The sequence below is a fragment of the Streptomyces cinereospinus genome (assembly GCF_042430725.1).
GTDB lineage: Bacteria > Actinomycetota > Actinomycetes > Streptomycetales > Streptomycetaceae > Streptomyces > Streptomyces cinereospinus.
Map to the genome: position 1 here is coordinate 1 of NZ_JBHMCY010000014.1, position 55153 is coordinate 55153.

51 protein-coding genes, 5 tRNA genes and 2 pseudogenes are annotated in these 55153 nt (G+C 72.3%); 37 read left to right on the forward strand and 21 right to left on the reverse strand.

Features of this window, described 5'->3' with window-relative positions:
• Nucleotides 1-148: pseudogene (locus ACFF45_RS09685) on the forward strand (ketol-acid reductoisomerase); the annotation flags it as partial.
• A gap of 232 nt (nucleotides 149-380) precedes the next feature.
• The gene (gene serA / locus ACFF45_RS09690; protein ID WP_381344643.1) at nucleotides 381-1970 is read left to right on the forward strand and encodes a phosphoglycerate dehydrogenase; all 1590 of its coding nucleotides are present in this window, start codon (nucleotides 381-383) and stop codon (nucleotides 1968-1970) included.
• Between the two features lie 137 nt (nucleotides 1971-2107).
• Here the strand turns inward: serA and ACFF45_RS09695 are convergent, their stop codons facing one another.
• Both ACFF45_RS09695 and ACFF45_RS09700 read right to left on the reverse strand, forming a co-directional pair.
• Nucleotides 2108-2242: a hypothetical protein gene (locus tag ACFF45_RS09695; protein WP_381344645.1), complete on the reverse strand. Its 135-nt coding sequence runs from the start codon at nucleotides 2240-2242 to the stop codon at nucleotides 2108-2110.
• Nucleotides 2243-2420: 178 nt separating this feature from the next.
• The gene (locus tag ACFF45_RS09700) at nucleotides 2421-3599 is read right to left on the reverse strand and encodes a PucR family transcriptional regulator (RefSeq protein ID WP_381344648.1); all 1179 of its coding nucleotides are present in this window, start codon (nucleotides 3597-3599) and stop codon (nucleotides 2421-2423) included.
• A gap of 164 nt (nucleotides 3600-3763) precedes the next feature.
• Here ACFF45_RS09700 and ACFF45_RS09705 point away from each other — a divergent pair, with 164 nt between their 5' ends.
• Both ACFF45_RS09705 and pruA read left to right on the forward strand, forming a co-directional pair.
• Nucleotides 3764-4690 carry a proline dehydrogenase family protein gene (locus ACFF45_RS09705; RefSeq protein WP_381344650.1) on the forward strand — a complete coding sequence of 309 codons (927 nt, stop codon included), beginning with the start codon at nucleotides 3764-3766 and terminating at the stop codon, nucleotides 4688-4690.
• Nucleotides 4691-4729: 39 nt separating this feature from the next.
• Nucleotides 4730-6361 (forward strand): L-glutamate gamma-semialdehyde dehydrogenase, encoded by a 1632-nt coding sequence (gene pruA, locus ACFF45_RS09710; protein ID WP_381344653.1) that lies wholly within the window; start codon nucleotides 4730-4732, stop codon nucleotides 6359-6361.
• A gap of 57 nt (nucleotides 6362-6418) precedes the next feature.
• Here the strand turns inward: pruA and ACFF45_RS09715 are convergent, their stop codons facing one another.
• Complete coding sequence (locus ACFF45_RS09715; protein ID WP_381344656.1) at nucleotides 6419-6961, reverse strand: GNAT family N-acetyltransferase; 543 nt, start codon at nucleotides 6959-6961, stop codon at nucleotides 6419-6421.
• A gap of 85 nt (nucleotides 6962-7046) precedes the next feature.
• Here ACFF45_RS09715 and ACFF45_RS09720 point away from each other — a divergent pair, with 85 nt between their 5' ends.
• From ACFF45_RS09720 to cimA, 9 genes are all read left to right on the forward strand, one after another.
• Nucleotides 7047-7571, forward strand: a complete 525-nt coding sequence (locus ACFF45_RS09720; RefSeq protein ID WP_381344659.1) for a GNAT family N-acetyltransferase — start codon at nucleotides 7047-7049, stop codon at nucleotides 7569-7571.
• A gap of 248 nt (nucleotides 7572-7819) precedes the next feature.
• The gene (locus ACFF45_RS09725) at nucleotides 7820-7951 is read left to right on the forward strand and encodes a hypothetical protein (protein WP_356562089.1); all 132 of its coding nucleotides are present in this window, start codon (nucleotides 7820-7822) and stop codon (nucleotides 7949-7951) included.
• Between the two features lie 92 nt (nucleotides 7952-8043).
• Nucleotides 8044-9087, forward strand: coding sequence for a 3-isopropylmalate dehydrogenase (locus ACFF45_RS09730; RefSeq protein WP_381344660.1), 1044 nt, complete (start codon nucleotides 8044-8046; stop codon nucleotides 9085-9087).
• 271 nt (nucleotides 9088-9358) lie between these two features.
• Entirely contained in the window at nucleotides 9359-10447 is a 1089-nt protein-coding gene (locus ACFF45_RS09735; protein ID WP_381344663.1) for a branched-chain amino acid aminotransferase, read from the forward strand.
• A 321-nt stretch (nucleotides 10448-10768) separates the two neighbouring features.
• On the forward strand, nucleotides 10769-11476 hold the full coding sequence (ureA, locus tag ACFF45_RS09740; protein WP_381344665.1) for an urease subunit gamma: 708 nt from the start codon (nucleotides 10769-10771) through the stop codon (nucleotides 11474-11476).
• Complete coding sequence (locus tag ACFF45_RS09745) at nucleotides 11473-13185, forward strand: urease subunit alpha (protein ID WP_381344668.1); 1713 nt, start codon at nucleotides 11473-11475, stop codon at nucleotides 13183-13185. The genes ureA and ACFF45_RS09745 overlap by 4 nt, the downstream gene beginning before the upstream one ends.
• An 11-nt stretch (nucleotides 13186-13196) precedes the next feature.
• The gene (locus ACFF45_RS09750) at nucleotides 13197-14237 is read left to right on the forward strand and encodes an agmatine deiminase family protein (RefSeq protein ID WP_381344671.1); all 1041 of its coding nucleotides are present in this window, start codon (nucleotides 13197-13199) and stop codon (nucleotides 14235-14237) included.
• A gap of 49 nt (nucleotides 14238-14286) precedes the next feature.
• Nucleotides 14287-14910: a TetR/AcrR family transcriptional regulator gene (locus ACFF45_RS09755; RefSeq protein WP_381344674.1), complete on the forward strand. Its 624-nt coding sequence runs from the start codon at nucleotides 14287-14289 to the stop codon at nucleotides 14908-14910.
• A gap of 381 nt (nucleotides 14911-15291) precedes the next feature.
• Nucleotides 15292-16896, forward strand: a complete 1605-nt coding sequence (cimA, locus tag ACFF45_RS09760) for a citramalate synthase (protein WP_381344677.1) — start codon at nucleotides 15292-15294, stop codon at nucleotides 16894-16896.
• A 63-nt stretch (nucleotides 16897-16959) separates the two neighbouring features.
• On the opposite strand, the gene ACFF45_RS09765 is transcribed toward cimA, so the two are convergent.
• A complete protein-coding gene (locus ACFF45_RS09765; RefSeq protein ID WP_381344680.1) occupies nucleotides 16960-17565 on the reverse strand; it encodes a GOLPH3/VPS74 family protein in 606 nt (201 codons plus the stop codon).
• Nucleotides 17566-18076: 511 nt separating this feature from the next.
• Between ACFF45_RS09765 and ACFF45_RS09770 the strand changes: the two genes are divergently transcribed.
• Complete coding sequence (locus ACFF45_RS09770; RefSeq protein ID WP_381344683.1) at nucleotides 18077-21094, forward strand: glycoside hydrolase family 3 protein; 3018 nt, start codon at nucleotides 18077-18079, stop codon at nucleotides 21092-21094.
• Between the two features lie 91 nt (nucleotides 21095-21185).
• Nucleotides 21186-22532, forward strand: coding sequence for a hypothetical protein (locus ACFF45_RS09775; RefSeq protein ID WP_381344686.1), 1347 nt, complete (start codon nucleotides 21186-21188; stop codon nucleotides 22530-22532).
• Nucleotides 22533-22632: 100 nt separating this feature from the next.
• Here ACFF45_RS09775 and ACFF45_RS09780 read toward each other — a convergent pair.
• Nucleotides 22633-22857, reverse strand: a pseudogene (locus tag ACFF45_RS09780) (trypsin-like serine protease); the annotation flags it as partial.
• A gap of 73 nt (nucleotides 22858-22930) precedes the next feature.
• Nucleotides 22931-23536 (reverse strand): YceI family protein, encoded by a 606-nt coding sequence (locus tag ACFF45_RS09785; protein WP_381344688.1) that lies wholly within the window; start codon nucleotides 23534-23536, stop codon nucleotides 22931-22933.
• Nucleotides 23537-23935: 399 nt separating this feature from the next.
• On the opposite strand from ACFF45_RS09785, the gene ACFF45_RS09790 reads away from it, so the two are divergent.
• Both ACFF45_RS09790 and ACFF45_RS09795 read left to right on the forward strand, forming a co-directional pair.
• Nucleotides 23936-25468: an acyl-CoA carboxylase subunit beta gene (locus ACFF45_RS09790; protein WP_381344902.1), complete on the forward strand. Its 1533-nt coding sequence runs from the start codon at nucleotides 23936-23938 to the stop codon at nucleotides 25466-25468.
• A 35-nt stretch (nucleotides 25469-25503) separates the two neighbouring features.
• Nucleotides 25504-25701 (forward strand): acyl-CoA carboxylase epsilon subunit, encoded by a 198-nt coding sequence (locus tag ACFF45_RS09795; protein ID WP_381344691.1) that lies wholly within the window; start codon nucleotides 25504-25506, stop codon nucleotides 25699-25701.
• A 157-nt stretch (nucleotides 25702-25858) separates the two neighbouring features.
• On the opposite strand, the gene ACFF45_RS09800 is transcribed toward ACFF45_RS09795, so the two are convergent.
• The 8 genes from ACFF45_RS09800 to ACFF45_RS09835 form a co-directional block, all read right to left on the reverse strand.
• Nucleotides 25859-26440, reverse strand: coding sequence for a GTP-binding protein (locus tag ACFF45_RS09800; RefSeq protein WP_381344694.1), 582 nt, complete (start codon nucleotides 26438-26440; stop codon nucleotides 25859-25861).
• The gene (locus ACFF45_RS09805) at nucleotides 26421-26990 is read right to left on the reverse strand and encodes a DUF742 domain-containing protein (RefSeq protein ID WP_381344695.1); all 570 of its coding nucleotides are present in this window, start codon (nucleotides 26988-26990) and stop codon (nucleotides 26421-26423) included. The genes ACFF45_RS09800 and ACFF45_RS09805 overlap by 20 nt, the downstream gene beginning before the upstream one ends.
• 94 nt (nucleotides 26991-27084) lie before the next feature.
• Nucleotides 27085-27498, reverse strand: a complete 414-nt coding sequence (locus ACFF45_RS09810; RefSeq protein WP_004983065.1) for a roadblock/LC7 domain-containing protein — start codon at nucleotides 27496-27498, stop codon at nucleotides 27085-27087.
• Nucleotides 27499-27508: 10 nt separating this feature from the next.
• A complete protein-coding gene (locus tag ACFF45_RS09815) occupies nucleotides 27509-30739 on the reverse strand; it encodes a sensor histidine kinase (RefSeq protein ID WP_381344698.1) in 3231 nt (1076 codons plus the stop codon).
• 406 nt (nucleotides 30740-31145) lie between these two features.
• Nucleotides 31146-31721, reverse strand: a complete 576-nt coding sequence (locus ACFF45_RS09820) for a GTP-binding protein (protein ID WP_381344700.1) — start codon at nucleotides 31719-31721, stop codon at nucleotides 31146-31148.
• Nucleotides 31702-32100 carry a DUF742 domain-containing protein gene (locus ACFF45_RS09825; RefSeq protein ID WP_224734783.1) on the reverse strand — a complete coding sequence of 133 codons (399 nt, stop codon included), beginning with the start codon at nucleotides 32098-32100 and terminating at the stop codon, nucleotides 31702-31704. Before ACFF45_RS09825 ends, ACFF45_RS09820 begins: the two co-directional genes overlap by 20 nt.
• A 110-nt stretch (nucleotides 32101-32210) precedes the next feature.
• Nucleotides 32211-32624 (reverse strand): roadblock/LC7 domain-containing protein, encoded by a 414-nt coding sequence (locus ACFF45_RS09830; protein ID WP_023546525.1) that lies wholly within the window; start codon nucleotides 32622-32624, stop codon nucleotides 32211-32213.
• 9 nt (nucleotides 32625-32633) lie between these two features.
• Nucleotides 32634-36521 (reverse strand): nitrate- and nitrite sensing domain-containing protein, encoded by a 3888-nt coding sequence (locus ACFF45_RS09835; protein ID WP_381344703.1) that lies wholly within the window; start codon nucleotides 36519-36521, stop codon nucleotides 32634-32636.
• A 588-nt stretch (nucleotides 36522-37109) separates the two neighbouring features.
• Here ACFF45_RS09835 and ACFF45_RS09840 point away from each other — a divergent pair.
• From ACFF45_RS09840 to ACFF45_RS09880, 9 genes are all read left to right on the forward strand, one after another.
• Entirely contained in the window at nucleotides 37110-37295 is a 186-nt protein-coding gene (locus tag ACFF45_RS09840) for a hypothetical protein (protein WP_381344706.1), read from the forward strand.
• 144 nt (nucleotides 37296-37439) lie between these two features.
• Complete coding sequence (locus ACFF45_RS09845) at nucleotides 37440-38216, forward strand: fumarylacetoacetate hydrolase family protein (protein WP_381344708.1); 777 nt, start codon at nucleotides 37440-37442, stop codon at nucleotides 38214-38216.
• Complete coding sequence (gene gltX / locus ACFF45_RS09850; RefSeq protein ID WP_381344711.1) at nucleotides 38200-39684, forward strand: glutamate--tRNA ligase; 1485 nt, start codon at nucleotides 38200-38202, stop codon at nucleotides 39682-39684. Before ACFF45_RS09845 ends, gltX begins: the two co-directional genes overlap by 17 nt.
• 96 nt (nucleotides 39685-39780) lie before the next feature.
• The gene (locus ACFF45_RS09855; protein ID WP_381344714.1) at nucleotides 39781-40512 is read left to right on the forward strand and encodes an HAD family hydrolase; all 732 of its coding nucleotides are present in this window, start codon (nucleotides 39781-39783) and stop codon (nucleotides 40510-40512) included.
• 91 nt (nucleotides 40513-40603) lie between these two features.
• A tRNA-Gln gene (locus tag ACFF45_RS09860) sits at nucleotides 40604-40675 on the forward strand.
• A 39-nt stretch (nucleotides 40676-40714) separates the two neighbouring features.
• Nucleotides 40715-40787, forward strand: a tRNA-Glu gene (locus ACFF45_RS09865).
• 29 nt (nucleotides 40788-40816) lie between these two features.
• Nucleotides 40817-40889: transfer RNA gene (locus ACFF45_RS09870), tRNA-Glu, on the forward strand.
• 20 nt (nucleotides 40890-40909) lie between these two features.
• Nucleotides 40910-40981, forward strand: a tRNA-Gln gene (locus tag ACFF45_RS09875).
• A 28-nt stretch (nucleotides 40982-41009) separates the two neighbouring features.
• Nucleotides 41010-41082: transfer RNA gene (locus tag ACFF45_RS09880), tRNA-Glu, on the forward strand.
• Nucleotides 41083-41171: 89 nt separating this feature from the next.
• Here the strand turns inward: ACFF45_RS09880 and ACFF45_RS09885 are convergent.
• A complete protein-coding gene (locus ACFF45_RS09885; protein ID WP_381344716.1) occupies nucleotides 41172-41822 on the reverse strand; it encodes a MerR family transcriptional regulator in 651 nt (216 codons plus the stop codon).
• A gap of 133 nt (nucleotides 41823-41955) precedes the next feature.
• Between ACFF45_RS09885 and ACFF45_RS09890 the strand changes: the two genes are divergently transcribed.
• Nucleotides 41956-42438, forward strand: a complete 483-nt coding sequence (locus ACFF45_RS09890) for a DUF4188 domain-containing protein (protein WP_381344718.1) — start codon at nucleotides 41956-41958, stop codon at nucleotides 42436-42438.
• 164 nt (nucleotides 42439-42602) lie between these two features.
• Here ACFF45_RS09890 and ndgR read toward each other — a convergent pair whose 3' ends face one another.
• Nucleotides 42603-43319, reverse strand: coding sequence for an IclR family transcriptional regulator NdgR (gene ndgR / locus ACFF45_RS09895; protein WP_381344720.1), 717 nt, complete (start codon nucleotides 43317-43319; stop codon nucleotides 42603-42605).
• Nucleotides 43320-43517: 198 nt separating this feature from the next.
• Here ndgR and leuC point away from each other — a divergent pair, with 198 nt between their 5' ends.
• The 4 genes from leuC (at nucleotide 43518) to ACFF45_RS09915 (ending at nucleotide 46827) form a co-directional block, all read left to right on the forward strand.
• Nucleotides 43518-44948 carry a 3-isopropylmalate dehydratase large subunit gene (leuC, locus tag ACFF45_RS09900; RefSeq protein WP_381344722.1) on the forward strand — a complete coding sequence of 477 codons (1431 nt, stop codon included), beginning with the start codon at nucleotides 43518-43520 and terminating at the stop codon, nucleotides 44946-44948.
• A gap of 5 nt (nucleotides 44949-44953) precedes the next feature.
• The gene (gene leuD, locus ACFF45_RS09905) at nucleotides 44954-45547 is read left to right on the forward strand and encodes a 3-isopropylmalate dehydratase small subunit (RefSeq protein ID WP_381344725.1); all 594 of its coding nucleotides are present in this window, start codon (nucleotides 44954-44956) and stop codon (nucleotides 45545-45547) included.
• Nucleotides 45548-45811: 264 nt separating this feature from the next.
• Nucleotides 45812-46042, forward strand: a complete 231-nt coding sequence (locus tag ACFF45_RS09910; protein ID WP_381344728.1) for an SCO5555 family protein — start codon at nucleotides 45812-45814, stop codon at nucleotides 46040-46042.
• A 137-nt stretch (nucleotides 46043-46179) separates the two neighbouring features.
• Nucleotides 46180-46827, forward strand: a complete 648-nt coding sequence (locus ACFF45_RS09915) for an HU family DNA-binding protein (protein WP_381344730.1) — start codon at nucleotides 46180-46182, stop codon at nucleotides 46825-46827.
• A gap of 75 nt (nucleotides 46828-46902) precedes the next feature.
• Here the strand turns inward: ACFF45_RS09915 and ACFF45_RS09920 are convergent, their stop codons facing one another.
• Both ACFF45_RS09920 and cofC read right to left on the reverse strand, forming a co-directional pair.
• Nucleotides 46903-47106, reverse strand: a complete 204-nt coding sequence (locus tag ACFF45_RS09920; protein ID WP_381344733.1) for a hypothetical protein — start codon at nucleotides 47104-47106, stop codon at nucleotides 46903-46905.
• 9 nt (nucleotides 47107-47115) lie between these two features.
• Nucleotides 47116-47751, reverse strand: coding sequence for a 2-phospho-L-lactate guanylyltransferase (gene cofC / locus ACFF45_RS09925; protein WP_381344736.1), 636 nt, complete (start codon nucleotides 47749-47751; stop codon nucleotides 47116-47118).
• A gap of 142 nt (nucleotides 47752-47893) precedes the next feature.
• Here cofC and ACFF45_RS09930 point away from each other — a divergent pair, with 142 nt between their 5' ends.
• The 3 genes from ACFF45_RS09930 (at nucleotide 47894) to ACFF45_RS09940 (ending at nucleotide 50968) form a co-directional block, all read left to right on the forward strand.
• Nucleotides 47894-48733: a lysophospholipid acyltransferase family protein gene (locus tag ACFF45_RS09930; protein WP_381344739.1), complete on the forward strand. Its 840-nt coding sequence runs from the start codon at nucleotides 47894-47896 to the stop codon at nucleotides 48731-48733.
• Entirely contained in the window at nucleotides 48730-49740 is a 1011-nt protein-coding gene (locus tag ACFF45_RS09935) for an NAD(P)H-dependent glycerol-3-phosphate dehydrogenase (protein WP_381344741.1), read from the forward strand. The genes ACFF45_RS09930 and ACFF45_RS09935 overlap by 4 nt, the downstream gene beginning before the upstream one ends.
• Before the next feature lie 70 nt (nucleotides 49741-49810).
• Entirely contained in the window at nucleotides 49811-50968 is a 1158-nt protein-coding gene (locus ACFF45_RS09940; protein WP_381344743.1) for a D-alanine--D-alanine ligase family protein, read from the forward strand.
• 59 nt (nucleotides 50969-51027) lie between these two features.
• Here ACFF45_RS09940 and ACFF45_RS09945 read toward each other — a convergent pair whose 3' ends face one another.
• Together ACFF45_RS09945 and ACFF45_RS09950 are read right to left on the reverse strand one after the other, a co-directional pair.
• Complete coding sequence (locus tag ACFF45_RS09945; RefSeq protein WP_381344745.1) at nucleotides 51028-51528, reverse strand: DUF3515 domain-containing protein; 501 nt, start codon at nucleotides 51526-51528, stop codon at nucleotides 51028-51030.
• Nucleotides 51529-51548: 20 nt separating this feature from the next.
• Entirely contained in the window at nucleotides 51549-51782 is a 234-nt protein-coding gene (locus ACFF45_RS09950; protein WP_029384521.1) for an Lrp/AsnC family transcriptional regulator, read from the reverse strand.
• A 247-nt stretch (nucleotides 51783-52029) separates the two neighbouring features.
• Here ACFF45_RS09950 and ACFF45_RS09955 point away from each other — a divergent pair, with 247 nt between their 5' ends.
• Together ACFF45_RS09955 and thiD are read left to right on the forward strand one after the other, a co-directional pair.
• A complete protein-coding gene (locus ACFF45_RS09955) occupies nucleotides 52030-52995 on the forward strand; it encodes a thiamine-phosphate kinase (RefSeq protein WP_381344748.1) in 966 nt (321 codons plus the stop codon).
• Nucleotides 52992-53783 carry a bifunctional hydroxymethylpyrimidine kinase/phosphomethylpyrimidine kinase gene (gene thiD, locus ACFF45_RS09960; RefSeq protein ID WP_381344750.1) on the forward strand — a complete coding sequence of 264 codons (792 nt, stop codon included), beginning with the start codon at nucleotides 52992-52994 and terminating at the stop codon, nucleotides 53781-53783. Before ACFF45_RS09955 ends, thiD begins: the two co-directional genes overlap by 4 nt.
• A gap of 154 nt (nucleotides 53784-53937) precedes the next feature.
• Here thiD and rpmB read toward each other — a convergent pair whose 3' ends face one another.
• The gene (gene rpmB / locus ACFF45_RS09965; RefSeq protein WP_003993230.1) at nucleotides 53938-54123 is read right to left on the reverse strand and encodes a 50S ribosomal protein L28; all 186 of its coding nucleotides are present in this window, start codon (nucleotides 54121-54123) and stop codon (nucleotides 53938-53940) included.
• A 304-nt stretch (nucleotides 54124-54427) separates the two neighbouring features.
• On the opposite strand from rpmB, the gene ACFF45_RS09970 reads away from it, so the two are divergent.
• Nucleotides 54428-55153, forward strand: a 726-nt coding sequence (locus ACFF45_RS09970) for a DAK2 domain-containing protein (RefSeq protein WP_381344753.1), incomplete at its 3' end; no start/stop codon positions are given.

Consider the following 55153-nt stretch of genomic DNA (forward strand, 5'->3'; position numbering starts at 1 on the left):
CGGCTCGTTCGCCCAGCAGTGGATGGACGAGTACCACGGCGGTCTGAAGAAGTACAACGAGTACAAGCAGCAGGACTCGGAGCACCTGCTGGAGACCACGGGCAAGGAGCTGCGCAAGCTGATGTCCTGGGTCAACGAGGAGGCGTAAGCCTCATGACCGCGGGGTCGGAGCGTGCGCTCCGGCCCCGTTGTCCACCTCGTCCAGCCACGGACGAGTGATCCTTCCGCAGAGGCGCAAGACGACCCAGGCAGCGCCACTACACTGCCGTATACATACGCGTCAGGCCCACAGCGTCGTGCGTCTTCCACGCGGCTAGCCCCTCCTCCGCCTGCGGCCGTCGGGACGGCCGTCCGCATGCTCTGGACTTGTGAGGACTCACGTGAGCTCGAAACCTGTCGTACTCATCGCTGAAGAGCTGTCGCCCGCGACCGTGGACGCGCTCGGCCCGGACTTCGAGATCCGGCACTGCAACGGCGCGGACCGCGCCGAGCTGCTCCCCGCCATCGCCGACGTCGACGCGATCCTGATCCGCTCCGCCACCAAGGTGGACGCCGAGGCCGTCGCCGCCGCGCGCAAGCTCAAGGTCGTCGCACGAGCCGGTGTCGGCCTGGACAACGTCGACGTCTCCGCCGCCACCAAGGCCGGCGTGATGGTCGTCAACGCCCCCACCTCCAACATCGTGACCGCCGCCGAGCTGGCCTGCGGTCTGATCCTCGCCACCGCCCGCAACATCCCGCAGGCCAACGCCGCGCTGAAGAACGGCGAGTGGAAGCGCAGCAAGTACACGGGTGTCGAGCTGGCCGAGAAGACCCTCGGCGTCGTCGGCCTCGGCCGGATCGGCGCGCTGGTCGCCCAGCGGATGTCCGCCTTCGGCATGAAGGTCGTCGCCTACGACCCCTATGTGCAGCCCGCGCGCGCCGCGCAGATGGGCGTGAAGGTGCTGTCGCTGGACGAGCTGCTGGAGGTCTCCGACTTCATCACCGTCCACCTGCCCAAGACCCCCGAGACGCTGGGCCTGATCGGCGCCGAGGCGCTGCGCAAGGTCAAGCCGAGCGTGCGCATCGTCAACGCCGCGCGCGGCGGGATCGTCGACGAGGAGGCGCTGTACTCCGCCCTCAAGGAGGGCCGGGTCGCCGGCGCCGGTCTCGACGTGTACGCCAAGGAGCCCTGCACCGACTCGCCGCTGTTCGAGTTCGACCAGGTGGTGGCGACCCCGCACCTCGGCGCGTCCACCGACGAGGCGCAGGAGAAGGCCGGCATCGCCGTCGCCCGCTCGGTGCGGCTCGCCCTCGCCGGCGAGCTGGTCCCGGACGCGGTGAACGTCCAGGGCGGCGTGATCGCCGAGGACGTCAAGCCGGGTCTGCCGCTCGCCGAGCACCTCGGCCGGATCTTCACCGCGCTCGCCGGTGAGGTCGCCGTGCGGCTGGACGTCGAGGTCTACGGCGAGATCACCCAGCACGACGTGAAGGTGCTGGAGCTGTCCGCGCTCAAGGGTGTCTTCGAGGACGTCGTCGACGAGACGGTGTCGTACGTCAACGCCCCGCTGTTCGCGCAGGAGCGCGGCGTCGAGGTGCGGCTGACGACCAGCTCCGAGTCGCCCGACCACCGCAACGTCGTGACCGTGCGCGGCACCCTCGGCGACGGCGAGGAGGTGTCGGTCTCCGGCACGCTCACCGGTCCCAAGCACCTCCAGAAGATCGTGGCGGTCGGCGACTACGACGTGGACCTCGCGCTCGCCGACCACATGGTCGTCCTGCGGTACGAGGACCGGCCGGGTGTCGTCGGCACGGTGGGCCGGATCATCGGCGAGGCCGGCATCAACATCGCCGGGATGCAGGTGTCGCGGGCGGCCGCCGGTGGCGAGGCGCTGGCGGTGCTCACCGTGGACGACACCGTGCCCGCCGGGGTGCTGGCCGAGGTCGCCGCGGAGATCGGCGCCACGTCGGCCCGCTCGGTGAACCTCGTCTGAGCGGCCCCTCTCCCCGCGCCGGGCAGGCTGACATGGTCGGTCTGTCCGGCGTTGCCGTGTCCGCACCCCGCGCGGCGCCGGTGAGCCGACGCCGCCGCGGCGGCGCGCAACCGGGCCGCGCGCGGCGAGGACCCCGGTCACGCCCCGGCCGGGCGCGGGGGCCCGACGGCCAGGGCCGGCAGGGCGGCCACCCGGCAGATCGCGCTCGGGGCCGTCCGCACCACGTCGTAGGCGCCGCACAGGTCGCGGGCCGTGGCGCGGAGTGACGACATCCCGTCCAAAAGCATGAAGCATGTCCCCGCGCTCCTTGAGACACCACGCGGGTTCCGTATCGCCGTCCTCCGCCTGCTCCGGTGTTTCTTCACGCGCCTGACCGGACCTCACGCGCCCCAACGTCCCCGTTGCCACCGGCACCCGCCGCGGAGGCGTCCCGCGACACCCCCGGGCCGCTCACAGCCGGGCGCCCTTGAGCGCCATGTGCAGCAGCAACCGGTCCTCCCCGTCGTCCAGGTCGAGCCCCGTCAGCTGCTCCACCCGGGACAGCCGGTAGTACAGGGTCTGCCGGTGGATGCCCAGTTCCGCGGCGGTGCGGGCGGCCTGCCCCGCGCAGTCCAGGTAGACCTCGGCGGTGCGGGCGAGTTCGTGCTGGGCGGGGGAGAGCAGCGGGGCGACGGCGGGGTCGTGGGCGGTCTTAGGCGGGAGGGCGGTCAGCAGGCGGTACGGGCCGATGCGGGACCACTCGGCCACCGGGCCGAGGCGCGGTTCGGCCAGCGCCGCGCGGGCCGCCGCCGTCGCCTCCCGCCAGGCCGTGTCCAGGTCGGCGAGGCCGGCGCGCGGGTCGCCCACGCCGGCCCGCGCGCCCCCCTTCAGCAGCCGGTTCGCCGCCGTCACGGCCGGGGCGCGGACGTCCGTGGAGCGCAGCCGGACCAGGACCGCGAGGCTCTGCCCCGTCGTGCCCCGGGGGACGGTGCACAGGGCCGTCGTGTGCGGCACCGCCCGGGCCGACGGGGCGTCCTCGGGGTTCGCCGAGGGCCACGGCGCCACGCACACCACCGCGTGCGGGCCCTCGCCGCGCGGGCCGAGGGCCGTGCGCAGGGCGGCCACCGCCATGTCGCGCTGCCAGCCGCGCTCCGCGGTCAGCACCGCCCGGAACTCCCGGGTGAGGTCGGCGCCGGCCTGTGCCTCGTCGGCGAGCAGCGCGCCGATCCGGCCGGTCACCTCCATGGCGGCGGCCAGCTGGGCGTCCGTGGGCCCGGGCTCGCCGCCGAGCAGCCAGACGTACCCGAGGACGACCCCGCGGTGCCGTACCGGAAGGCAGACCCGGCCCCGGTGCACGCCCGCCTCCGGGGTGCGCGGGATGCGGACCGGGCCGGTCGCCCGGGTGATGCCGAAGCCCTCGAACCAGGCGCGGACGGCGGCGGTGGAGCGGCGGGTGAGGATCGAGCGGGTGCGCACCGGGTCCAGCGCCGACGGGTCGAGGTCGTCCTCGCTGTCGTAGGCGCCGAAGGCGATCAGCTCGAAGTCGCGGTTCTCCAGGGTCGCGGGGGCGCCGAGGAGCTCGGAGATCTCGTCGACCAGCTCCTGGTAGTCACCCCGGTGATCGGCCGTCACGCAGGCATTCTCCCGCATGCCCCGCATCCCTTCATACAGGTGTCTGAGATCCGTGGCACGGATGCGTGACAGCTGTCGATGGCCGACGATCGGAGGGATCCTTAGGTTTCACGGTGGTTCTCCGTGCCGTGCCCGAAGCGTCGGGTGTCGGCCTCGTGCTGGTCGTGTTGTGGAGGTGCCCCGTGCTGGGTCCCGTGATTCTCGCCGCGTCGCGCAGCGACCGGATGCGACGCCTGATAACGGCGGCACCGGGGACGAAACGGGTCGTGGACCGTTTCATCCCCGGTGAGCGGGTGGACGACGTCGTCCCGGTCATCGAGGACCTCACCGGCCGGGGGCTGGCGCTGACGATGGACGTCGTCGGCGAGGACATCACCACCCGTGAGCAGGCCGCCGCCGCCCGGGACGCCTACCTGGAGCTGATCGACCGGCTCAAGCCGCTGGAGCTGGGCGAGCGGGCCGAGGTGTCGGTGAAGCTGTCGATGTTCGGCCAGGCGCTGGAGGGCGGGCACGAGCTGGCGCTGGCCAACGTCCGCCCGGTCGTCGAGGCCGCCGCCGCGATCGGCACCACGGTGACGCTGGACGCGGAGGACCACACCACCCTCGACTCGATGTTCGCCATCCACGAGGAGCTGCGCAGGGACGTCCCGCAGACCGGCTGCGTCATCCAGGCCTACCTCTTCCGCACCGAGGCCGACGCCCGCCGCCTGGCGGCGGACGGCAGCCGGGTCCGGCTGGTGAAGGGGGCGTACAAGGAGCCCGCCGAGGTCGCGTACCAGCAGAAGCACGAGATCGACAAGGCGTACGTGCGCGTCCTGCGCATCCTGATGGCGGGCGAGGGCTACCCGATGATCGGGTCCCACGACCCGCGCCTGATCTCCATCGCGCAGGAGCTCGCCCGGCACGCCGGGCGCAAGCTGGACGAGTACGAGTTCCAGATGCTGTACGGCATCCGGAGCGAGGAGCACCTGAGGCTCGCCGCCGAAGGTCACCGCATGCGCGTGTACACCGCGTACGGCACCGACTGGTACGGCTACTTCATGCGGAGGCTCGCGGAGAAGCCCGCCAACCTGCGGTTCTTCGTCCGCTCCATGGTCACCAAGGGCTGAGCCCGCACCACCCGCCCTAGTCAAGGAGTTACGGAACACATGGACGCTGTGACCCAGGTCCCCACCCCCGTCAACGAGCCGGTGCACGGCTACGCCCCCGGCTCGCCCGAGCGCGCCCGGCTGGAGGTCAAGCTCAAGGAGCTGGCCGAGAACCCCGTCGGCCTGCCCTGCACCATCGGCGGCGAGAAGCGGATGGGCGGCGGCGAGGAGTTCCAGGTCGTGCAGCCGCACAACCACAAGGCCGTCCTCGGCACCTACCGCAACGCCACCCGGCAGGACGCCCAGGACGCCGTCGACGCCGCCCTCGCCGCCGCCCCGGCCTGGCGTGCGATGTCCTTCGACGACCGCGCGGCGATCATCCTGCGCGCCGCCGAGCTGCTGGCCGGCCCGTGGCGCGAGACGCTGGCCGCCTCCACCATGCTCGGCCAGTCCAAGACCGCCCAGCAGGCCGAGATCGACACCCCTTGCGAGCTGGTCGACTTCTGGCGCTTCAACGTCCACTACGCCCGCCGGATCCTGGCCGAGCAGCCCCCGGCCAACTCGCCGGGCGTGTGGAACCGCCTGGACCACCGCCCGCTGGAGGGCTTCGTCTACGCGATCACGCCGTTCAACTTCACGGCCATCGCGGGCAACCTGCCGACCGCCCCGGCCCTGATGGGCAACGTCGTGGTGTGGAAGCCGTCCCCGGCGCAGACCCACGCCGCCGTGCTGCTGATGCAGCTGCTGGAGGAGGCCGGTCTGCCCAAGGGCGTCATCAACCTCGTCACCGGCGACGGCCTGGAGGTCTCCGAGGTGGCCCTGCACCACCGCGACCTCGCCGGCATCCACTTCACCGGCTCCACCAGGACCTTCCAGTACCTGTGGAAGACGGTCGGCGCCAACATCGAGAAGTACCGCGCCTACCCGCGCCTGGTCGGCGAGACCGGCGGCAAGGACTTCGTCGTCGCCCACCCGAGCGCCGACCGCGCGGTCCTCAAGACCGCCCTGACCCGCGGCGCCTTCGAGTACCAGGGCCAGAAGTGCTCGGCCACCTCCCGCGCGTACATCCCGGCGTCCCTCTGGAACGACGGCTTCAAGGAGGAGTTCGCCGCCGAGGTCGACCACCTGACCATGGGTGACGTCACCGACCTGTCCCACTTCATCGGCGCCGTCATCGACGAGCGGTCCTTCGCCAAGAACAAGGCCGCCATCGACCGCGCCACGTCGGACCCGTCCTGCACGATCGTCGCGGGCGGCTCCTACGACGACTCGGTGGGGTACTTCGTCCGCCCGACCGTCATCGAGTGCACCGACCCGGAGAACGAGGTCTTCACCACCGAGTACTTCGGCCCGATCCTCGCCGTGCACGTCTACGAGGACGACCGGTACGACGAGATGCTGACCCAGATGGAGTCGGTCTCCGACTACGCCCTGACCGGCTCGGTGATCGCGAACGACCGCGCCGCCGCCGCGTACACGATGGAGAAGCTGCGCTACGCCGCGGGCAACTTCTACATCAACGACAAGTCGACCGGCGCCGTCGTCGGCCAGCAGCCCTTCGGCGGCGGCCGCGCGTCCGGCACCAACGACAAGGCGGGCGCCCCGCAGAACCTGACGCGGTGGACGCTGACCCGCGCGATCAAGGAGACGCTGGTCCCGCCGACCGACCACACCTACCCGCACATGGGCTGAGCCCCGACGGGCCCCGACGGGCCGGGTCTCCCGCGCGGGACCCGGCCCGTCCGGCGTTCAGCCGGCCGCCCGGGGCCTCGGCAGGCGGTACAGCACGCTGCGGCGCAGCGGGCCCTCGGGGACGTTCGGGTCGTCGAAGTCGTCCGCAGGGTCGTACGTCATGCCCAGGCGTTCCATGACGGCCCGCGAGCGCCGGTTGCCGGGCGCGGTGACGGCGAGGATCTCGGGCAGGTCCAGTGCGGCGAAGCCGAAGTCCAGCACCGCGCGGGCGGCCTCCGTGGCGTAGCCGTGGCCCCAGGCCGGGCGGGCCAGCCGCCAGCCCGCCTCGACGCCGGTGAAGGGCTGGCCCTCCTCGACCGGGTCGAGCCCGCAGAAGCCGACGAACACGCCGGTCGCCCGCACCTCGACCGCCCAGAACCCCCACCCCCGCGCGTCCAGGCCGGCCTGGAAGCGGTCGATGCCGGCGTCGGTGCGCGCCCGGTCGGGCACGCCGGGCAGGTACCGGCGGACCTCCGGGTCGGTGTTGAGCGCGAACCAGGGGGCGCGGTCGGACTCCCGCCAGGAGCGCAGGAGCAGGCGTTCGGTGCCGAGTTCGGTCATGGGCGAACCGTAGGCGGGCCGGATCCCGCGCGGCGAGCGGAATTAAGGGGGGGGAGCCGGGCGCCGCCCCCGCGACACTGGCGTCATGACCGCCCACACCGCCGACCTGGCCCCCGCCGAACTCGCCGCCGCCCGCGCGCTGGTGCGCGACGCCTTCGACGGCGACCTCACCGACGAGGACTGGGGGCACACCCTGGGCGGGATGCACGCCCTGGTCCACGACGAGCGCGGGCTCGTCGCGCACGGCGCGGTCGTGATGCGGCGGGCCCGGTACGGGGGACGCCGGCTGCGCGTCGGCTGCGCCGAGGGCGTGGCCGTACGGGCGGACGCGCGGCGGCGCGGTCACGGCGGCACGGTCACGGCCGCCCTGGAGGGCGTCGTCGCCCGCGCCTACGACCTCGTCGCCCTGTCCGCCGGCGACGACGGCGCCCGGCTCTGCGCGGCCCGGGGCCGGCGGGTATGCGGCGGGCGCCTGTGCGCGCTGGGCCCCGACGGCGTGGTCCGGCTGCCGGACGAGGAGGGCTCCACCTGTGTGTGGCCCGTCCCCGCCGACGGGGACGACCCCGACGCCGAACTCCTCTTCGACTGGCGCGACGGCGACGTGCTCTAGCGAAAAGCGCTGGTCGGACCGGTGCGGCCGGTCTCGCCGTCTCAGATAGTAGGAAGTCCGAGTAATTGTGGGGACAGACGCTCCGCCCTCGCTTAGTTTTGTAGGAGCCGAACGTCTCGCTCGATCCAGCGAAGGGCGGTCGTGAGCCGGGCCTCCGTGCAGGCAACCCCTGCGGCACCGCTCCGCCGCCCCCTCCGGCGTCTCGCAATCCTCTGCCGCACTCCATGCTTCGAAGGAGTCGATCCCCCATGGCCGAGACGACAGTCCGCCGCCGAGTCCGCCACTCCTCCCGTACGAGCGAGTCCGACCGCAAGAACGCCGCGGCCGCCCTCCAGCGCGCCCTCGACCGCCGCGACAACGGCGGCGAGACCGGCCACTGAGGCCGGCCTCCGCCGCCGTTTCCGCCCGCACCACCCTGTCCGTATCGCGGACACGTCGTGTCATCCCCTGGGACGAGAGGTAGGGTGCCCGCATGTCTCGCAGCATCAATCTCGCAGTGATCCCGGGTGACGGAATCGGCCAGGAGGTCGTGACCGAAGGCCTGAAGGTCCTCTCCGCCGTCCTTCCGCAGGATGTGAAGCTGGAGACCCAGGAGTACGACTTCGGCGCCCGGCGCTACCACGCCACCGGCGAGACCCTCACCGACGCCGACCTCGACGCCCTCAAGCGGCACGACGCCATCCTGCTCGGTGCGATCGGCGACCCGAGCGTCCCGTCCGGCGTCCTGGAGCGCGGCTTCCTGCTCAAGCTCCGCTTCGCCTTCGACCACCACGTCAACCTGCGCCCCTCCAAGCTGCTGCCCGGCGTCGCCACCCCGCTCGCCGGCCAGCCGGAGATCGACTTCGTGGTGGTCCGCGAGGGCACCGAGGGCCCGTACACCGGCAACGGCGGCACCATCCGCAAGGGCACCCCGCACGAGGTCGCCACCGAGGTCTCCGTGAACACGGCCTTCGGTGTCGAGCGCGTCGTCCGGGACGCCTTCGCCCGCGCCCAGGCCCGCCCGCGCAAGAAGCTCACGCTGGTCCACAAGAACAACGTGCTGGCCTTCGCGGGTCACCTGTGGACCGACACCTTCAACCGGGTGGCCGAGGAGTTCCCCGAGGTCACCACCGAGTACATCCACGTCGACGCGGCGACCATCTACCTGGTCACCCAGCCCGAGCGGTTCGACGTCATCGTCACCGACAACCTCTTCGGCGACATCATCACCGACCTCGCCGCGGCCGTCTCCGGCGGCATCGGCGTCGCCGCGAGCGGGAACATCAACCCCTCCGGCGCGTACCCCTCGATGTTCGAGCCCGTGCACGGCTCGGCGCCCGACATCGCCGGCCAGGGCAAGGCCGACCCCACCGCCACGGTCCTGTCCGTCGCCCTGCTGCTGCGCCACCTCGGCCACGACGCCGAGGCCACCCGGATCGAGGACGCGGTCTCGGCCGACCTCGCGGAGCGCACGGGCGGACCCGCCCGCAGCACCGCCGAGATCGGCGACGCGCTCGCCGTACGAGTAGCCGGCTGACCCGCCAGGCACTCGACACCCCGCTGCAGCGCGCCTGCAGACTTCGAAGCCGCCGGGTCGCATTCCGCACCCGGCGGCTTTTCACTGTCCCCGCCGGGTGCGACCATCAACCCCTGGGTCGCATTCACGCCTTTTCGTCCACGGCACCCCGCGCGCGATAATCGAACGCGGAGCCGCGGAATGAGGGAATGCTCGGACGTCCTAGCACTGGCCACTGGCAGTACGGGCGTGAGCGCGGCCCGTCACTACAACCGGTGAAGGACACCCACTCATGACGACGCCCACGATCGAGCTCAAGCCCTCCGCGCACCCGCTCTCGGACGCGGAGCGCGAGGCCATCCTCGCCAGCCCCGGCTTCGGCCGCCACTTCACCGACCACATGGTCACCATCAAGTGGACCGAGGGCCGCGGCTGGCACGACGGACAGCTCGTCCCGTACGCGCCGATCTCCCTCGACCCGGCCACCAACGTCCTGCACTACGCGCAGGAGATCTTCGAGGGACTGAAGGCCTACCGCCGCCCCGACGGCTCGGTCGCCACCTTCCGCCCCGACCGCAACGCCCTGCGCTTCCAGCGCTCCGCGCGCCGGCTGGCGATGCCCGAGCTACCGGTCGAGACGTTCGTCGAGGCCTGCCACGCGCTGGTGCGGCAGGACCAGGCGTGGGTCCCGGCGCACGGCGGTGAGGAGTCCCTCTACCTGCGCCCCTTCATGATCGCCACCGAGGTCGGGCTGGGCGTGAAGCCCGCCAACGAGTACCTCTTCCTGGTCATCGCCTCCCCGGCCGGCGCCTACTTCCCCGGGGGCGTCAAGCCGGTCTCCATCTGGGTCTCCGAGGACCGCGTCCGCGCCGTCCCCGGCGGCATGGGCGACGCGAAGACCGGCGGCAACTACGCGGCGTCGCTGCTCGCGCAGGCGGAGGCGGCGGCGAAGGGCTGCGACCAGGTCTGCTACCTCGACGCCGTCGAGCACCGGTGGGTCGAGGAACTGGGCGGCATGAACCTGTACTTCGTCTACGGCGACAAGATCGTCACGCCGACCCTCACCGGCTCCATCCTGGAGGGCGTCACCCGGGACAGCCTCCTCACCGTCGCCCGCGACCTCGGCTACGAGGCCGAGGAGGGCCGGGTCTCGGTCGAGCAGTGGCAGCGCGACGCGGCGGACGGCAGCCTCACCGAGGTCTTCGCCTGCGGCACGGCCGCCGTGATCACGCCGGTCGGCACGGTCAAGCGAGCGACCGGCGAGTGGCAGCAGTCGGGCGGCGAGCCCGGCGAGGTCACCCTGCGCCTGCGCCGGGCCCTGCTCGACATCCAGCGCGGCACGGCCGAGGACCGGCACGGCTGGATGTACCAGCTGGCATAGTCCCGCGACAGGTGGCACAAGCACCGTGACGCCCCCGGCACCGGGCCTGCATCGGCCTGGCCGTCGGGGGCGTCCTGGCGTCGGGCCGGTGCGCGTCAGCGGCAGGCGGGCCCCACCCCGTGGTCTCCCGGCCCCGGTCCCCGTATGCCCTGCCCCGTGGTCTCCCGGTCCCGGTCCCCGTATGCCCTGCCCCGCGCCTGGCAAGAGTTTGAAGCGGCGTTCAATCATGACAGGAGCGAGAGCCAGTCAATATCTGGGCTACCGGATCCTCCCGTTTAGAGTGGTGCTCTAAACTGTGGGAGGCAAGGAGGTGCCCGCGTCATGAGACTGACCCCCACCGAACGGGACCGGCTGCTGCTCTTCGGAGCCGCCGAGCTGGCCCGCGCCCGCCGGGCCCGCGGGCTGCGGCTGAACGTGCCGGAGGCGACCGCGCTGATCGCGGACACCGTCTGCGAGGCCGCCCGGGACGGCGCCCGGCTCGCCGAGGCCGTCGAGCGGGCCCGCTCGGTGCTCGGGCCGGACGACGTCCTGCCCGGCGTCGCCGACATCGTCACCGAGGTGCACGTCGAGGCCGTCTTCGACGACGGCTCACGGCTCGCGGTGGTCTCCGACCCCCTGCGCGGCGGTGGTCTCGGCGACCGCGGTCCGGGCGCGCTGCTGCCCGGACCCGGGCACACCGACCCCGAGCCGGTCCTGCGGCTGACGGTCACCAACACCGCCGGCGTGCCCGTCTCCGTCACCTCCCACTTCCACTTCTTCGAGGCCAACCCGCGCCTGGACTTCGACCGTCCGGCGGCCTACGGCATGCGGCTCGCGGTACCCGCCGGATCGTCCGTGCGCTTCGGGCCCGGCGAGAGCGCCGAGGTGGGGCTCGTGCCGATCGGCGGCGACCGGATCGCGATCGGCTTCGCCGGGCTGGTCGACGGGCCGCTGGACGCGCCCGGCGCCCGCGCGGAGGCGCTGCGCCGCGCCGCCGCCTGCGGCTACCTCGGCGTACCGGACACCACCGAGCAGGAGGCCGGGCGATGAGCCGCCCCGGAGGCCACCCCGCCGAGGCCCGCCGCCTCACCCCGCACGAGTACGCCGCCACCCACGGCCCCCGTGCCGGCGACCGCGTCCGGCTCGGCGACTCCGGCCTGACCGTCCGCGTGGAGTCCGACTCCCAGCGCTACGGCGACGAGTTCCTGGCCGGGTTCGGCAAGACCGCCCGCGACGGACTGCACCTGAAGGCCGCCTCGGTCCGCGAGACCTGCGACGTCGTCATCAGCAACGTCGTGGTGATCGACGCGGTGCAGGGCATCCGCAAGGTGTCCATCGGCATCCGCGAGGGCCGGATCAGCGCGATCGGCCGGGCCGGCAACCCCGACACCCTGGACGGCGTCGACGTCGTCGTCGGCACCGGTACGTCGATCGTGTCCGGTGAGGGCCTCATCGCCACCGCCGGGGCCGTCGACACCCACGTCCACCTGCTGTCGCCGCGCGTCATGGAGGCCTCGCTCGCCTCCGGCGTCACCACGATCATCGGACAGGAGTTCGGCCCCGTGTGGGGCGTCGGCGTCAACTCGCCCTGGGCGCTCAAGCACGCGTTCGACGCGTTCGACGCCTGGCCCGTCAACATCGGCTTCCTCGCCCGCGGTTCGTCCTCCCACGACGCCCCGCTGGTCGAGGCCCTCGCCGAGGGCGGCGCCTCCGGCTTCAAGGTGCACGAGGACATGGGCGCCCACACCCGCGCCCTGGACACCGCCCTGCGCGTCGCCGAGGAGCACGACGTCCAGGTCGCCCTGCACAGCGACGGCCTGAACGAGTGCCTGTCGGTGGAGGACACCCTGCGGGTGCTGGAGGGCCGCACCATCCACGCCTTCCACATCGAGGGCTGCGGCGGCGGACACGTCCCCAACGTGCTGAAGATGGCCGGGGTGCCCCATGTCATCGGCTCCTCCACCAACCCCACCCTGCCCTTCGGCCGGGACGCGGTCGCCGAGCACTACGGCATGATCGTCTCCGTCCACGACCTCAAGCCCGACCTGCCCGGCGACGCCGCCATGGCCCGGGACCGCATCCGCGCCGGGACGATGGGCGCCGAGGACGTCCTGCACGACCTGGGCGCGATCGGCATCACCTCGTCGGACGCGCAGGGCATGGGCCGGGCCGGCGAGACGGTCCGCCGGACGTTCGCCATGGCCGGCAAGATGAAGGCCGAGTCCGGCGCCCCCGACGCCGGCCACGACAACGAGCGCGTCCTGCGCTACATGGCCAAGCTGACCATCAACCCCGCCATCGCGCACGGCCTGGCGCACGAGGTCGGGTCGATCGAGACCGGCAAGCTCGCCGACATCGTGCTGTGGCGCCCGGAGTACTTCGGCGCCAAGCCGCAGCTCGTGCTGAAGGCCGGCTTCCCGGCGTACGGCGTGGTCGGCGACCCCAACGCGGCCACCGACACCTGCGAACCGCTGGTGCTGGGCCCGCAGTTCGGCGCGTACGGCGCGACCCCGGCCGACCTCTCGGTCGCGTTCGTCGCCCGGGCCGCCCTCGACCGGGGCCACGACACCGTGCCGACCCGCCGCCGCCGGGTCGCCGTGCGCGGCACCCGCGGCATCGGCCCGGCCGACCTGCGCCTGAACTCCCGCACCGGACAGGTCGACGTCGACCCGCGCACCGGGCTGGTCACGCTCGACGGCGACCCGCTGCGCTCCGCGCCCGCCGACTCCGTCTCCCTCAACCGCCTGTACTTCCTGTAAGGACCCGCGACATGACCACACCCGCCGCCGACGGCTTCCGCATGCCCGCCGAGTGGGCCCCGCACGAGCGCACCTGGATGGCGTGGCCGGGCCCCAACGTCACCTTCGAGGACGCCGAGGACCTCGCCGCGGCGCGGCGCGCCTGGGCCGCCGTGGCCCGCGCGGTGCGCCGCTTCGAGCCGGTGACGGTGGTGTGCGGGCCCGGGCAGGCGCGGGAGGCGCGGGCCCTGCTGGGCGAGGGCGTCGAGACGGTCGAACGCGATCTCGACGACGCGTGGATGCGGGACGTCGGCCCCACGTTCCTGACCGACGGCGCCGGCGGGCTGGCCGCCGTGGACTGGACGTTCAACGGCTGGGGCGCCCAGGACTGGGCCCGCTGGGAGCACGACGCGGAGGTCGGCGCGTACGTCTCGGACCTCGCGGGCGCGACGACGTACGCCTCGAAGCTGGTCAACGAGGGCGGCGCGATCCATGTCGACGGCGAGGGCACGGTCCTGCTGACGGAGACGGTGCAGCTCGGCCCCGAGCGCAACCCGGGCTGGACGCGCGAGGAGGCCGAGGCCGAGATCCACGCCCACCTCGGCACCCGCAAGGCCGTCTGGCTGCCCCGCGGCCTGACCGGCGACTACCCCCCGCACGGCTTCGGCACCCTCGGCCACGTCGACATCGTCGCCGCCTTCGCCCGCCCCGGTGTCGTGGTCGCCCACCACCAGCCCGACCCGGCGCACCCCGACCACGAGATCACCAAGGAGGTGATCGGGCTGCTGAGGTCCGCCACCGACGCGCGCGGCCGCAGCCTGGAGGTGGTGGAGGTGCCCGCCCCGACCGTCCTGGAGGCCGACGGGCACTGGGCCGACTACTCCTACATCAACCACTACCTGTGCAACGGCGGCGTCGTCCTGTGCGCCTTCGACGACCCCCGTGACGAACTCGCCGCCGGCATCTTCCGCCGGCTGTTCCCGGAGCGCACGGTGACCCTGGTGGACGCCCGTACGATCTTCGCGGGGGGCGGCGGCGTCCACTGCATCACCCAGCAGCAGCCGAAGGTCTGAAGGCCCGAGGGCCTGAAGGTCCGAAGGCCGGGAGTCGGGAGGGTCACGGATGGCCGGAGCGGCCCGCGCGCGGAAGAACGCGCCGCCTCGCGAGGACGTGCTCGCCGCCGCCATGGAGATGATCGCCGAACGCGGTCTGGAGAAGCTCACCATGGCGGCGCTGGGCCGCGAGGTGGGCATGAGCAGCGGCCACCTCCTGTACTACTTCCACAGCAAGGACGAACTGCTGCTGCGCACGCTGGAGTGGAGCGAGGGGCGGCTGGGCGCCGAGCGCGGGCGCCTGCTCAGCCGGCCCGGCGGCGCCCGCGAACGCCTCGACGCGTACGTCGGCCTGTACGTGCCCGACGGCCACCGCGACCCGCACTGGACGCTGTGGCTGGAGGTCTGGAACCGCTCGCAGAACGCCGACGAGGACGCCCGCGCCCGGCAGACCGCCATCGAGGGCGCCTGGCACCGCGACCTGGTCGCGCTGATCGCGGAGGGCATGTCGCGCGGCGAGTTCCGCGCCGTCGACCCGGACCGCTTCGCGGCCCGGCTGCGCGCCCTGCTCGACGGCTTCTCCATCCACGTGGCGATCGGCCTGCGGGGCACCGACCGGGCGCAGGTCCTCGCCCACGTCCGCGAGTTCCTCGACGCCGCCCTGACCACGGACGGTGCCCCGTCCGCCCGCTGACGGCTCAGCCGCGCAGCCACCAGGGGCTGCCCAGCCGCCGTGCGGGGGTGAACGCCGGAGGGGCGTGACGGCGGGAGTGCCGCCCGTATCCTGAGACACCGGTGAGAGGAGGGGCGGCTTGTGCCAGACTGCCTCCGTGCTCTCGTTCGCCACGATGATTATTGGCAGCAGGCGCGCCGGTCCGCAGTGACCGCTCGTACGACCAGGTACGGACGGACACCGTCGTCCTCGACCCGCGCGCAGACCTCTCGCACCCGCGAGAGGTTTTTCGCATTTCTGGCCCACCTTCAGCCGGGAGTCCAGCGCGAGGGATCATTGGGGGACGGTGGAGCCGGTCATTCCGGTACAGACCGAGATCCATACATCAGGAGCCTTCAGACCATGACGGAAACCAGCGAGCTCGACGACTCGTTCCACGTCTTCGACACCACCCTGCGGGACGGCGCCCAGCGGGAGGGCATCAACCTCACCGTCGCGGACAAGCTGGCCATCGCTCGGCACCTGGACGACTTCGGCGTGGGTTTCATCGAGGGCGGCTGGCCGGGCGCCAACCCGCGGGACACCGAGTTCTTCGCCCGCGCCCGGCAGGAGATCCAGTTCCGCCACGCCCAGCTGGTCGCCTTCGGCGCCACCCGCCGCGCCGGGGCGAAGGCGAGCGAGGACCCGCAGGTGAAGGCGCTCCTGGAGTCCGGCGCCCCGGTGATCACCCTGGTCGCCAAGTCGCACGACCGGCACGTCGAACTCGCCCTGCGCACCACCCTGGACGAGAACCTGGAGATGGTCCGCGACACCGTCTCCCACCTGCGGGAGCAGGGCCGCCGCGTCTTCGTGGACTGCGAGCACTTCTTCGACGGCTACCGCGCCAACCCCGAGTACGCCAAGGCCGTCGTCCGCACGGCGTCGCAGGCCGGCGCCGACGTGGTCATCCTGTGCGACACCAACGGCGGCATGCTCCCGGCCCAGATCCAGGCGGTCGTCGCCACGGTGCTGGCCGACACCGGCGCCCGCCTCGGCATCCACGCCCAGGACGACACCGGCTGCGCGGTCGCCAACACCCTCGCCGCGGTCGACGCGGGCGCGACCCACGTCCAGTGCACGGCCAACGGCTACGGCGAGCGCGTCGGCAACGCCAACCTGTTCCCGGTGGTCGCCGCCCTGGAACTGAAGTACGGCAAGAAGGTCCTCCCCGAGGGCCGCCTCCGCGAGATGACCCGCATCTCGCACGCGATCGCCGAGGTCGTCAACCTCACCCCCTCCACCCACCAGCCCTACGTCGGCGTCTCCGCCTTCGCGCACAAGGCCGGCCTGCACGCCTCCGCCATCAAGGTCGACCCGGACCTGTACCAGCACGTCGACCCCGAGCTGGTCGGCAACACCATGCGGATGCTGGTCTCCGACATGGCGGGCCGCGCCTCGGTCGAGCTCAAGGGCAAGGAGCTCGGCATCGACCTGGGCGGCGACCGCGAACTGGTCGGCCGGGTGGTGGAGCGGGTCAAGGAGCGCGAGCTCCAGGGCTACACGTTCGAGGCCGCCGACGCCAGCTTCGAGCTGCTGCTGCGCGACGAGGTCGAGGGCAGGCCGCTGAAGTACTTCGAGGTGGAGTCCTGGCGCGCGATCGTCGAGGACCGCCCCGACGGCAGCCACGCCAACGAGGCCACGGTGAAGCTGTGGGCCAAGAGCGAGCGCATCGTCGCGACCGCCGAAGGAAACGGCCCGGTCAACGCCCTGGACCGCGCCCTGCGGGTCGCGCTGGAGAAGATCTACCCGCAGCTCGCCAAGCTGGACCTCGTCGACTACAAGGTCCGCATCCTGGAGGGCGTGCACGGCACCCAGTCCACCACCCGCGTGCTGATCTCCACGTCCGACGGGACGGGGGAGTGGTCCACCGTCGGCGTCGCGGACAACGTCATCGCCGCCTCCTGGCAGGCCCTGGAGGACGCCTACACTTACGGCCTGCTCAGGGCCGGCGTCGAGCCCGCCGCGTAACCGGCGCCCCACCGGCCGCGCCCCGCACCCGGGACGCGCCCGGTGGGGCCGGGGCGGCCGCCGTCAGGGGGCCCGCCACACGTTGTCGAAGGCGTCCTGCTCGACCCGGCGGCGCTGCCGGACGGCCTCCAGTTCCGTCAGGGCGTCGCCCAGGGCGGCCAGCACGGTCACCGCCGGACCGCCGGCGGCGTCGCCCGTCCCCGGCGCGGACGGTTCCTCGATGCCCAGCGCGCCCGCGAGACCCACCAGGACGGGCTCGTGGGCGGCCCACCGCTCGTCCGCGTGGCGCCGGGCCGGCGAGTCGGCCACCGTGGCCGGCTCGCTGCGCCGCCGCAGCCAGTGGCGGTGCCCGCCCCCGGCCGGCGTCTCCTGCTCCAGCACGGCGACATAGGCCTGGGCCAGCCCGCGCCCCCGGCGCCACAGCCAGTCCTCGGCCGTCTCGTACGGCGGCCGGCGGACGAGCGCCGCCGCCGCCTCGTCCAGCAGCCGGTCGCCCGTGCCCTGCCCGGTGCCGGGCACGAGGCGGTCGTCCTCCACGGTGAGCACCCCGGCGTCGGCCAGGTCGAGCAGCTCCGCCCCGGCGAGGGCGAGCGACAGGTCGCCCTGCCCGATCTCGCGGCGGGAGGGGAGGTTGAGGGCGACGATCAGCAGATCCAGCGGTGTGGTCATCTCGACTCCAGGTCACGGGCGCCCGACACGGCCCGTGTCTCCACCATGGGCCCGGTGACGCCGCTCCGCAGCCCGGCCGCCGCCCGACCCTACTGCAACCGCCCCTGCCGGCCGGCGGCCCCGGTGCGGCTCCCGATCCGCGCCCGCGCCCCGTCCGCGGGGGAGTTGTCCGTGACGTCCGGGCACGTGGTCGCGGCCGAGTTCACCACGTCGCCCGTCGTCCGGCGATCAGCAGCCGGACCGTCCGGGTGGATCTCCCCATGGGGCGCCGCAGTTCTGGGCGGGGATGCGGCGTGCGAGGCGTGAGCAGATGACGGCTCCGAACGCCCGTCCCCGAGGCGCGTGTTCACCAGTCGAAGAAACAACGCCCCTGATCCGGTCTTCCGTTGACTCTGTACCCGTTCTGGCGTGAAGTCTTGACGGCGGCGCCGGCTCCCAGTTAACTCACGCCCTGATCTAAGCCGTAAGAGGATTGAGCCGTCAGAGGCTTACGAGAGTCGAGGGACGTTCCATGCGAAGAACCGCCCTGCTCGCCTGCGCCGCCCTGCTCACCGGACTGCTCCCGCTCGCCACCGCGGCCACGGCGTCCGGCGCCGGCGAACCCGCCCCCGTGCCGGTCGACCGCTTCGAGGGCGAGGTGCCCTTCGCCGAACCGCCCGCCGGGGGCATCTTCACCTGGGGCGGCGACACCGACGACCCGCCCGCCCTCGCCCTGACCGCCCGTGACGACGCCCCCGAGGGCGAGAAGGTCCTCTCCGGCACCTACGAGATCAGCGGTTACGGCGGCTTCACCCACGAATTCCCCGCCGCCGGGCCCGCCCAGGACTGGTCCGCCCACCAGGGCGTCCGCTTCTGGTGGGACGGCCGGAACAACGGCGAGAGGATCGCCTTCGAACTCAAGGACGGCGGTGCCCACGGCGGGGCCTCCGAGCTGTGGACGACGTCCTTCACCGACGACTTCACCGGCTGGAAGCAGATCGAGATCCCCTTCACCGACTTCACCTACCGAACCGACTACCAGCCCGTCGGCGGCATCGACCACGTCCTCGGCCTCACCGGGATGTGGGGGTACGCGGTCACGCTGCCCGCCGGCGTCAAGGGCGACTTCGCCATGGACGCCGTCGAGCTGTACGGAGCGGCGGACCAGTCGCTGCGCGCGTCCGTCCGCACCGACTCGGCCGTGTACCCGGTGCGGGAGGGCGGCGCGGCGACGGTGCGGCTCACGGTCGCCACGACCGGCGAGGCGCCCCTCGACCAGCCGGTCACCGTGACCTACGAGACGGGCGGCGGCACCGCCTCCGGCGCCGACCACACCCCCGTCCGGGGCGCGTACACCTTCCCCGCGGGCACGGCGTCCGGCACCACCCACACCGTGCGGATCCCCACCCGCAAGGACCGGACCGCCGAACCCGCCGAGACGATCCCCCTGAAGCTGGCGGTCACCGGCGCCAGGGCGCCCGCCGAGACCCCGCAGGTCGTGATCGACGCGCACGGGCTGCCGTACCTCGACCGCCGGCTGCCGGTGCACAAGCGGGTCGCCGACCTCCTGGCCCGCATGTCCCTGGAGGAGAAGGCCGGCCAGATGACCCAGGCCGAGCGCGGCGCGCTCACCGAGGCCGGGGACGTCGCCGCCTACGACCTGGGCTCGCTGCTCTCCGGCGGCGGCTCGGCCCCGACCCCCAACACGCCCGAGGCCTGGGCGAAGATGATCGACGGCTTCCAGCTGCGCACCCGGGCGACCCGCTTCCAGATCCCGCTGATCTACGGGGTCGACGCGGTGCACGGACACAACAACGTGGCCGGCGCGACGATCATGCCGCACAACATCGGCATCGGGGCGACCAGGGACCCGGACATCGCCTACGAGACCGGCGCGGTGACCGCCGCCGAGGTGCGCGCGACCGGCGTCCCCTGGGACTTCGCGCCCTGCCTGTGCGTCACCCGCGACGAACGCTGGGGCCGCTCCTACGAGTCCTTCGGCGAGGACCCCGCGCTGGTCGACGCGATGGAGACGGTGATCCAGGGCCTCCAGGGCCGCGCCGACGGCCGGGACCTGGACCGCGCCGACAAGGTGCTGGCCACCGCCAAGCACTTCGTGGCCGACGGCGGCACCGCGTACGGCTCCTCCACCACCGGCACCTACACGGTCGACCAGGGCGTCACCACGGTCACCCGCGAGGAGCTGGAGGCCGTCCACCTGGCCCCGTACCGCACGGCCGTCGAGCGGGGCGTCGGCACGGTCATGCCGTCCTACTCCTCCCTCGACCTGCTCGGCGACGACCGGGGACCGGTCAAGATGCACGCGAGCGCCGAGATGATCAACGGCGTCCTCAAGGACCGGCTGGACTTCGAGGGCTTCGTGATCAGCGACTGGGCGGCCATCGACCAGCTGCCCGGCGACTACGCCTCCGACGTCCGCACGTCGGTCAACGCCGGCCTCGACATGATCATGGTCCCGTACGCCTACCGCGACTTCCGCACCACCCTCGTCGACGAGGTGCGGGCGGGCCGGATCGACGAGCGGCGGATCGACGACGCGGTCTCCCGCATCCTCACGCAGAAGTTCCGGCTGGGCCTCTTCGAGCAGCCCTACGCCGACACCCGCGGCGCATCGGAGATCGGCTCCGCCGCGCACCGGGCGGTCGCCCGGGAGGCGGTGGCCGAGTCGCAGGTGCTGCTGAAGAACAGCGGGGGCCTGCTGCCGCTGAAGCCCGCGCAGAAGCTGTACGTCGCCGGGTCCAACGCCGACGACATCGGCAACCAGAGCGGCGGCTGGACCGTCACCTGGCAGGGCGCCTCCGGTGACACCACCCCCGGGACCACCGTGCTGGAGGGCATCCGCGCGGCCGGCGGGGAGGTCACCTGGTCCCAGGACGCCTCGGCGCCCACGGCCGGGCACGACGTGGGCGTCGTGGTGGTCGGCGAGACCCCGTACGCCGAGGGCGTCGGCGACGTCGGCAACGGCCACGACCTGGAGCTGAGCCCCGCCGACCAGCGGGCCGTCGACACGGTCTGCGCGGCGATGCGGTGCGCGGTGCTGATCGTCTCCGGACGCCCGCAGCTCCTCGGCGACCGGCTCGGCGCGATCGACGCGCTGGTCGCGTCCTGGCTGCCCGGCACGGAGGGCGACGGCGTGGCGGACGTGCTCTACGGCAGGCGGCCCTTCACCGGGCAGCTGCCCGTGACCTGGCCCAGGTCGCAGGCCCAGCTGCCGATCAACGTCGGGGACGCCGCGTACGACCCGCAGTACCCGTACGGCTGGGGCCTGACCACCCTGACCAGCGTCCCGCAGGGGGGCCTGCCGGCCCTCACGGCGCTGGGCGCCGCGGCCGGGGCGGCGGAGCGGGCCGGCGCCGGGGAGGCGGGCCGCGCGGCCGTCACCAAGGCCCGCCTGCTGGTCCAGCAGCGGGTCGGGCAGGACGTCACCGCGGCGGTGGCGAAGCCGTTCGCCGAGGCCGACCACCTGCTGCTGACCGGCCGGTACCGGGCCGCGGTGGAGAAGCTGACCGCCGCCTACCGGGCGGCGTAGGCGGCACCCGCGTCGGGCATCGGCCCCGGGGGAGGAATTTCCCCCTGGGGCCGATGCCCCTTTCTGTGCCGGTTCGGGTACTTTCGAACGTATGAAGGCCGCGCTCGTACAACGGCTCATACGCCTGCTGATCGTGCCTGTCGCCGCCGTGCTGGCGGTACTGACGGCCGGTGCGCCCGGCGCACACGCGGCCACCGACCTGTCCGAGGTCGCCGCCGCGCTGCGCGAGAGCCCGGTCTACGTGGACCCGGCCGCGGCGGACCTGCTGCCGGAGTCGGACGCCGAGGCGCTCTCCGACAAGATCAGGGACGCGGACAAACCCGTCTTCGTCGCGGTCCTCCCGTCCGGCTACCCCACCGAGGACCTCTTCCGGAACCTGCGCACCGAGACCGGCGTCACCGGCGTGTACGGCATCCGGCTCGGCGACGCGTTCGACGCCCGCGCCGACAGCCGGGTGCTGAGCCGCGCCGCCGTGTCCAACCTGGTCGCGTCCGTGCAGAGCGCGGGCGACGTCAAGGCCCAGCTCAACGACTTCGTGGACGGCGCCCTGCGTAACGTGGGCGGGGTGGCGCCCAGCAGCTGGAGCGGGGACACCGGCGACGGCGTCTCGGCCACCGGCCTGATCACGCTCGGCGCGGTGCTGGCCGCGGGCGGCGCCGGCGCCTACGCGCTCTCCCGCCGCAACCGCCACCGCCACGAGGAGGAGCAGCGGGCGGCACTGGAGAAACTGCGCGTGGTGGTGGACGAGGACATCACCGCCTTCGGCGAGGAGCTGGACCGGCTCGACTTCCACCCCGCCGAACCCGGCGCCGACGACGCCATGCGCGCGGACTACGCGCACGCGCTGGACGCCTACGAGACGTCCAAGGCGCGCATGGCGGCGGCCACGAAACCCGAGGACGTCCGGGCGGTCACGCAGTCCCTGGAGGACGGCCGCTTCGCGCTCGCGGCCCTCGCCGCCCGCCGCGCGGGCCGGCCGCTGCCCGAACGCCGTCCGCCGTGCTTCTTCGACCCGCGCCACGGCCCCTCGGTCGCCGACGTGACCTGGACGCCCGCGGGCGGCGCGACCCGTGAGGTGCCGGTCTGCGCGGCCGACCGGACCCGCCTGTCCGACGGCCGGGACCCCATGATCCGTGAGGTGGAGACGGTCTCCGGCCCCCGCCCGTACTGGGACGCGGGCCCGGCCTACGGGCCCTGGGCGGGCGGCTACTTCGGCGGCGGCATCCTGCCCGGCCTGCTCATCGGCACCCTGCTCGGCAGCGCCATGGCCACCCCGGCCTACGCCGCCGACTACGGCGCCGGTTACGGCGACTTCGGCGAGGGCGGCTACCAGGGCGGCGACGTCTCCGGCGCGGACTTCGACACCGGCGACTTCGGCGGCGGGGGCTTCGGCGGCGGCGACTTCGGGGGTGGCGGGGACTTCGGCGGCGGGTTCTGACCCGGCGCGCCCGTGCCGGTGCGTCCGCTCGGCGCCGCCGGTGCACGCGGCCGGGCCCGGCGCGGCGCGGCGCCGGGCCCGGGTGGTTCCGGGCGGGTCGGAGGGTGGCCGCGGCCGAGGCGATCGCGGCGGCGAAGGCGGAGACCTCGGTGCAGACACCGGGTGCGTCGGCGCGGGCGCAGCCGATGCCCCGGCCGGTGCTGCCCGCCTGGACCCGGGCCCCGGCGGCGTCCCGGCGGAACAGGGGGCCGCCCGAGTCGCCCTGGCAGGTGTCGACGCCGCCCGCCGGGCACCCGGCGCAGATCTCCTCGCCCGGGATCAGCCCGTCGCCGGGCTCGCGGGCAAATGGGGAGCGGAGGAACGGGGGCCCGGAAAGGTGGTGTGGTGCGAGTCCGGGCTCACGCGTTCTTGACCGCCGAGATGTCGAAGACCAGCTTGATCTTGTCGGAGATCAGGACGCCACCCGTCTCCAGCGCCGCGTTCCAGGTCAGGCCCCACTCCGAGCGCAGCAGCTCGGCCTTGCCCTCGAAGCCGACCCGGTCGTTGCCGAAGGGGTCCTTCGCGGCGCCGTTGAACTCCAGGTCGATGGTGATCGGCTTGGTGACGCCGAGGATGGACAGGTCGCCGGTGATCCGGTAGTCGTCGCCGCCGAGCGCCTCCGCCGCGGTGGAGCGGAACGTCATCGCCGGGAACCGCTCCGTGGTGAAGAAGTCCGCGCTCTTGAGGTGGGCGTCCCGGTCGGCGTTGCCCGTGTCGATGCTGTCCATCGTGACGTCGATGGTCGCGCTGGACCGGGACGGGTCGGAGCCGTCCAGGTGCAGCGCGCCGGAGAAGTCGAGGAACTTGCCCTTGACGTTCGTGACCATGGCGTGCCGGGCGACGAAGCCGATGGTGGTGTGCGCGGGGTCAAGGGTGTAGTCGCCGGTCAGGGCGGCCCGCTCCGGGTTTCCCGCGGCGGCCGTCCTGGTCGCGGTACCGCTGTTCCTGCTGCCGAAGATGCCCATGATGTGCTCCTTGGGACGAGGCTGTTGAATGTTCAACCATGCCAACGGGATCGACGGTAGACCTATTCCTTTTAATCTTCAACATCGTTGGTGAGGTGGCGCGTCACGCTCGCCGCGTCACCCCATGGATGGCATGGGTCGGACATGAAATCTCCATGGCCGTGGGCTGACCGATTTGTGTGACCTCTACAATGTCGAAGCCCTCTGAGCAGTCGGAACGCCGGTGTGTCGCCCCGGTTCTGTTCAGTGGCACCAGTAAAACGCGCCGGAGACTGTACGGAGTCGACGGCTCGCTTTCCTCGGTGTCCTTCGTAAGGTCGCTACATGACCGTTTTGGATGAGGCGACGGGTGAGTCGGCGAGCGAGCCGGTGGATGAGCCGACGGACGCGCGCGGGCGGGTGGCCGAGCTGCACGAGATCCGTGCGCAGGCGGTGGCCGGTCCCAGTGAGAGAGCGACCGAGGCGCAGCACGCCAAGGGCAAGCTGACCGCCCGGGAGCGCATCGAACTGCTCCTGGACCCGGGTTCCTTCCGCGAGGTCGAGCAGCTGCGCCGGCACCGGGCGTCCGGTTTCGGGCTGGAGACCAAGAAGCCGTACACCGACGGTGTCGTCACCGGCTGGGGCACGGTGGAGGGCCGTACGGTCTTCGTCTACGCCCACGACTTCCGTATCTTCGGCGGCGCCCTCGGCGAGGCGCACGCCACGAAGATCCACAAGATCATGGACATGGCCATCGCGGCCGGTGCCCCGCTGGTGTCGCTGAACGACGGCGCCGGCGCCCGCATCCAGGAGGGCGTCAGCGCGCTCGCCGGGTACGGCGGCATCTTCCAGCGCAACACCAGGGCGTCCGGCGTCATCCCGCAGATCAGCGTGATGCTCGGCCCGTGCGCCGGCGGCGCGGCGTACTCGCCCGCCCTCACCGACTTCGTCTTCATGGTCCGCGAGACCTCGCAGATGTTCATCACCGGCCCCGACGTGGTCAAGGCGGTGACCGGCGAGGAGATCACCCAGAACGGCCTCGGCGGCGCCGACGTGCACGCCGAGACCTCCGGCGTCTGCCACTTCGCGTACGACGACGAGGAGACGTGCATCGCCGAGGTGCGCTACCTGTTGTCGCTGCTCCCGCAGAACAACCGGGAGAACCCGCCCCGGGCGGACTCCTCCGACGCCCCCGAGCGCCGCTCCGACGTGCTGCTGGACCTGGTCCCGGCGGACGGCAACCGGCCGTACGACATGGCCAAGGTGATCGAGGAGATCGTCGACGACGGCGAGTACCTGGAGGTCCACGAGCGCTGGGCGCGCAACATCATCTGCGCGCTGGCCCGGCTGGACGGCCAGGTGGTCGGCATCGTCGCCAACCAGCCGCAGGTACTGGCGGGCGTCCTGGACATCGAGGCGAGCGAGAAGGCCGCGCGGTTCGTCCAGATGTGCGATGCCTTCAACATCCCGATCGTCACCTTCCTGGACGTGCCCGGATTCCTCCCCGGCGTCGACCAGGAGCACGGCGGCATCATCCGGCACGGGGCGAAGCTGCTGTACGCGTACTGCAACGCCACCGTGCCGCGGATCTCCCTGATCCTGCGCAAGGCCTACGGCGGCGCCTACATCGTCATGGACAGCCAGTCCATCGGCGCGGACCTCACGTACGCCTGGCCCACCAACGAGATCGCGGTGATGGGCGCCGAGGGCGCCGCCAACGTCATCTTCCGGCGTCAGATCGCGGACGCCGAGGACCCCGAGGCCATGCGGCAGAAGATGGTCAAGGAGTACAAGTCCGAGCTCATGCACCCGTACTACGCGGCGGAGCGCGGTCTGGTGGACGACGTCATCGACCCGGCGGAGACCCGCGAGGTGCTCATCCGGTCCCTGGCGATGCTGCACACCAAGCACGCCGACCTGCCCTCGCGCAAGCACGGCAACCCCCCGCAGTAACCCAGCGGAAACCTCTTCCACGGAGACTGACAGCCATGAGCACTCCTGACATCCGCGTCGAGAAGGGCCACGCCGAGCCCGAGGAAGTCGCCGCGATCACCGCCCTCCTGCTGGCCCGCGCGGCCGCCCACACCGCCGCGCCCGCCCCGGCCCACCACGGCCGCGCCAAGGCCGGCTGGCGCCGCCTGGAGCGCGAGCCCGGCTTCCGCGCCCCCCACAGCTGGCACGCCTGACGCACCGGCCGCCCACGGCCCCGCCTTCTTCCGAGACGGCGGGGCCGTGGCACGTTCGGCCGGTGCCGGCCCCGCCGCCCGCCGGGCCTTTCCGGAAAAGCCCGCGGCCCCCTCCCTCCCACAGGAGGAACGGGGGCCGCGGCCGTGTCCGTGCCGATTACCGCAGGCGTGCCATCAGCGCGTGCTCGACCAGCGTGATCAGCGCCGACTTGGCGTCCGCGCGGTGGCGGGCGTCCGTCGTGATGATCGGGGTGTCCGGGCCGATCTGGAGCGCCTCGCGGACCTCCTCGGGAGCGTACGGCTGGTTGCCGTCGAAGCCGTTGAGGGCGATGACGAACGGCAGGCCGCTGTTCTCGAAGTAGTCGACCGCGGGGAAGCAGTCGGCCAGGCGCCGGGTGTCCACGAGCACCACCGCGCCGATGGCGCCGCGCACCAGGTCGTCCCACATGAACCAGAAGCGGTCCTGGCCGGGCGTGCCGAAGAGGTACAGGATCAGATCCTGGTCCAGCGTGATGCGGCCGAAGTCCATGGCGACCGTGGTGGTCGTCTTGTCCCCGGTGTGGGTGAGGTCGTCGATGCCCGCCGAAGCAGACGTCATGACGGCTTCCGTGCGCAGCGGGTTGATCTCCGAGACAGCGCCGACGAACGTGGTCTTGCCCACGCCGAAACCGCCCGCCACCACGATCTTCGCGGAGGTGGTGGAGCGGGAAGGACCGCCGCTAGAGCTTGCGAAGTCCACTGAGCACCCTTTCGAGCAGTGTCACGTCTGGCTGGCCGCCGGCGTTCTCGTCGCCGCCGGGCTGATGGATGGCGACCAGGCCCGCCTCCGCCAAGTCGGCGACGAGGATCCTGGCCACGCCGAGAGGGATCGTCAGCAGCGCCGAGATCTCGGCCACCGACTTGATCTCCCGGCAGAGGTTGCAGATCCGCTGATGCTCGGGAAGCTGACCCTGCATCTGGTGCGGAGCCGCGGTGGTGTGCACCAGCGCCTCGATGGCGAGCTGGTACCGCGGCCTGGTGCGGCCGCCCGTCATCGCGTACGGGCGCACCAGGGGGTTGTGCGACGCCCCGGCGGGCGCCGGCTCAGGGGTGCGGCGCTGCGGCTGCACGGGCTGGACGCGCGGCGCGTTCGGCTGGTCGTACGGCGACGGACCGGGGCCCTGCGGTGCGTACGGCTGCCGGTTGCTGGGTGCGGAGGGGAAGTTGTACCGGTTCCGGGAACCGTCGTCCTGCCCCTGACCGGGGCCGTACGACCAGTTGCCTGATGAACCGCTTGGGGGTGTTGCCACTTTCTCCTCCTCCGACTGTGCCGGGCGCCCATGACTGTGCAGCCGCGTCCCGAAACCTTACGGGCACGGGACGCGAAATCGCACCGTCTGTCTGTCAGTTGAGAAGGCTGCCCTGGAGCTCCGCACGGAGATCCGGGGTGAGCACCGTGCCGGCGCGGTCGACCAGAAGTGCCATCTCGTACCCAATGAGACCGATGTCCGCTTCGGGGTGGGCCAGGACCGCGAGCGACGACCCGTCGGAAATGGACATGATGAAGAGGAATCCTCGCTCCATCTCCACAACCGTCTGGTTCACGCTGCCGCCCTCGAAGATGCGCGAGGCGCCGGCGGTCAGTGAGGTCAGACCGGAGGCGACGGCCGCGAGCTGGTCGGCGCGGTCGCGGGGAAAGCCTTCGGACATCGCCAGAAGGAGTCCGTCGGCGGAGACCACCACGGTGTGGGACACCCCGGGGGTGTTGTCCACGAAGTTGGTGATCAACCAGTTCAGGTTCTGTGCCGCCTGGCTCATCGGGCTCACACTAACGCTCCTGGTTGTAGGTGCTGTCAGGACCGAAGCCCTGGCCGTTCGTTTCACTTCCTGCGCTGCGTCCCCGCTGGACGCCCCGGCGCAGGTTGCTCAGCCTGCCCCGGACGTCCTCGGGATCGCGGGAGACCTGTGGGCCGCCCTGCGGGGTCGATTCCGCGGCACCCTCGACCAGATTGGCCTTCGGTACCCGCCGCGGCAGGCCGGAGGAGGTGACCCCGCCCGCCTTCGGTTTGCGGAGCTGCGCGGCCTGCTGCCAGCGCTCGTCGTTCGCCGAGCGCCAGCCGTCGTCGGCGTCGCCGTCCGCCGAAGGGGCCGCCGCGTCCCGGTTCACGGGCCCGTCGGCCGCCTGGCCGCCACCGGCGGATCCCCGGCGGGGAAGCCCCGCGTCGGTCAGCGCGTGCGCCGCGGTGTGGTCCGCTCCCGGACGGTCGAAGCCTACGCGGTCCCGCTCGCCCGCGTCAGCGGCCTGCGCGGATTCCGCTTGCGGAGCGTACTGGTCGGCGTACCCGTTCTGGTAGCCGTCGCGCTGCTGCCAGTCGCCCTGGTAGGACTGCTCTTCGAACGCCGAGAGGCTCTCCGGGGAACCGGACGGGGCCGCCGCGCGCTGCTCCTGGCCCGGCTCCGCATACCCGGGTTCCGGGTAGCCGCCGCTGGCCGGGAAACCCTCGCCCCGCGGCAGTCCTTCCGGCGCGTGGTACTGCTCGTCGTACGACCGCTGCTGCTGGTCCTCGTACGCCGGCTGCTCCGGGTACGCCGTCTGCTCACCGTAGGCCGCGGCCTGGTCGGGGTAGGCGTGCCGGCCGGTGTCGTACGGCTGCTGCCCGGCGTTGCCGTAGGACGGCCGGCCGTCGTAGCCGCCGTCGCCGAACGCCTGGCCCTCCTGGCCGGCCGGCTGGCCGTGGGTCTGCGCCTCCAGCGCCGCGCGGCGCTCCTCGCGCATCAGGGAGCGGCCCACCGGGTCCAGGCCGCGGATGTCGTCCGGGACCTCGATGTAGCGGCTGTCGTCGAAGCCCAGCTCGGCGGCCGTACGCATCGGCTGGCTGAAGCTCTCACCCTGGTACTGCTGCTCCGGGATGATCTGCGAGACGGTGAACTCCTCGCGGACCGGCGCCTGCTCGCCGCTGCCGCCGTGGGTGATGGCGTCGGGGAGCATGACCAGCGAGGTGGTGCCGGCCTGCTCGCCGGAGGGGCGCAGCTGGACCCGGATGCCGTGCCGGTCGGACAGCCGGCCGACCACGAACAGGCCCATGCGCTGGGAGATCGCGGCGTCCACGGTCGGCGGGTTGGCCAGCCTGTGGTTGATGTCCGCGAAGTCCTCGGCGGTCAGGCCGATGCCCTTGTCGTGAATCTCGATCATCACGCGGCCGTCCGGGAGACGGGTCGCGGTGACGCGGACCTTGGTCTGCGGGGAGGAGAACGTGGTCGCGTTCTCCAGCAGCTCGGCCAGCAGGTGCACGAGGTCGGTCACGGCACGGCCGTGGATCTCGGCCTCGGGCACACCGGATATCTCGATGCGCTCGTACTGCTCCACCTCGGAGGAGGCGGCGCGCACCACGTCGACCAGCGGAACCGGCTGGTCCCAGCGGCGGCCGGGCTCCTCGCCGGCGAGGACCAGGAGGTTCTCGCCGTTGCGGCGCATACGGGTCGCGAGGTGGTCCAGCTTGAAGAGGTTCTCCAGCTGGTCCGGGTCGGCCTCGTTGTTCTCCAGGTCGGTGATCAGGGTCAGCTGGCCCTCGATCAGCGACTGGTTGCGGCGTGAGAGGTTGGTGAAGATCGCGTTGATGTTGCCCCGCAGCAGGGCCTGCTCGGCGGCGAGCCGGACGGCCTCGCGGTGGACCTGGTCGAAGGCCCGGGCGACCTCGCCGATCTCGTCCGTGGAGGTGATCGGGATGGGCGTCACGCGGGTGTCGACCCGGCCGGGGTCGGTGCGCGAGAGCTGGTCGACCAGCATCGGCAGCCGCTGCTCGGCGATGCCGAAGGCGGCGTTGCGCAGCTGGCGCATCGAGCGGCTCATCTGGCGGGCCACCATGCCGGCCAGGACGAACGCGGCGAGCAGGGCGATCACGACGACGGCGCCGCCGACGAAGGCGTCCTGGCGGGCGTCGTCGGCGATGGCCGCGGCCTCGTTCACCGCGCTGTCGGCCAGGTCCGACTCGATCTCGCGGTACGCGTCGTACTTGAGGGTGTTGACCGCCCACCAGTTCTCGGGGGTGATGCCCTGCTGTGCGAGGGTCTCGCGGGCGGCGGCGTCGGTGGTGGCCAGACCGGCCACGGCCGCGACCAGCACGGTCGGGTCGGACGGCGGCGCCTGGTACTCCGGGTCCTCGGCCAGGGCTTCCTTGGCCTGCTGCTGGGCGTCCGCCTCGATCTGCTTCCTGGCGTCCTCCAGCTTCTGCGCGTCGGCCTCGGTGCCACCGCCGATGTACTCCTCGATGGCGATGCCCTCGAGGTAGGCGTAGGAGGAGAGCGCCACCCGCTGCTGGGCCAGGTCGGTCTCCTCGGGACCCGGCTCGACCAGCAGGTGCATGCCGATGGCGCGCTGCAGCGACAGCGCCGCCTTGGTCAGCGAGATCGCGTAGACGGTCCGGCCGTAGCTGGTGATGTTTCCGGTGCCCAGGCCCAGCTCGTTGGCGAACTCCATCAGGGGGTGGGCGACTGCGACGTACCCCTCCTCCGTCTGCACGCCGGTGAGCCGGGAGGTGTACGCGGCCTGGCGCAGCTGCTGGAGCCTGGGCTCCGCCTCGCGGAACAGGCTCAGCCGGCGCTGCAGACCCGCCTTCTGCGGCATGTTCCGGGCGGCCGAGTCGAAGGCGTCGGCGGCCTCGTCGGTCTTCTTGCGCGCCTCTGTGACGGCGGCCTGGTCGCGGCCCAGCAGCAACGGGGCCGCGGTGACGTCACGCTCGTTGTAGAGGGCGTCCCCGTAGGTCAGCGAGGCCCGCACCAGACGCGCGGTGTTCTCGGCGTCCTCCGCCTCCTGCCAGGTGTCGATCGAGCTCGTCACCTGGAAGCCGCCCATGACCAGGCCCACCAGCACGGGGATGAGCAGGATCGCGTTCAGTCTGGTCGGCACGCGCCAGTTGCGGGGGGAGAAGCGGCCGCCGCTCGGAGCGGGCGCGGCCGTCTGCTCCGGACCGGGCACGACGGGGGCGGGCGCCGCTCCGCGCGGCGGCGGGGTGAAGTTGCCCCGGGCGGGCGGCTCGGGACCTTTGTTGCTTCGCCTCACTCGACCAACAACCTCTCGGCGGCGGGCACCTACGTCGTGCCGCAGTCTCTCAGAGCCCAGTTCGCCATCGACCACTGAGTACGTCTTTGACCTTTGGGCAGTTCAGGCATTCCAGCACGTGGACCTGCGCTCTTCCAAACACTGGGAAGGGCGGACCGACGCCCGGACACGCCGTAGATAAAACGGTCATAAAGAGCGAGCCCCGTCAAAAGACGGGGCATTCGTACGCACAGCGAGACCACCTGACCGCGACGCGTGGCGGTACCACCCGATTCCTCTGCCGAAACGTTATGAACACCGAAGCCGGCCGTGTCCAAGGCCACAGCCGGCTTCGCTGTCATGCTGCCGACGCCCGCGGCAACTGCCGCGCAACGTCGATCACTTGGGTTTTCCGCCCGCCGGGGGGCTACTTGAGCCGCGCCATGAGGGCGTGCTCCACCAGCGTGATGAGCGCGGACTTGGCGTCCGTCCGGTGCCGGGCGTCGGTGGTGATGATCGGGGTGTCCGGGCCGATCTGCAACGCCTCGCGGACCTCCTCGGGAGCGTACGGCTGCTGCCCGTCGAAGCCGTTGAGGGCGACCACGAACGGCAGACCGCTGTTCTCGAAGTAGTCCACGGCCGGGAAGCAGTCCGCCAGCCGGCGGGTGTCCACCAGCACCACCGCGCCGATGGCGCCGCGCACCAGGTCGTCCCACATGAACCAGAACCGGTCCTGGCCGGGCGTGCCGAAGAGGTACAGGATCAGGTCCTGGTCCAGCGTGATGCGGCCGAAGTCCATCGCCACCGTGGTGGTGGTCTTGCCCCCGGTGTGCGTGAGGTCGTCGATGCCCGCGCTCGCGGACGTCATGACGGCTTCCGTGCGCAGCGGGTTGATCTCCGAGACGGCGCCGACGAACGTGGTCTTGCCCACGCCGAAGCCGCCGGCCACCACGATCTTGGCGGAGGTGGTGGCACCTCTCGGTTCAGAGCTTGCGAAGGCCACTGAGCACCCTTTCGAGCAGTGTCACGTCGGGGGCGCCGCCGTTGTTCTCGTCGCCGCCCGGCTGGTGGACGGCGACGAGTCCGGCCTCGGCCAGGTCCGCGACGAGGATCCGGGCCACCCCGAGCGGCATGGCGAGCAGCGCCGAGACCTCGGCGACCGACTTCACCTCGCGGCACAGGTGGCAGATGCGCTGGTGCTCCGGGAGCAGTCCCATGAGTGCGGCCGGGTCGGCAGTGGTGCTGATCAGCGCCTCGAGGGCGAGTTGATAGCGCGGCCGGGTCCGGCCACCGGTCATCGCGTACGGACGGACCAGCGGCTGGTCGCCCTCGTCGCCGTACGGATCAGCGTACGGATCATGAGAGGCGGTGGGCGGGGTCATGAATCCTCCGGGCGGGACAGCAAGTTGGTCAGTCGTGCCGTCTGACAGGGCCGGTGGGGGGTTTGTGGCGGCCGGACGGTGATTTGGTGAGACGGGTGGATCCGGGGAGGTCAGTGGAGCAGACTTCCTTGCAGTTCGGCGCGCAGGTCCGGCGTGAGCACCGCTCCCGCCCGGTCGACCAGCAGCGCCATCTCGTAGCCGACGAGACCGATGTCGCACTCCGGGTGCGCGAGAACGGCGAGCGACGAGCCGTCCGAGACGGACATGAGGAAGAGGAATCCTCGTTCCATCTCCACGACGGTCTGCGCCACGGTGCCGCCCTCGAAGATCCGGGACGCCCCGGCCGTCAGCGAGGTGAGTCCCGACGCGACCGCCGCCAGCTGGTCGGCGCGGTCCCGGGGGAAGCCCTCCGACATCGCCAGGAGGAGACCGTCGGCGGACACGACGACGGTGTGGGACACCCCGGGGGTGTTGTCCACGAAGTTGGTGATCAACCAGTTGAGGTTCTGTGCCGCCTGGCTCATCGGACTCAACTAACGCTCCTGCTGGTGAGTGGGGCTCGGGAAACTGCCCGTCTGGCCGGACCCGGCCTGACGGCCCTGTGCGATACCCCGACGGAGGTTGGTCAGCCGGCCGCGCACGTCCTGTGGGGCGCGCGAGACCTGCGGACCGCTCTGGTGCGGCTGCTGCTGCGCGGTGCCCGGGACGAGGTTCGCCCGGGGCACCCGGCGCGGCAGGCCGGACGTGGTGACGCCGCCCGCGGCCGGCTGCCGGACGCGCTCGGCCTGCCGGACGAGGTCGTCGTTCGGCGAGCTGCGCCAGGCGGAGGCGGCGGGACGCTGGGCGGCCGGGGGGCCCTGCGGGGCCGGCGCGGAGCCGTTGCCCTGCGGACGCTCGGCCCGGCCCGGCTGGGCCGGCCGGCCCTGTCCGGGCTGACCCGGCTGGTCCTGCTGCCCTGCCTGGCCGCGGAACCAGTTGGTCTCCAGCGTGTCGTACAGCGGCGTGCGCCCGTCACCGGAACTCGGCGCAGGCGGCAGCGCCTCCGGCGCCTGGCGGGCCGGTCGCTGCTGCTGCGGAGCCGCCGGCCGCCGGCCGCCGGGGTCGCCCTGCGGGTGGTCGTACCGGCCCGCGCCCGCGGGGTTCTGGCGGCCGCCGGGCAGTGCCTGCTGACCCGTGGCGGAACCGTCGTACCCGGAGTACTGGCCGGTAGCCCCGTTGTCGTAGCCCGGGGCAGCCGGATACTCGCCCGTCGTGCCGTTGTTGTCGTACCCGGAGGGGGCCGGGTACTGGCCCGTCGCCCCGTTGCCGTAGCCCTGCGGCGCGGCGTACTGGCCGGTCGTGCCGTTGTCCGGCCGCTGCGCGGCGGGGAACTGGCCGGTCGCGCCGTTGTCGTAGGCCTGCGCGGCGGGGAACTGGCCGGTGGAGCCGTTGTCGTAGGCCTGCGCGGCGGGGAACTGGCCGGTCGCGCCGTTGTCGTACGCCTGCCCGGCGGGGGTCTGACCCGTCTGGGACGGGTCGGGCCGGCCGTGCTGCGGGCCCGGGACGCCGAAGACGTCCGGGCGGACGTACTGGTTGCCGTCCTGCGGCGCGTTCGCGCCGGGGCCCTGGCGGTCGTCGCCGCGGCCGACCGCCGGGATCTCGGCGGTCGAGCCCGGGCCCTGCCGGTCGTCGATCCGCGGCATCGGGGCCGTCTGGGACGGGTCCCGCTGGTCGTCGTGGCCGCGCGGGGTGTCCAGCGCGGCCCGCGGCACCGGCGGCTGCGCGTTCTCGTCGCTCCAGCTCGGGCGCTGCTGCGGCTCGTTGCCGCCGGGCAGTTCGGCCCGTGCGCCACCGCGCGGCGGCAGCTGCGGCTGACGGCCGCGCCGGCCGCGCTCGCCACCGGACTTGCCGTTGCCGCGCTGCGGCGTCACGGGGCCGCGGGCCTCCTGGCCCTGCGCGGCGGCAGGCGCCTGGGCGTTGCCCGCACCGGCGCCCGGCCGGCCCTGCTGCGGGGCCGGGGGAGTCTGGGGGCCACGCGGTCCGCCCGGCGCACCCGGGGCATCGCCGGCGTCCCGGCCGGGCAACGCGGCCCGCGGACCCTGACCGGCGCCCAGCAGGCCTCCGCCGGACCCGCCGGCACCCAGGGCACCGCCACCGGCGGCACCGGCGCCCAGCGCGGAGCCGTTGCCGCGCCGGGCCGCGGCCGCACCGGCGGCGGCCTGCGCGGCGGCCGGGCCGCCCGAGCCGCCCTTGCCCTGCGGCTTCTTGCCGCCCTGGGCCACGTCCACCGGGAGCATGACCAGCGCGGTCGTACCACCGGAGTCGGACGGGCGCAGCTGGATGCGGATGCCGTGGCGCTGCGAGAGGCGGCCGACCACGAACAGACCCATGCGGCGGGAGACGGAGACGTCCACGGTGGGCGGCGAGGCGAGCCGCTCGTTGATCTGGGCGAGGTCCTCGGGGGAGAGGCCGATGCCGGTGTCGTGGATCTCGATCAGCACCCGGCCGTCGGGCAGCGCGTGACCGGTGACCTTGACCTTGGTCTGCGGCGAGGAGAACGAGGTGGCGTTCTCCAGCAGCTCGGCGAGCAGGTGCACGAGGTCGTTGACCACGCGGCCGGCCACCTGGGTGGTCGGCACCGAGGCCAGCTCGATGCGCTCGTACTGCTCCACCTCGGAGGCGGCGGCACGCAGCACGTCGACCAGCGGGACCGGGCGGGTCCAGCGGCGGCCGGGCTCCTCACCGGCGAGGACGAGGAGGTTCTCGCCGTTCCGGCGCATACGGGTGGCGAGGTGGTCCAGCTTGAACAGCGAGGCCAGCTGGTCCGGGTCCGCCTCGCGGGACTCCAGCTCGGAGATGAGCGACAGCTGGCGCTGGATCAGGCCCTGGGAGCGGCGCGAGAGGTTGGTGAACATCGCGTTGACGTTGCCCCGCAGCAGGGCCTGCTCGGCGGCGAGGCGGACCGCCTCGCGGTGCACGTCGTCGAAGGCCGCGGCCACCCGGCCGATCTCGTCGCGGGAGTGCACGCCGACCGACTCCACGGACGTGTCGACGTCCTGCGGGTCGGACTCGGACAGCTGCTTGACCAGCTCGGGCAGGCGCTCGGCGGCGACCCTGGTCGCGGTGTCCTCCAGCCGGCGCAGCGAGCGGATCATGGAGCGGGCCACCACGAACGCGCCGACCAGCGAGACGCCGAGCACGAGCAGCACGAGCGCACCGGAGACGAGCGCCTCGCGCTCCGACTCGCTGCGCAGCTCGCGCGCCTTCTGCTCCATGTCCTCCAGCAGCGTGCGCTCGATGTTCTTCATCTGCTGGATCTTGGTGGAGCTGTCGTCCAGCCAGTCCCGGTACGAGCGCTTCTCCAGGCCGGCCAGGCCGTTCTCCCGGCTCAGCGCGCGGCTGGCGTACTTGTCGGTGGCCTCGATGGTCGCGTTGCCCTGGTCGATGGGCTGGAGGAGCTCCTCGGCGCCCTCGCCGTAGATGCTGGAGAAGCTGCGCAGCTCGGAGACCTGGCTCTCCAGCGCCGACTCGGCGTACAGCCGGTCGTTCTCGGAGAGGTTGCCGAAGGTCCTGTTGTTGGCGGGCAGCGCCGCCGCCAGGGCCGCGCGCTGGATCGACGCGTACTCCTTGGCGGAGGAGAACGCGGACAGGGCGCGGGTGCGCTGGATCATGTCGGGGTTGCTGGTCGCCTCGGCCATGTCCTGGGAGAGGTCCAGCAGGTGCGTGATGAGGCGGTGGTACGCCTCCACGGTCTGGGTGGAGTTCTCCTCGGCCTCGTAGGCGTTGTTGCGGATCTCGTTGAGGCTGTTCAGGTCGCGGGCGAGACCGACCAGGCTGTCACGCACGCCCTGGAGGTTGCCGTCCTTGCTGGCGGCGTCGACCTCCTCGGACGAGGCGAGGAAGTTCTCCAGCGCCCGGTCCGTCCTGTCCTGGAAGCCCTTGACCGCGATCGCGCTGGACGTGGAGCCGTGTGCCAGCGGGCCGGCGGACTGGTCCCGCTCCTCCTGGAGGGCGGCGGCCAGCTCGGTCGCCTGCTTGGTCATCTCGGTGAGCAGCTTCATGTTGTCGAGCTGCTCGATGTCGTCCAGGGACTGGCTGATGCGCAGCGCGCCGAGCGAGGTGGCCGCGACCACCGGGAGCGTCAGCAGCGCCACCAGGCGGGTCGAGATGCGCCAGTTGCGCAGCGCTATTCGCGCGCCGGGGCCGGTCGCGCCCTGCGGCGGCTTCACCGCGGGGGCGGAGGCGGAAGAGCCGGACGCCGACGCGCCGGGGCGGCCGGAGGCCGTGGACGCGCCGTGGCGCCCGGAGCGGGGACCGCCGTCGCCGGACGGGGCCGGGCCCTGGGCGTGCTGGGGCGAGGAGCTGCCGGCCATGGGGCCAGTCCCGCCGTGCGGCTCCGGCTCCGCCGAACCGCTGCCATCCCTCTTGAAACGTCCCTGCACTAGCGTCGCAACCTCTGGACCAGGCGCCCCTCCGGGTGAGCGGAAGGACGGTGTCGGCGTCGTCGGGAGCGCCCTGAATACGCTCCCGGGTGGTCGTGAGTGACCGGCGCTGGACTCCCCCTTCTCGCCGCTCACTCCTCAGGAGCGGCGGTGTCGCGGCCCCTGTGCGCCGGCTCGATCCTGCGGCGGTCCGTGGAATTCCAGCACAGCGGAGGATCTCCAACAAGGCCAGCCGGTCAGGCTGTGACAACCGTGACACCACGTGAGGGTGACGTCACGACATGTAGAGCGGACTCTGCCTTATACCGGACATACCGCCACGATTCGCCGAGGTGTGCAGGGTGTCCCAGTCGCCATGATCAGGAGCGGAATGGCAGGTTCAAGGGGTCAATGTCCGTTTCGTTGGCACAAGGTGCGGGCCTGAAATGCCTGATTTGGGGGTGAGTTCGTGAGCAAACTCACACAAGCCTCAGGGTCGCTCCGCACCGTCGGCGGGGAATCGGATGTTTAGCCTGACGCTTTACAAGAGGCACCGTTCTGCCCACCGGCGCTTCCGGCGCCCCGTACACGACAGGGTTCAGTACAACCGTGAAGACGACGATGATGTTCCGCACGACAGCCAACCCGCGGCGCACCACGCTGGCACACCTCGACGACGCCGGCGAGCTGCGGACCCCGGAGCACCTGGAGCACTCCGTCGACCTCCCCGCCCAGACCGCCAACCCCCGGCGCACGATCCTGATGGACGTCCCCGCCGGGACCGCGGCCGAGTAGAGGACAGCGCGGCACCGGGCGCCCCGCCGCCACCGCGCGGGGCGCCCGTTCGCGTGCCCGCGAGCTGATCGGCCGGACCCGCCCCGCCGCGCTAGCCTGGAGCGTCAGACTCCAGCCAGCTCAGGTAAGGGGCGCAAGGATCCCGTGCGCATCGCCAGGTTCTCCATCGACGGGAACGTCGCCTTCGGCGCGGTCGAGGGCGACAAGCCGGACGAGCTCGTCCTCGACATCATCAAGGGCATCCCGTTCGCGGACTTCGAGCTCTCCGGCACCAAGGTGCCGCTGAGCAAGGTACGGCTGCTGCCGCCGGTCCTGCCCAACAAGGTCGTCGCCTTCGGCCGCAACTACGCCGAACACGCGCGTGAGCTGGGCAACGAGGCCCCCGACGCCCCGTTCGCCTTCTTCAAGCCGTCCACCTCGGTGATCGGCCACGGCGACGAGATCCAGTACCCCGCCTTCTCCGAGGAACTCCACCACGAGGCCGAGCTGGCCGTCGTGATCGGCCGGATGTGCCGTGAGGTCCCCCGCGAGCGGGTCAAGGACGTCGTCCTCGGCTACACCTGCGCCAACGACATCACCGCCCGCGACGTCCAGCGGCGCGAGAAGCAGTGGGCCCGGGCCAAGGGCTTCGACACCTCCTGCCCGCTCGGGCCCTGGGTGGAGACCGGCCTGGAACCGGGCGACCTGACCATCCAGCTGACCGTCAACGGACAGCAGCGCCAGCTCGGCCGCACCAGCGAGATGATCCACCCGATCGAGGATCTGATCGTCAACATCTCCGAGGCCATGACGCTGCTCCCGGGCGACGTGATCCTCACGGGCACCCCGGCAGGGGTCGGCCCCCTCGCTGTCGGCGACGAGGTCTCCGTCAGCATCGAAGGCATCGGCACTCTCACCAACAAGGTTGTCAAGCGTGGCTAGCGCACCCGTACGCGTCCGTTTCTGCCCCTCGCCCACCGGTAACCCCCACGTCGGCCTGGTGCGCACCGCCCTGTTCAACTGGGCGTTCGCCCGCCACCACGGCGGCACCCTGGTCTTCCGCATCGAGGACACCGACGCGGCCCGCGACTCGGAGGAGTCCTACGCCCAGCTCCTCGACTCGATGCGCTGGCTCGGCTTCGACTGGGACGAGGGCCCGGAGATCGGCGGCCCGCACGCCCCGTACCGGCAGTCGCAGCGCATGGACCTCTACCGGGACGTCGCGCAGAAGCTCCTCGACGGCGGCCACGCGTACCACTGCTACTGCTCCCAGGAGGAGCTGGACACCCGCCGCGAGGCCGCCCGCGCCGCCGGCCGGCCGTCCGGCTACGACGGCCACTGCCGCGAGCTCACCGCGGCGCGGGTCGAGGAGTACCGGGCCCAGGGCCGCGAGCCGATCGTCCGCTTCCGGATGCCGGACGAGACGATCACCTTCACCGACCTGGTCCGCGGCGAGCTGACCTTCACCCCCGAGAACGTCCCGGACTACGGGATCGTCCGGGCCAACGGGGCCCCGCTCTACACGCTCGTCAACCCGGTCGACGACGCCCTGATGGAGATCACCCACGTGCTGCGCGGCGAGGACCTGCTGTCCTCCACCCCGCGCCAGATCGCCCTCTACAGGGCGCTGATCGAGCTGGGCGTCGCCCAGCGGATCCCCGAGTTCGGCCACCTGCCCTATGTGATGGGCGAGGGCAACAAGAAGCTCTCCAAGCGTGACCCGCAGTCGTCGCTGAACCTCTACCGCGAGCGCGGCTTCCTGCCCGAGGGCCTGCTCAACTACCTCTCCCTCCTGGGCTGGTCGCTCTCGGCCGACCAGGACATCTTCACCACGGCGGAGATGGTCGCGGCCTTCGACGTGGCGGACGTGAACCCCAACCCGGCCCGCTTCGACCTCAAGAAGTGCGAGGCGATCAACGGCGACCACATCCGGATGCTGGAGGTGAAGGACTTCACGGAGCGCTGCCGCCCGTGGCTGCAGGCCCCGTTCGCCCCGTGGGCCCCGGAGGCCTTCGACGAGGTGAAGTGGCAGGCCATCGCGCCGCACGCGCAGACCCGCCTGAAGGTCCTGTCGGAGATCACCGACAACGTCGACTTCCTGTTCCTGCCGGAGCCGGTCTTCGACGAGGCCAGCTGGGCCAAGGCCATGAAGGAGGGCTCCGACGCCCTGCTGTCGACCGCCCGGGAGAAGCTCCGGGCGGCGGACTGGACCAGCCCCGAGTCGCTGAAGACGGCCGTCCTGGAGGCGGGCGAGGCGCACGGCCTCAAGCTCGGCAAGGCCCAGGCCCCGGTCCGCGTCGCGGTCACCGGCCGCACGGTCGGCCTGCCGCTCTTCGAGTCCCTGGAGGTCCTGGGCAAGGACCGGACGCTGGCCCGGATCGACGCGGCGCTGGCGAAGCTGGCGGCATGACGCACCGCGGCTGAAGGGGCGGCGCCCGGTCCGGGTGCCGCCCCCGTTTTCCGCGTATCCGCCCACGGCCCGCGACCGCCGGGTTACCGTCGGGCCATGAGCATTCGGGCCGTGGTCTGGGACGTCGACGACACGCTGTTCGACTACACGACCGCGGACCGCGCCGGCATGCGAGCGCACCTGGCGGCCGAGGGCCTGCTCGACGCGTACGAGAGCGTCGAGCAGGCCCTCGCGCGCTGGCGGGCGGTCACCGACAGCCAGTGGGCGCGGTTCGCGGCGGGCGAGGTGTCCTTCGAGGAGCAGCGGCGCGACCGGGTGCGCGTGTTCCTGGGCCGGGAGCTCACCGACGCCGAGGCGGAGGCCTGGTTCGCGCGGTACCTCGGGCGGTACGAGGCCGCCTGGGCGCTCTTCCCCGACGTACTGCCGGTGCTGGACGCACTCGCCGCCAGCCACCGGCACGCGGTGCTGTCCAACTCCAGCCTGCACGTCCAGGACCGCAAGCTGCGCGTGCTCGGCGTGCACGACCGCTTCGAGGCCGTCCTGTGCGCCGCCGAGCTCGGCGTCTCCAAGCCCGAGGCCGGTGCCTTCCTCGCCGCGTGCGAGGCGCTGGACCTGCCGCCGCACCGGGTGGCGTACGTCGGCGACCACCCGGAGATCGACTGGCGGGGCGCCGCCGACGCCGGGCTGGTGTCCGTGTGGATCGACCGGAACGGCGCCCGCACCTGGGGGGACGTCCCCGCCGGTCCGCACCGGATCGGCTCGCTCGCCGAACTGCCCGCGATCCTCGGCTCCGATACTCGTTTTGGAGCCCCGTCCACCTTCAGGTAATGTTCTTCCTGCGCCGCCGGGGAGCGGGCCGAAAGGCCGGGAACCGGAAGCGCGAACTAGAACGAGAACCCCTCCGGGGCTTGCGTTCCAGTGGCCTATGGTGTAATTGGCAGCACGACTGATTCTGGTTCAGTTAGTCTTGGTTCGAGTCCAGGTAGGCCAGCTCGCAGAGCTCATCTGCACTCGCGGATCACATCCGCAAGCCCCCGTTGTGTAGCGGCCTAGCACGCTGCCCTCTCAAGGCAGTAGCGCCGGTTCGAATCCGGTCGGGGGTACGGTGATCTCCTTCGAGATGATCGCTAGGGCCCCCGTTGTGTAGCGGCCTAGCACGCCGCCCTCTCAAGGCGGTAGCGCCGGTTCGAATCCGGTCGGGGGTACTGACTGGTCTAAACCACATTGGTCTATGGTGTAATTGGCAGCACGACTGATTCTGGTTCAGTTAGTCTTGGTTCGAGTCCAGGTAGACCAGCTCGGACCTGCGGCGACGCAGTGTCCACGCCCCCGTTGTGTAGCGGCCTAGCACGCCGCCCTCTCAAGGCGGTAGCGCCGGTTCGAATCCGGTCGGGGGTACGAGATCGATGGGCCTCCACTTCGGTGGAGGCCCATCGGCGTGTGCGGGTCCGTGCGGCCCGAACGGGGCCCGGCGGGTGGTCCGCGCCTCAGTGGCTGCCGAACCTGCGGCGTGACTCCTCCGCCTCCGCCAGCCTGCGCAGCGCCAGCAGCACCGGCTCGTACAGCACGGTCAGCGCCACGGCCGCCTCCACCTGCTCGTCCGGCGTCCCGCCGTACCGCTCCACGAGATCCAGATCGTGCTCGGCGAGCCGGCCCAGGGCGCGGGCGTACGGCTCCAAGTCCTCGACGGTGCAGGGGTATCCGAGCCGCTCCAGCGCGGCGATCGCGGTCACCAGCATCCCGTACGCGGGCGGTGTCGTCTCGGTCGCCGGGCCGTAGCCCCAGCCGAGCAGCTCCAGCAGGCGGTCCGCGCGCCGCCGGGCCGTCGCCGGGTCGGCGGCCTCGTCCGGGCCGGCGGGCCTGCCGTGCGGGAGCGACCAGACGGCGGTGCCCAGGCGTTCGTTGTGGTCGAGGGAGTCGTCGTCCAGTGCGGCGAGCACCTCGCGGGCGGCGGCCACGGAGACCCCGCCGACCTGGATCAGCGCCCGCACCAGGCGCAGCCGGCGCAGGTGCTCCTCGCCGTACTCGGCCTGGGTGGCGGTGATCCGGCGGCCCGGCGGCAGCAGCCCCTCGCGCAGGTAGAACTTCACGGTGGCCGTGGCGACGCCGCTGCGCCTGCTCAGCTCCGACAGCCTCATGGCCGCTTGGCTCCTTCGCTCTTCCTCTTGCGTCCCGCCTTGGTGAGTGTCACTATCCAAGCATGGATAGTGACACTATCCAATGGTGATGCCGGAAGACGTCCGGCTGTCTCAGGGGGAAGGTGGGTTCGTCATGGGTGACAGGCCGATCGCGGGGCGGATGACCGCGGACGCGCACGGGGACGTGGTGGTGTTCCTGATCGGGATGCGCTTCAACAGCCTTTTGGCGGTGCGCAGTTGGTGGCCGGTGGCGCGGGCCATGCCGCGCATGCTGCGGGAGCTGTCGCGGGAGCGGGGGCAGGGGCTGCTCGGTGTGCAGGCGCTGCTCGGGCCGCGGGTGCTGTACCTGGTGCAGTACTGGGAGTCGACCGACAAGCTCTTCGCGTACGCCTCGGCGGCCGACAAGGAGCACCGGCCCGCGTGGGCGGCGTTCAACCGCCGGATGCGCGAGGGCCGGGGCAAGGTCGGCTTCTGGCACGAGACGTACGCCGTGCCGGCCGGCGGCTACGAGTCGGTGTACGTGAACATGCCCGCCTTCGGGCTGGGCAAGGCGACCGGGGTGGTGCCGGTCGGGCGGCGCGGCGAGCGGGCCGCCGAGCGGCTGAAGGCGGTCTGACCGAACCGGAAGGGCCGAGTGTCCCGGGGCCTGCCGCGGCGTTGAGGCCGGCCCCGGGGCGCTTTCGCGTTCCCGGCGGTCCAGGAGCAGTGACGTGTCCTGTGGGGCTGTTGAGACAGGTGGGCACGGAGTGCCCGATGTGCTTCCGTGGTCCGCCGCGGAGTTCAGCCGGTGCGGCGGAGCGCCTCGGAGAGGCGGGACGCGGCGTCGATGACGGCCTGGGCGTGCATCCGGCCCGGGTGGCGGGTCAGGCGCTCGATGGGGCCGGACACCGAGACGGCGGCCACCACGCGGTTCGACGGGCCGCGCACGGGGGCGGAGACGGACGCGACGCCCGGCTCCCGCTCGCCGATGGACTGGGCCCAGCCCCGGCGCCGTACGCCGGACAGGGCCGTCGCCGTGAAGCGGGCGCCTTGCAGGCCCCGGTGCAGGCGCTCGGGCTCCTCCCAGGCCATGAGGATCTGGGCCGAGGAGCCCGCCTTCATGGTGAGCGTCGAGCCGACCGGGACCGTGTCCCGCAGTCCGGACAGGCGCTCCGCGGCGGCGACGCAGATGCGCATGTCGCCCTGGCGGCGGTAGAGCTGGGCGCTCTCGCCCGTGACGTCACGGAGGTGGGTGAGCACCGGCCCGGCGGTGGCGAGGAGGCGGTCCTCGCCGGCGGCCGCGGCCAGCTCGGCCAGGCGCGGGCCGAGGATGAAGCGGCCCTGCATGTCGCGCGCCACCATACGGTGGTGTTCCAAAGCCACGGCCAGGCGGTGAGCCGTGGGTCGTGCCAGTCCGGTGGCCGCGACCAGACCCGCGAGGGTGGCCGGACCGGACTCCAGAGCGCTCAGGACGAGGGCCGCCTTGTCCAGAACGCCGACGCCGCTACTGTTGTCCATGCAACGATACTTGCGTCTCACTCTGTGAAACGCAAGTTCAATTTTCCGTGGAACGCGCCACCCTGGATGTCACGAAGTCACAGCGGCCCGGTGGACGAAAGGGCCTGGCGGCGGACGCCCTGAACCAGGGCGCGGAACGCCGCTCCTCAAGATCTCTAGTTGGGTCGGCGCACCTTATTGCCGGCCGGAGGGAAAGCGATGGGTAGGACACTCGCGGAGAAGGTCTGGGACGACCACGTCGTCCGGCGCGCCGAGGGCGAGCCCGACCTCCTCTACATCGATCTGCACCTGCTGCACGAGGTGACCAGCCCGCAGGCCTTCGACGGCCTCCGCAAGAGCGGCCGCCGGGTGCGCCGTCTCGACCTGACCATCGCGACCGAGGACCACAACACCCCCACCCTCGACATCGACAAGCCGATCGCCGACCCGGTGTCCCGCGCCCAGCTGGAGACGCTGCGCAAGAACTGCGCGGAGTTCGGCGTGCGCCTGCACCCGCTGGGCGACGTCGAGCAGGGCGTCGTGCACGTCGTCGGCCCGCAGCTGGGCCTGACCCAGCCCGGCACCACGGTGGTCTGCGGCGACTCGCACACCTCCACGCACGGCGCCTTCGGCGCGCTGGCGTTCGGCATCGGCACCTCGCAGGTCGAGCACGTGCTGGCCACCCAGACGCTGCCGATGGCCCGCCCGAAGACCATGGCGATCACCGTCGACGGCGAGCTGCCCGACGGCGTCACCGCCAAGGACCTGATCCTGGCGATCATCGCCAGGATCGGCACCGGCGGCGGCCAGGGCTACATCCTGGAGTACCGGGGCCCGGCCATCGAGAAGCTCTCGATGGAGGCCCGGATGACCATCTGCAACATGTCGATCGAGGCCGGCGCCCGCGCGGGCATGATCGCCCCCGACGAGACCACGTTCGCCTACCTCAAGGGGCGCCCGCACGCCCCCGAGGGCGCCGACTGGGACGCGGCGGTCGCGTACTGGAGGACGCTGCGGACCGACGACGACGCCGAGTTCGACGCCGAGGTCGTGATCGACGCCGCAGGGCTGTCGCCGTTCGTCACCTGGGGCACCAACCCCGGCCAGGGCGCGCCGCTTTCGGCGTCCGTCCCCGACCCTGCTTCGTACGAAGACGCTTCGGAGCGCCTCGCCGCCGAAAAGGCCCTGGAGTACATGGGGTTGGAGGCCGGGCAGCCGCTGCGGTCCATCGCGGTGGACACCGTCTTCGTAGGCTCCTGCACCAACGGCCGCATCGAGGACCTGCGCGCCGCCGCGGACCTGCTGCGCGGCCGCAAAGTCGCCGACGGCGTACGGATGCTGGTCGTGCCGGGCTCCGCGCGGGTCGGCCTCCAGGCCGTCTCCGAGGGCCTGGACGTGGTCTTCAAGGAGGCCGGCGCCGAGTGGCGGCACGCGGGCTGCTCGATGTGCCTGGGCATGAACCCCGACCAGCTGGCCCCCGGTGAGCGCTCGGCGTCCACCTCCAACCGCAACTTCGAGGGCCGGCAGGGCAAGGGCGGACGGACGCACCTGGTGTCCCCGCAGGTCGCCGCCGCGACCGCGGTCCTGGGACACCTGGCCTCCCCGGCCGACCTGTCCGATGTCGAGACCCGTACGCCCGCTGGAGTCTGAGGATCATGGAAGCATTCACCACGCACACCGGCCGGGCCGTCCCGCTGCGCCGCTCCAACGTCGACACCGACCAGATCATCCCCGCCCACTGGCTCAAGAAGGTCACGCGGGACGGGTTCGAGGACGGGCTGTTCGAGGCCTGGCGCAAGGACCCGGAGTTCGTGCTCAACCGGTCCGAGCGGCAGGGCGCGACCGTGCTGGTCGCCGGCCCCGACTTCGGCACCGGCTCCTCCCGTGAGCACGCCGTCTGGGCGCTGCAGAACTACGGCTTCAAGACCGTGATCTCCTCCCGGTTCGCCGACATCTTCCGCGGCAACTCGCTGAAGAACGGCCTGCTCACGGTGGTCCTGGAGCAGAAGATCGTGGACCGGCTGTGGGAGCTCACCGAGGCGGACCCCGAGGCCGAGATCACCGTCGACCTGGTCCGGCGCGAGGTGCGCGCCGAGGGTGTCACCGCCTCCTTCGAGCTGGACGAGAACTCCCGCTGGCGGCTGCTGAACGGGCTGGACGACATCTCCATCACGCTGCAGAACGAGGACGACATCGCCACCTACGAGGCGGGGCGTCCCGCCTACAAGCCGCGCACGCTGAAGGTCTGAACCTTCGCCCCCGCGGCGGCGACTTTCGGCCACCCAACACCCCTGCCGCACCCCCGATCGGCCCGATCGGGGGTGCGGCCTTTTTTCACCTCCGGACGACCCCGCCCGGCACCGCGCGTACCCCCAACATGCCACGTTAGGACGGGTGTTGTTGGGGTAGGGGAGTCTTGACAGCGTCGCTCACGCGGTGCCCCGGAGGGGCGTTGGAGGCGTCAGTTGCCCCCCGGGCGGGCGACAACTCGCCCCAGATGGCACAATCTGTGCATGGAACACGACGGCCAACTCGAGCTCTATGCGGCAGTCGCGGACCGGCTCAAGGAAGCGCACTCCAGGGTGCGCGCACTGCAAGTCCCGGAGGGCGTACGGATGGCGCTGACCCGGAAGCTGCTGGTCATCACGGCCGCGGCCAAGCACGATCTCGCCGATGCGACCCAGCGCCTCGAGCGGTTCACCGCCGACCTCGACGCGGGGCGATTCCCCGCAGAGGAAGGCTGAATCACGTCAGAGACAGCCGAGTCGGTTGCGGCACAAGGGTGATTAGCCCGTTTCGTGTTTGATTTGCGGTATATATCTGCCTAACGTGCGAAAAGCTTGAACACTTTCGTTCTGGCGATGTCTCCGAAGGGGAAGACGTGAACAAGGCGCAGCTCGTAGAAGCGATTGCCGACAAGATGGGCGGCCGCCAGCAGGCCGCCGATGCTGTCGACCATGTACTGGACGCCATCGTCCGCGCGGTCGTCGCAGGTGAGAGGGTCTCCGTCACCGGCTTCGGTTCGTTCGAGAAGGTCGACCGTCCGGCTCGCTACGCCCGCAACCCCCAGACGGGCGAGCGGGTTCGGGTCAAGAAGACCTCCGTGCCGCGGTTCCGCGCCGGCCAGGGCTTCAAGGACCTGGTGAGCGGCTCGAAGAAGCTTCCGCGCGGCGGCGAGGTGGCCGTCAAGAAGGCCCCCAAGGGCAGCCTGACCGGCGGCGCGGCGGCCACGGTCAAGAAGGCCGCGGCCAAGAAGACCACCAGGGCGGCCGCGAAGAAGACCACCGCCGCGAAGAAGACGACGGCCCCGGCGGCCGCGAAGACCACGGCTGCCGCCGCCAAGAAGACCACGGCGAAGAAGGCGCCCGCCAAGAAGGCCACGGCGACCGCCAAGACCACCGCCGCGAAGACCACCGCCCAGAAGGCGACCGCCAAGAAGGCCCCCGCCAAGAAGGCGACGGCGAAGAAGGCCCCCGCCAAGACGTCGGCCCGCAAGACCACGGCCAAGAAGACCGCCGCCCAGAAGTAGACGGGGCGCAGGAGTACTCACGCGCCGGGCCGGACTCCGTGTCGGAGCCCGGCCCGCGGCGTGTTCCGGCGCAGGTCAGAACGTTTGCAGCGTCACCAGGGTGATCCGCGGGCTCCCCTTCGGCCCGGTCACCTCGATCCGCACCCGCTGCCCCGGCCGCAGCAGCCGCAGCCCGCCCGCGTCGAACGCCGCCGCGTCGAAGGGCACCGGGGTGCCGTCGTCGAGCAGCACCTGCCCGCTGCGCGTCTCGGCGTCGTACGTGTAGGCGGTCGCGTGCATGGCGCCAGCCTACTGCCCGGGGATCAGCAGCCGCGCGGCCGCCGCCGTGCGCGGCCCCACCCCGAGCGCCAGTGCCGCGCGCAGGTCGTCGGCGGTGTCCACGTCCTGGCGTACGGAATCCACCTCCGCGAGACGAAGTTCCGCCGCCCCGGCGGAGCGGTGGCGGGCACGCGAATCGGTGCCGAATGCCGGACTCAATTCCTGGCCCGGCGCGGCCGCCAGCAGCGTCGTGCCGATCGCCGCGGCATCCGGGAGAAAAGCACGTGGGAATTCCGCGGCCGCGTCGAGCACCCGGGCCAATTCCGCCGGCCGCAGCGCGGGAAGATCGGCGTTCAGGGCCGCGACCGGACACGCGGGGCGCCGGGCCCGTACGGCGGCCGCGCCGTGCGCCAGCGCCGCGTTCAGGCCGTCGCCCGGCTCGTCGGCGACGACCCGGGCGCCCAGCGCGGCCAGCTCCCGGCCGGCCAGCGCGTCGTCCGTGACGACGGCCACATCCCGCACCGCCGGGCTGGCCAGCGCCGCGGCCACCGTGTCCTGCGCGAAGGCGAGGGCGAGACCCGGGCGCAGTCCGTCGCCGGCGGCGTCGGCGAGCCTGCTCTTGGCCCGCGCCAGAGACTTCACCGGTATCACCAAGGTCCACTGCACGAGCGTCCGTCCCTCTCTTGTCGCGGCCATTGTCCCCCGGGACCCCCGGCGCGCGGAGCCACGAGGCGTACGGTGTCCTCGACAGACCGACGGCCTGGGGCGACACTTGTGCGGCCCCAGGCCCCAGCAGGAAGGTGTCCGCGTGCCCCGCCGCAGAATCGGCTTCTGGTACCGCTTCGCCGCGGTGATCTGCAAACCTCCGCTGGTGGTTCTGCTCAAGCGGGACTGGCGCGGAATGGAGCACATTCCGGCCGAGGGCGGCTTTATCACCGTGGTCAACCACAATTCGCACGCCGACCCCTTGGCGTATGGGCACTTTCAGTACAACACCGGGCGGGTTCCGCGATTCCTGGCGAAGAGCGGCCTTTTCAAGAAGGGATTCGTCGGCGCCGCCATGCGCGGCACCGGGCAGATCCCCGTCTACCGGGAGAGCACGGACGCGCTGAGCGCCTTCCGGGCCGCGATCGACGCCGTGGAACGCGGCGAATGCGTCGCCTTCTACCCCGAGGGCACCATCACCCGCGACCCGGACGGCTGGCCCATGACCGGCAAGACCGGTGCCGCGCGCGTCGCGCTGAAGACCAAGTGCCCGGTCATCCCGGTCGCCCAGTGGGGCGCCAACGAACTGCTGCCGCCGTACGCCACGAAGCCCCGCCTCCTGCCGCGCAAGACCTCCCGCGTGCTGGCCGGCCCGCCGGTGGACCTCTCGCGCTTCTACGGCAAGGACATGACCGCCGAGGTCCTCAAGGAGGCCACCGAGGTCATCATGGCCGCGATCACCCGCCAGCTGGAGGAGATCCGCGGCGAACGGGCACCCGAGACGCCGTACGACCCGAAGCGCGAACGCATCGAGCAGCGGCGCCGGACGGCGGCGCACCAGCCCGGCCGGGAGACCGCGGGTGGACCCCGCCGGGGCACGGCCGGCGCGGTGGGTCGGGAAACGGCCGGTCAGGCCGGTGCGGAAGAGGGGCAGAGCACGTGAGCAAGCCGGTCAAGGCGGCGGTCTTCGGCGCCGGTTCGTGGGGCACGGCCTTCGGCATGGTGCTCGCCGACGCGGGGTGCGAGGTCACCCTGTGGGCACGTCGCGCGGAGGTCGCCGAGGCCGTCAACTCCGGCCGGACCAACCCCGACTACCTCCCGGGATTCGAGCTCCCCGGGAGCCTGCGCGCCACCACCGACCCGGCCGAGGCGGCCGCCGGGGCGGACTTCGCGGTCCTGTCCGTGCCCTCGCAGACCCTGCGCGGCAACCTCGCGGACTGGGCGCCGCTGCTGGCCCCCGGCACCGTGCTGGTCTCGCTGATGAAGGGCGTCGAACTCGGCTCGGCCATGCGGATGAGCGAGGTCGTCATGGACGTCGCCAAGGTCCCCGCGGAGCGGGTCGCCGTGGTCACCGGGCCCAACCTGGCGCGCGAGATCGCCGCCCGGATGCCGGCCGCCTCCGTGGTGGCCTGCACCGACGAGGCGGTCGCCCAGCGGCTCCAGGCCGCCTGCCACACGCCGTACTTCCGCCCGTACACCAACACCGACGTGGTCGGCTGCGAACTCGGCGGCGCGGTCAAGAACGTCATCGGGCTGGCCGTGGGCATCGCCGACGGCATGGGCCTCGGCGACAACGCCAAGGGCTCGCTCATCACCCGCGGCCTGGCGGAGACGACCCGGCTGGGCCTGACGATGGGCGCCGACCCGCTGACCTTCTCCGGCCTGGCGGGCCTCGGCGACCTGGTCGCCACCTGCTCCTCGCCGCTGTCGCGCAACCACACCTTCGGCACCAACCTGGGCAAGGGCATGACCCTGGAGGAGACCATCGCGGTCACCCGGCAGACCGCCGAGGGCGTCAAGTCCTGCGAGTCGGTGCTCGATCTGGCGCGACGGCACGGCGTCGACATGCCCATCACCGAGACGGTGGTCGGCATCGTGCACGAGGGCAAGCCCCCGGTGGTCGCCCTCAAGGAGCTGATGTCGCGCAGCGCGAAGCCCGAACGACGCTGAGCGACGCCGGGCGACGCGGCCGCGGGGGACGCTGCCCCCGGCCTCTACCACCGGGTACTCTCATCGCGATATGAGCACCGAGAACCTCCCCCAGAGCCCCGAGCAGCCGTCCCGCAAGCCGCGTGTGGCCGTCGTGTTCGGCGGGCGCAGCTCCGAACACGGGATCTCCGTGGTCACCGCCGGCGCCGTACTGCGGGCCGTCGACCGGACCAAGTACGAGGTCCTGCCGATCGGCATCACCCAGAACGGCCGGTGGGCGCTCACCGCCGACGAGCCGGAGCGGATGGCGATCAGCGACCGCCGTACGCCCAGCGTCGAGGATCTCACCGACGCGGGCGAGGGCGGCGTCGTGCTCCCCGTGGACCCGGCCGACCGCGAAGTCGTCTACAGCGAGCCGGGGTCCGTGCCCAAGGCGCTGGGCGAGGTCGACGTGGTCTTCCCGGTGCTGCACGGCCCGTACGGCGAGGACGGCACCCTCCAGGGGCTGCTGGAGCTCTCCGGCGTCCCGTACGTGGGGTCGGGCGTGCTCTCCTCGGCCGTGGGCCAGGACAAGGAGTACATGAAGCGGGTGTTCGCCTCGTTCGGGCTGCGGGTGGGCCCGTACCTGGTGGTCCGGCCGCGCGAGTGGGACCGGGACCAGGCCGGCGCGCGGCGGCGGATCGCCGAGTTCGCCGGTGAGCACGGCTGGCCGCTCTTCGTGAAGCCCGCGCGCGCGGGGTCCTCGATCGGCATCACCAAGGTGGAGTCCTTCGACGGTCTCGACGAGGCGATCGCCGAGGCGCAGCGGCACGACCCGAAGATCATCGTCGAGGCGGCGGTGCGCGGGCGCGAGATCGAGTGCGGCGTCCTGGAGTTCGAGGACGGCCCCCGCGCGTCCGTCCCCGCCGAGATCCCGCCGCCGGACGCGCACGCGTACTACGACTTCGAGGCCAAGTACATCGACTCCACGCCCGGCGTGGTCCCGGCCCCGCTGACGCCGGAGCAGACCGCCGAGGTGCAGCGACTGGCCGTGGAGGCGTTCGAGGCGGCGTCCTGCGAGGGCCTGGTCCGCGCCGACTTCTTCCTCACCGAGGACGGCGACTTCGTGATCAACGAGATCAACACCATGCCCGGCTTCACGCCGATCTCGATGTATCCCCAGATGTGGCAGGCGAGCGGCGTGACGTACGCGGAGCTGGTGGACCGCCTGATCCAGGCGGCCCTGCGGCGCCCGACCGGGCTCAGGTGACGCACCCCTGATCCGGCCCCGTCCGGCCGGACCGACGAGACGCCCCTGGTGCCGCGGCTCTAGTCGGCGATCCCCTCCGGGACCGCCGACTTCACCGCCGAGGCCAGGTCCACCAGCACGGACGCGCTGTCCCGCCCCTCCGGGACGGTCACCTCGACGTACGCCGTGCGGTTCGCGCTGGTGAACCGGTAGCCGCCGCCGTCGCGCTCCTCCTGCAGCCAGTCGACGCCGTTCACGCCCCCCGCCACGGCGTTTGGATCGCGGCCCTCGGCGACCTTCGGGTCGGTCATCTTCGGCGGCCGCACCACCCCGCAGCGCAGTATGATCACCGGGCTTCCCCAACCCGCCGTGAGCACGGACTCGGGCTCGGGGTCGTTCCGGCTCAGACCGTCCACCGTGCGCGGCAGTGCCTCGTCCAGGTTCCGGCACAGCTCGGTGACCGCCGGGGACGGACGGGGAACCGCGACGCTCGCACGGTCGTCTGCTGAGGAGCAGCCCGCGACAGCGATCAGCAGCGCGGACGCGGGCAGACCGATGAGCCGGTGACGGGAGATGTTCACCGGCCAAGGGTAGACGGGGACTACAGATGGACGACCGGGCAGGTCAGGGTGCGGGTGATGCCGTCCACTTGCTGGACCTTGGCGACCACCATGCGGCCCAGGTCGTCGACGGTGTCGGCCTGGGCGCGCACGATGACGTCGTACGGACCCGTGACGTCCTCGGCCTGGATCACCCCAGGGATCTTGCCGATCGTCTCGGCGACGGTCGACGCCTTGCCGACCTCCGTCTGGATCAGGATGTACGCCTGTACCACGGAACCTCCAGGGCGGCCACGAGGATCATGTGGGGAAAAGGAACGCCACGGTATCGCGTCGCCGCTCGCCACGGGGAGACCTGCGGCAGCCGGGGCACGCGTGCCGGGGTGCGGGCACGGCGGACGGTGAAGGACACTGCGACCGCGTCGGCGGTCAGGGGGACCGGTCGGCGGTCACTTCGACCGTATCGAGGACACTGGTGATCCGCGACCGGGCACACACAGGGACAGAAGGGGCGTAAGGGCAATGAAGGGCACGGTTGGTGAGCTCGGGGAGTTCGGGCTCATCAGGGAGCTCACCTCCCGTCTCACCACCACCCCGGCGGTGCGGGTCGGCCCCGGCGACGACGCCGCGGTGGTCGCCGCGCCCGACCGCCGGGTCGTGGCCAGCACCGACATCCTGCTGGAGGGGCGGCACTTCCGCCGGGACTGGTCCACGGCGTACGACGTGGGCCGCAAGGCGGCCGCGCAGAACCTCGCGGACATCGCCGCCATGGGCGCCGTACCGACCGCGCTGCTGCTCGGACTGGTCGTGCCGGCCGAACTGCCGGTCACCTGGCCGACCGAGCTGATGGACGGGCTGCGCGACGAGTGCCAGGTGGCGGGCGCGTCGGTGGTCGGCGGCGACGTCGTACGCGGGGACACCATCACGGTGTCGATCACCGCGCTCGGCGATCTGCGCAACCAGGAGCCCGTGACGCGGGCCGGCGCGCAGCCCGGCGACCTCGTCGCGGTGACCGGCTGGCTCGGCTGGTCGGCGGCCGGGTACGCGGTGCTCTCGCGCGGCTTCCGCTCGCCGCGCGCCTTCGTCGAGGCCCATCGGCGCCCCGAGCCGCCGTACCACGCCGGTCCGGCGGCGGCCGGGCTGGGCGCGACCGCGATGTGCGACGTGAGCGACGGGCTGATCGCCGACCTCGGGCACATCGCGGAGGCCAGCAAGGTCCGCATCGACGTCCGTTCCGGCGCGATCGACATCCCCTCGCAGATGCACGACATCGGACAGGCGGTGGGCGTCGACCCGCTCCAGTGGGTGCTGACCGGCGGAGAGGACCACGCGATCGTGGCGACCTTCCCGCCGGACGTGAAGCTGCCCGCCCGGTGGAAGGTGATCGGCGAGGTGCTCAACCCGTCCGCGCTGCCACAGGTGACCGTCGACGGGGCGCCCTGGACCACCAAGGGCGGCTGGGACCACTTCGGAGGGATGGAGTCATGAGCGCGCCACCCAGGGTGCTGACCGTGGCCGGGTCCGACTCCGGCGGCGGCGCCGGGATCCAGGCCGACCTGAAGACGATGCTCGCGCTCGGCGTCCACGGCATGAGCGTGGTCACGGCGGTGACCGCGCAGAACTCCCTCGGGGTGCAGGGCGCCTGGGAGCTGCCCGTCGACGCCGTGCGGGCCCAGTACCGCAGTGTCGTGGACGACATCGGCGTCCAGGCCGTCAAGACCGGCATGCTGGCCTCGGCGGAACTGGTCGAGGCGGTGGCCGAGTTGATCGCCGGGACGGACGCGCCCGCCGTGGTCGACCCGGTGGGGGTCTCCAAGCACGGCGACCCGCTGCTGGCGGCCTCCGCGCTGGACTCGGTACGGACGCGGCTGCTGCCCGCCGCGACCGTGGTGACGCCGAACCTGGACGAGGTCGTGCAACTGACCGGGGTGCGGGTCGAGTCCGAGGACGGGATGCGCCGGGCGGCGGCGGCCCTGCTGGCGTACGGCCCGCGCTGGGTCGTGATCAAGGGCGGGCACCTGCCGGGGGAGGCGGTGGACCTGCTCACCGACGGCTCCGCGGAGCACTGGCTGCGCGCGCCCCGGTACGACAACCGGCACACGCACGGCACGGGCTGCACGCTGGCCTCGGCGATCGCGTCGGGGCTGGCGAAGGGGCTGGCCGTGCCGGAGGCGGTCCGGGCGGCCAAGGAGTACGTCACCGGGGCGATCGCGGCCGGCTTCGCGCTCGGCGGGGGGATCGGGCCGGTGGATCACGGGTGGCGGTTCCGGGGCTGAGCCCGGCGCGGGGCGTTCGGGCTCCGCCGGAGGCGCCTGGGACCCGTGGGACGGGCGGGTGGTGCGGGGGCGGGGGTGCAGCAAAAAGCCGGTCCACCTGAGGTGGACCGGCTCAGTGCGGCGAACCAGCAGTGGCCGCGCGCTCAGCCGAGCGTCAGCGCGAGACCTTGCCGGCCTTGATGCACGAGGTGCAAGCGTTCACGCGCTTCGGCGTCCCGCCGACCACGGTACGCACACGCTGGATGTTCGGGTTCCAGCGGCGGGACGTACGGCGGTGCGAGTGCGAGATGTTGTTGCCGAAGCCCGGCCCCTTGCCGCAGACGTCGCAGTTGGCAGCCACGGGTCACTCCAAAGACTTCAGATGCACTTACGGTTGATCCCGGCATGCCGGGATCGAGATTCCAGGCTCTTGCGAGCGATCTGAGATCTGAGTGGCGCTGCCAGGGGAATGGCCCGATCAGGATCGGGCAACCGGAGCAGCATACAACGGCTGCGTCCGTAGAACGAAATTACCATGGCTGCCGGCAGGGCCGCCCCCGCCCTCTTCCGGCGGGCCCCGGCTCCGGGGCTACGCTGCGTCCCACGTCCAGCAGCCAGAACCCGCGTCTGCGACATGATCGGCCGGGCAGTCCAAGGAGGCGCAGGTGGCGCAGGTGCCGCAGACATTCTTCGATGCTCTCGCGGTGCGCGCCTGGTGCGGCCTCGCCCTGGAGGCGCTCGGCCGCGCGCGCGAGGAGATCGACGCGATCAACGTGTACCCGGTCGCGGACGGGGACACCGGCACCAACCTGTACCTGACCGTCGAGTCGGCGGCGGCCGCGGTGGAGGCGGCCTTCGCCGCCCACGAGGTCGACGCGGCCGGCTCCGGGTGCCCCTCGCTGGCCGAGGCCGCGCGGGCGATGGCCCACGGCGCGCTGATCGGCGCGCGGGGCAACTCGGGGACGATCCTCGCGCAGCTGCTGCGCGGCATGGCGCAGGTGCTCGCCGCCGACGCCGGGAACGCCCGCGCCGACGGGCCGGGCCTGCGGCTCGCGCTGCGGCGCGCGGCGGACGCCGCCCGGCAGGCCGTGGCGCACCCCGTGGAGGGCACGGTCCTGTCGGTCGCCTCGGCCGCCGCCGACGCGGCCGGGGGAGCGGAGGGCGACTGCGGGACGGTCGCGCGGGCCGCCTACGAGGGGGCCCGCGCCGCGCTCGCCGCGACGCCGGGGCAACTGGCCGTCCTGGAGCGCGCCGGGGTGGTGGACGCCGGGGGGCGGGGGCTGGTGGCGGTGCTGGCGGCACTGGTGGAGACGTTCACGCACGAGACGCCGGGGGCGGTGGCCGTCGCGGCCGACGCAGGGCACGCGCGCGTGCGGGGTGCGGACGGCGGC

Coding starts and splice junctions, on each gene's coding strand:
- ACFF45_RS09695 (WP_381344645.1), bottom strand. CDS start 2,242: ATGTCGTCACTCCGCGCCACGGCCCGCGACCTGTGCGGCGCCTACGAC.
- ACFF45_RS09700 (WP_381344648.1), bottom strand. CDS start 3,599: ATGCGGGAGAATGCCTGCGTGACGGCCGATCACCGGGGTGACTACCAG.
- pruA (WP_381344653.1), top strand. CDS start 4,730: ATGGACGCTGTGACCCAGGTCCCCACCCCCGTCAACGAGCCGGTGCAC.
- ACFF45_RS09715 (WP_381344656.1), bottom strand. CDS start 6,961: ATGACCGAACTCGGCACCGAACGCCTGCTCCTGCGCTCCTGGCGGGAG.
- ACFF45_RS09720 (WP_381344659.1), top strand. CDS start 7,047: ATGACCGCCCACACCGCCGACCTGGCCCCCGCCGAACTCGCCGCCGCC.
- ACFF45_RS09725 (WP_356562089.1), top strand. CDS start 7,820: ATGGCCGAGACGACAGTCCGCCGCCGAGTCCGCCACTCCTCCCGTACG.
- ACFF45_RS09730 (WP_381344660.1), top strand. CDS start 8,044: ATGTCTCGCAGCATCAATCTCGCAGTGATCCCGGGTGACGGAATCGGC.
- ACFF45_RS09735 (WP_381344663.1), top strand. CDS start 9,359: ATGACGACGCCCACGATCGAGCTCAAGCCCTCCGCGCACCCGCTCTCG.
- ureA (WP_381344665.1), top strand. CDS start 10,769: ATGAGACTGACCCCCACCGAACGGGACCGGCTGCTGCTCTTCGGAGCC.
- ACFF45_RS09745 (WP_381344668.1), top strand. CDS start 11,473: ATGAGCCGCCCCGGAGGCCACCCCGCCGAGGCCCGCCGCCTCACCCCG.
- ACFF45_RS09750 (WP_381344671.1), top strand. CDS start 13,197: ATGACCACACCCGCCGCCGACGGCTTCCGCATGCCCGCCGAGTGGGCC.
- ACFF45_RS09755 (WP_381344674.1), top strand. CDS start 14,287: ATGGCCGGAGCGGCCCGCGCGCGGAAGAACGCGCCGCCTCGCGAGGAC.
- cimA (WP_381344677.1), top strand. CDS start 15,292: ATGACGGAAACCAGCGAGCTCGACGACTCGTTCCACGTCTTCGACACC.
- ACFF45_RS09765 (WP_381344680.1), bottom strand. CDS start 17,565: ATGACCACACCGCTGGATCTGCTGATCGTCGCCCTCAACCTCCCCTCC.
- ACFF45_RS09770 (WP_381344683.1), top strand. CDS start 18,077: ATGCGAAGAACCGCCCTGCTCGCCTGCGCCGCCCTGCTCACCGGACTG.
- ACFF45_RS09775 (WP_381344686.1), top strand. CDS start 21,186: ATGAAGGCCGCGCTCGTACAACGGCTCATACGCCTGCTGATCGTGCCT.
- ACFF45_RS09785 (WP_381344688.1), bottom strand. CDS start 23,536: ATGGGCATCTTCGGCAGCAGGAACAGCGGTACCGCGACCAGGACGGCC.
- ACFF45_RS09795 (WP_381344691.1), top strand. CDS start 25,504: ATGAGCACTCCTGACATCCGCGTCGAGAAGGGCCACGCCGAGCCCGAG.
- ACFF45_RS09810 (WP_004983065.1), bottom strand. CDS start 27,498: ATGAGCCAGGCGGCACAGAACCTGAACTGGTTGATCACCAACTTCGTG.
- ACFF45_RS09825 (WP_224734783.1), bottom strand. CDS start 32,100: ATGACCCCGCCCACCGCCTCTCATGATCCGTACGCTGATCCGTACGGC.
- ACFF45_RS09830 (WP_023546525.1), bottom strand. CDS start 32,624: ATGAGCCAGGCGGCACAGAACCTCAACTGGTTGATCACCAACTTCGTG.
- ACFF45_RS09855 (WP_381344714.1), top strand. CDS start 39,781: ATGAGCATTCGGGCCGTGGTCTGGGACGTCGACGACACGCTGTTCGAC.
- ACFF45_RS09885 (WP_381344716.1), bottom strand. CDS start 41,822: ATGAGGCTGTCGGAGCTGAGCAGGCGCAGCGGCGTCGCCACGGCCACC.
- ACFF45_RS09890 (WP_381344718.1), top strand. CDS start 41,956: ATGGGTGACAGGCCGATCGCGGGGCGGATGACCGCGGACGCGCACGGG.
- ndgR (WP_381344720.1), bottom strand. CDS start 43,319: ATGGACAACAGTAGCGGCGTCGGCGTTCTGGACAAGGCGGCCCTCGTC.
- leuC (WP_381344722.1), top strand. CDS start 43,518: ATGGGTAGGACACTCGCGGAGAAGGTCTGGGACGACCACGTCGTCCGG.
- leuD (WP_381344725.1), top strand. CDS start 44,954: ATGGAAGCATTCACCACGCACACCGGCCGGGCCGTCCCGCTGCGCCGC.
- ACFF45_RS09910 (WP_381344728.1), top strand. CDS start 45,812: ATGGAACACGACGGCCAACTCGAGCTCTATGCGGCAGTCGCGGACCGG.
- ACFF45_RS09920 (WP_381344733.1), bottom strand. CDS start 47,106: ATGCACGCGACCGCCTACACGTACGACGCCGAGACGCGCAGCGGGCAG.
- ACFF45_RS09940 (WP_381344743.1), top strand. CDS start 49,811: ATGAGCACCGAGAACCTCCCCCAGAGCCCCGAGCAGCCGTCCCGCAAG.
- ACFF45_RS09955 (WP_381344748.1), top strand. CDS start 52,030: ATGAAGGGCACGGTTGGTGAGCTCGGGGAGTTCGGGCTCATCAGGGAG.
- thiD (WP_381344750.1), top strand. CDS start 52,992: ATGAGCGCGCCACCCAGGGTGCTGACCGTGGCCGGGTCCGACTCCGGC.